Source organism: Shinella sp. WSC3-e (assembly GCF_945994535.1).
Lineage (GTDB): Bacteria > Pseudomonadota > Alphaproteobacteria > Rhizobiales > Rhizobiaceae > Shinella > Shinella yambaruensis.
Genome location: NZ_OZ000530.1, coordinates 4,325,138 through 4,382,032, shown reverse-complemented (window position 1 = coordinate 4,382,032; position 56,895 = coordinate 4,325,138). Strand labels below are relative to the sequence as shown.

At 65.4% G+C, this 56,895-nt stretch carries 50 protein-coding genes, 2 tRNA genes and 1 riboswitch (2 of these 53 only partly in view); of the genes, 15 read left to right on the top strand and 37 right to left on the bottom strand.

The annotated features are described in order from the left end of the window. From AABF56_RS21455 to AABF56_RS21445, 3 genes are all read right to left on the bottom strand, one after another. Positions 1-37, bottom strand: partial view of a response regulator gene (locus AABF56_RS21455; protein ID WP_272804299.1) — the 5' portion only. It extends 410 nt beyond the left edge of the window; only the first 37 of its 447 coding nucleotides appear in the window; the start codon lies at positions 35-37; the stop codon falls past the left edge of the window. Next, entirely contained in the window at positions 34-1,530 is a 1,497-nt protein-coding gene (locus AABF56_RS21450) for a sensor histidine kinase (RefSeq protein WP_272804298.1), read from the bottom strand. The genes AABF56_RS21455 and AABF56_RS21450 overlap by 4 nt, the downstream gene beginning before the upstream one ends. Before the next feature lie 116 nt (positions 1,531-1,646). Then, complete coding sequence (locus AABF56_RS21445; RefSeq protein ID WP_244767368.1) at positions 1,647-2,528, bottom strand: DMT family transporter; 882 nt, start codon at positions 2,526-2,528, stop codon at positions 1,647-1,649. A gap of 188 nt (positions 2,529-2,716) precedes the next feature. On the opposite strand from AABF56_RS21445, the gene AABF56_RS21440 reads away from it, so the two are divergent. Next, positions 2,717-3,622: a DMT family transporter gene (locus tag AABF56_RS21440; protein ID WP_272804297.1), complete on the top strand. Its 906-nt coding sequence runs from the start codon at positions 2,717-2,719 to the stop codon at positions 3,620-3,622. 94 nt (positions 3,623-3,716) lie between these two features. Next, positions 3,717-4,379: a S24 family peptidase gene (locus AABF56_RS21435; RefSeq protein WP_272804296.1), complete on the top strand. Its 663-nt coding sequence runs from the start codon at positions 3,717-3,719 to the stop codon at positions 4,377-4,379. A 6-nt stretch (positions 4,380-4,385) separates the two neighbouring features. Here the strand turns inward: AABF56_RS21435 and AABF56_RS21430 are convergent, their stop codons facing one another. After that, entirely contained in the window at positions 4,386-5,267 is an 882-nt protein-coding gene (locus tag AABF56_RS21430; protein WP_432346723.1) for a transporter substrate-binding domain-containing protein, read from the bottom strand. 57 nt (positions 5,268-5,324) lie between these two features. Between AABF56_RS21430 and AABF56_RS21425 the strand changes: the two genes are divergently transcribed. Next, positions 5,325-7,259 carry a glycosyltransferase family 2 protein gene (locus AABF56_RS21425; RefSeq protein WP_272804294.1) on the top strand — a complete coding sequence of 645 codons (1,935 nt, stop codon included), beginning with the start codon at positions 5,325-5,327 and terminating at the stop codon, positions 7,257-7,259. A 166-nt stretch (positions 7,260-7,425) separates the two neighbouring features. Here the strand turns inward: AABF56_RS21425 and AABF56_RS21420 are convergent, their stop codons facing one another. From AABF56_RS21420 to AABF56_RS21370, 11 genes are all read right to left on the bottom strand, one after another. Beyond that, a complete protein-coding gene (locus AABF56_RS21420; protein WP_272804293.1) occupies positions 7,426-9,447 on the bottom strand; it encodes a beta-galactosidase in 2,022 nt (673 codons plus the stop codon). Between the two features lie 107 nt (positions 9,448-9,554). Next, positions 9,555-10,202, bottom strand: coding sequence for an SDR family oxidoreductase (locus AABF56_RS21415; RefSeq protein WP_336314395.1), 648 nt, complete (start codon positions 10,200-10,202; stop codon positions 9,555-9,557). A gap of 10 nt (positions 10,203-10,212) precedes the next feature. After that, on the bottom strand, positions 10,213-11,868 hold the full coding sequence (locus tag AABF56_RS21410) for an amino acid ABC transporter permease (protein ID WP_272804291.1): 1,656 nt from the start codon (positions 11,866-11,868) through the stop codon (positions 10,213-10,215). Positions 11,869-11,928: 60 nt separating this feature from the next. Beyond that, entirely contained in the window at positions 11,929-12,675 is a 747-nt protein-coding gene (locus tag AABF56_RS21405; protein WP_272804290.1) for a transporter substrate-binding domain-containing protein, read from the bottom strand. Positions 12,676-12,889: 214 nt separating this feature from the next. Continuing rightward, positions 12,890-13,522: an RraA family protein gene (locus tag AABF56_RS21400; protein ID WP_272804289.1), complete on the bottom strand. Its 633-nt coding sequence runs from the start codon at positions 13,520-13,522 to the stop codon at positions 12,890-12,892. Continuing rightward, the gene (locus tag AABF56_RS21395; RefSeq protein ID WP_272804288.1) at positions 13,519-14,136 is read right to left on the bottom strand and encodes a glutathione S-transferase N-terminal domain-containing protein; all 618 of its coding nucleotides are present in this window, start codon (positions 14,134-14,136) and stop codon (positions 13,519-13,521) included. Before AABF56_RS21395 ends, AABF56_RS21400 begins: the two co-directional genes overlap by 4 nt. 13 nt (positions 14,137-14,149) lie before the next feature. Next, positions 14,150-15,025, bottom strand: coding sequence for an SMP-30/gluconolactonase/LRE family protein (locus AABF56_RS21390; protein ID WP_272804287.1), 876 nt, complete (start codon positions 15,023-15,025; stop codon positions 14,150-14,152). 163 nt (positions 15,026-15,188) lie between these two features. After that, positions 15,189-16,694, bottom strand: coding sequence for a tripartite tricarboxylate transporter permease (locus AABF56_RS21385; RefSeq protein ID WP_272804286.1), 1,506 nt, complete (start codon positions 16,692-16,694; stop codon positions 15,189-15,191). A 3-nt stretch (positions 16,695-16,697) separates the two neighbouring features. Beyond that, positions 16,698-17,147, bottom strand: a complete 450-nt coding sequence (locus AABF56_RS21380) for a tripartite tricarboxylate transporter TctB family protein (protein ID WP_272804285.1) — start codon at positions 17,145-17,147, stop codon at positions 16,698-16,700. 45 nt (positions 17,148-17,192) lie between these two features. After that, positions 17,193-18,611: an MmgE/PrpD family protein gene (locus tag AABF56_RS21375; RefSeq protein WP_272804284.1), complete on the bottom strand. Its 1,419-nt coding sequence runs from the start codon at positions 18,609-18,611 to the stop codon at positions 17,193-17,195. Between the two features lie 106 nt (positions 18,612-18,717). Further along, on the bottom strand, positions 18,718-19,719 hold the full coding sequence (locus AABF56_RS21370; protein ID WP_272804283.1) for a Bug family tripartite tricarboxylate transporter substrate binding protein: 1,002 nt from the start codon (positions 19,717-19,719) through the stop codon (positions 18,718-18,720). 149 nt (positions 19,720-19,868) lie between these two features. Between AABF56_RS21370 and AABF56_RS21365 the strand changes: the two genes are divergently transcribed. Then, complete coding sequence (locus AABF56_RS21365) at positions 19,869-20,717, top strand: IclR family transcriptional regulator (RefSeq protein ID WP_272804282.1); 849 nt, start codon at positions 19,869-19,871, stop codon at positions 20,715-20,717. A 113-nt stretch (positions 20,718-20,830) separates the two neighbouring features. On the opposite strand, the gene AABF56_RS21360 is transcribed toward AABF56_RS21365, so the two are convergent. Then, on the bottom strand, positions 20,831-22,138 hold the full coding sequence (locus AABF56_RS21360) for an NtaA/DmoA family FMN-dependent monooxygenase (RefSeq protein ID WP_272804281.1): 1,308 nt from the start codon (positions 22,136-22,138) through the stop codon (positions 20,831-20,833). A gap of 107 nt (positions 22,139-22,245) precedes the next feature. Between AABF56_RS21360 and AABF56_RS21355 the strand changes: the two genes are divergently transcribed. Genes AABF56_RS21355 through AABF56_RS21340 form a run of 4 tightly spaced genes read left to right on the top strand, consistent with a single transcriptional unit; the run spans position 22,246 to position 26,075 of the window. Beyond that, positions 22,246-23,040, top strand: coding sequence for an ABC transporter ATP-binding protein (locus AABF56_RS21355; RefSeq protein WP_272804280.1), 795 nt, complete (start codon positions 22,246-22,248; stop codon positions 23,038-23,040). Continuing rightward, positions 23,037-24,050 (top strand): FecCD family ABC transporter permease, encoded by a 1,014-nt coding sequence (locus tag AABF56_RS21350; RefSeq protein WP_272804279.1) that lies wholly within the window; start codon positions 23,037-23,039, stop codon positions 24,048-24,050. The genes AABF56_RS21355 and AABF56_RS21350 overlap by 4 nt, the downstream gene beginning before the upstream one ends. Continuing rightward, entirely contained in the window at positions 24,047-25,111 is a 1,065-nt protein-coding gene (locus tag AABF56_RS21345) for a FecCD family ABC transporter permease (protein WP_272804278.1), read from the top strand. The genes AABF56_RS21350 and AABF56_RS21345 overlap by 4 nt, the downstream gene beginning before the upstream one ends. Positions 25,112-25,121: 10 nt before the next feature. Beyond that, positions 25,122-26,075, top strand: a complete 954-nt coding sequence (locus AABF56_RS21340; RefSeq protein ID WP_272804277.1) for an ABC transporter substrate-binding protein — start codon at positions 25,122-25,124, stop codon at positions 26,073-26,075. Between the two features lie 60 nt (positions 26,076-26,135). Here AABF56_RS21340 and AABF56_RS21335 read toward each other — a convergent pair whose 3' ends face one another. Next, the gene (locus AABF56_RS21335; RefSeq protein ID WP_272804276.1) at positions 26,136-28,220 is read right to left on the bottom strand and encodes a TonB-dependent receptor; all 2,085 of its coding nucleotides are present in this window, start codon (positions 28,218-28,220) and stop codon (positions 26,136-26,138) included. A gap of 251 nt (positions 28,221-28,471) precedes the next feature. Between AABF56_RS21335 and AABF56_RS21330 the strand changes: the two genes are divergently transcribed. Continuing rightward, on the top strand, positions 28,472-29,254 hold the full coding sequence (locus tag AABF56_RS21330; RefSeq protein ID WP_272804275.1) for an IclR family transcriptional regulator: 783 nt from the start codon (positions 28,472-28,474) through the stop codon (positions 29,252-29,254). A gap of 210 nt (positions 29,255-29,464) precedes the next feature. Here AABF56_RS21330 and AABF56_RS21325 read toward each other — a convergent pair. The 8 genes from AABF56_RS21325 to AABF56_RS21290 all read right to left on the bottom strand — a co-directional run bounded on the left by AABF56_RS21325 (position 29,465) and on the right by AABF56_RS21290 (position 37,978). Beyond that, positions 29,465-29,538, bottom strand: a tRNA-Gly gene (locus AABF56_RS21325). 194 nt (positions 29,539-29,732) lie between these two features. Next, positions 29,733-30,764: a LacI family DNA-binding transcriptional regulator gene (locus AABF56_RS21320; protein ID WP_244767344.1), complete on the bottom strand. Its 1,032-nt coding sequence runs from the start codon at positions 30,762-30,764 to the stop codon at positions 29,733-29,735. A gap of 14 nt (positions 30,765-30,778) precedes the next feature. Next, positions 30,779-32,479, bottom strand: a complete 1,701-nt coding sequence (locus tag AABF56_RS21315; RefSeq protein ID WP_272807391.1) for an amylo-alpha-1,6-glucosidase — start codon at positions 32,477-32,479, stop codon at positions 30,779-30,781. 2 nt (positions 32,480-32,481) lie between these two features. Next, positions 32,482-33,294 (bottom strand): carbohydrate ABC transporter permease, encoded by an 813-nt coding sequence (locus AABF56_RS21310; RefSeq protein ID WP_272804274.1) that lies wholly within the window; start codon positions 33,292-33,294, stop codon positions 32,482-32,484. Beyond that, entirely contained in the window at positions 33,287-34,168 is an 882-nt protein-coding gene (locus tag AABF56_RS21305; RefSeq protein ID WP_336314394.1) for a carbohydrate ABC transporter permease, read from the bottom strand. Before AABF56_RS21305 ends, AABF56_RS21310 begins: the two co-directional genes overlap by 8 nt. A gap of 152 nt (positions 34,169-34,320) precedes the next feature. Further along, on the bottom strand, positions 34,321-35,553 hold the full coding sequence (locus tag AABF56_RS21300) for an ABC transporter substrate-binding protein (RefSeq protein WP_272804272.1): 1,233 nt from the start codon (positions 35,551-35,553) through the stop codon (positions 34,321-34,323). 22 nt (positions 35,554-35,575) lie between these two features. Beyond that, entirely contained in the window at positions 35,576-36,718 is a 1,143-nt protein-coding gene (locus AABF56_RS21295; RefSeq protein ID WP_272804271.1) for an ABC transporter ATP-binding protein, read from the bottom strand. Between the two features lie 150 nt (positions 36,719-36,868). Then, positions 36,869-37,978: a 2'-deoxycytidine 5'-triphosphate deaminase gene (locus AABF56_RS21290; protein ID WP_244767338.1), complete on the bottom strand. Its 1,110-nt coding sequence runs from the start codon at positions 37,976-37,978 to the stop codon at positions 36,869-36,871. Positions 37,979-38,140: 162 nt separating this feature from the next. After that, a riboswitch (SAM riboswitch) is annotated at positions 38,141-38,219 on the top strand. Between the two features lie 43 nt (positions 38,220-38,262). Between AABF56_RS21290 and AABF56_RS21285 the strand changes: the two genes are divergently transcribed. Then, positions 38,263-39,447, top strand: a complete 1,185-nt coding sequence (locus AABF56_RS21285) for an O-succinylhomoserine sulfhydrylase (protein ID WP_272804270.1) — start codon at positions 38,263-38,265, stop codon at positions 39,445-39,447. Between the two features lie 126 nt (positions 39,448-39,573). After that, complete coding sequence (gene apaG, locus AABF56_RS21280) at positions 39,574-39,966, top strand: Co2+/Mg2+ efflux protein ApaG (protein WP_244767336.1); 393 nt, start codon at positions 39,574-39,576, stop codon at positions 39,964-39,966. 184 nt (positions 39,967-40,150) lie between these two features. Here apaG and AABF56_RS21275 read toward each other — a convergent pair whose 3' ends face one another. The 3 genes from AABF56_RS21275 to AABF56_RS21265 form a co-directional block, all read right to left on the bottom strand. Further along, the gene (locus AABF56_RS21275; protein WP_244767621.1) at positions 40,151-41,143 is read right to left on the bottom strand and encodes an Hsp33 family molecular chaperone; all 993 of its coding nucleotides are present in this window, start codon (positions 41,141-41,143) and stop codon (positions 40,151-40,153) included. Between the two features lie 360 nt (positions 41,144-41,503). Next, a complete protein-coding gene (gene argF, locus AABF56_RS21270) occupies positions 41,504-42,415 on the bottom strand; it encodes an ornithine carbamoyltransferase (protein ID WP_272804269.1) in 912 nt (303 codons plus the stop codon). A 27-nt stretch (positions 42,416-42,442) separates the two neighbouring features. Then, the gene (locus tag AABF56_RS21265) at positions 42,443-43,633 is read right to left on the bottom strand and encodes an aspartate aminotransferase family protein (RefSeq protein WP_244767334.1); all 1,191 of its coding nucleotides are present in this window, start codon (positions 43,631-43,633) and stop codon (positions 42,443-42,445) included. A gap of 423 nt (positions 43,634-44,056) precedes the next feature. Between AABF56_RS21265 and AABF56_RS21260 the strand changes: the two genes are divergently transcribed. Continuing rightward, positions 44,057-44,587, top strand: a complete 531-nt coding sequence (locus AABF56_RS21260) for a GcrA family cell cycle regulator (RefSeq protein WP_244767333.1) — start codon at positions 44,057-44,059, stop codon at positions 44,585-44,587. 146 nt (positions 44,588-44,733) lie between these two features. On the opposite strand, the gene phoB is transcribed toward AABF56_RS21260, so the two are convergent. The 7 genes from phoB to phoR form a co-directional block, all read right to left on the bottom strand. Further along, complete coding sequence (gene phoB, locus AABF56_RS21255; RefSeq protein ID WP_244767332.1) at positions 44,734-45,417, bottom strand: phosphate regulon transcriptional regulator PhoB; 684 nt, start codon at positions 45,415-45,417, stop codon at positions 44,734-44,736. Between the two features lie 19 nt (positions 45,418-45,436). Beyond that, on the bottom strand, positions 45,437-46,165 hold the full coding sequence (gene phoU, locus AABF56_RS21250; protein WP_244767331.1) for a phosphate signaling complex protein PhoU: 729 nt from the start codon (positions 46,163-46,165) through the stop codon (positions 45,437-45,439). Positions 46,166-46,212: 47 nt separating this feature from the next. Continuing rightward, positions 46,213-47,028, bottom strand: coding sequence for a phosphate ABC transporter ATP-binding protein PstB (gene pstB / locus AABF56_RS21245; RefSeq protein ID WP_272804268.1), 816 nt, complete (start codon positions 47,026-47,028; stop codon positions 46,213-46,215). Positions 47,029-47,041: 13 nt separating this feature from the next. Continuing rightward, positions 47,042-48,370 carry a phosphate ABC transporter permease PstA gene (gene pstA, locus AABF56_RS21240; RefSeq protein ID WP_244767329.1) on the bottom strand — a complete coding sequence of 443 codons (1,329 nt, stop codon included), beginning with the start codon at positions 48,368-48,370 and terminating at the stop codon, positions 47,042-47,044. Then, positions 48,367-49,851, bottom strand: a complete 1,485-nt coding sequence (gene pstC / locus AABF56_RS21235; protein WP_244767328.1) for a phosphate ABC transporter permease subunit PstC — start codon at positions 49,849-49,851, stop codon at positions 48,367-48,369. The genes pstA and pstC overlap by 4 nt, the downstream gene beginning before the upstream one ends. A 168-nt stretch (positions 49,852-50,019) precedes the next feature. After that, positions 50,020-51,054: a substrate-binding domain-containing protein gene (locus AABF56_RS21230; RefSeq protein ID WP_244767327.1), complete on the bottom strand. Its 1,035-nt coding sequence runs from the start codon at positions 51,052-51,054 to the stop codon at positions 50,020-50,022. A 186-nt stretch (positions 51,055-51,240) separates the two neighbouring features. Next, positions 51,241-52,536 (bottom strand): phosphate regulon sensor histidine kinase PhoR, encoded by a 1,296-nt coding sequence (phoR, locus tag AABF56_RS21225; RefSeq protein ID WP_272804267.1) that lies wholly within the window; start codon positions 52,534-52,536, stop codon positions 51,241-51,243. A gap of 146 nt (positions 52,537-52,682) precedes the next feature. On the opposite strand from phoR, the gene ppk2 reads away from it, so the two are divergent. After that, positions 52,683-53,564: a polyphosphate kinase 2 gene (ppk2, locus tag AABF56_RS21220; protein WP_272804266.1), complete on the top strand. Its 882-nt coding sequence runs from the start codon at positions 52,683-52,685 to the stop codon at positions 53,562-53,564. A gap of 12 nt (positions 53,565-53,576) precedes the next feature. Here the strand turns inward: ppk2 and AABF56_RS21215 are convergent, their stop codons facing one another. Continuing rightward, positions 53,577-54,701, bottom strand: a complete 1,125-nt coding sequence (locus tag AABF56_RS21215; RefSeq protein WP_244767324.1) for a biotin transporter BioY — start codon at positions 54,699-54,701, stop codon at positions 53,577-53,579. A gap of 671 nt (positions 54,702-55,372) precedes the next feature. Between AABF56_RS21215 and AABF56_RS21210 the strand changes: the two genes are divergently transcribed. Both AABF56_RS21210 and AABF56_RS21205 read left to right on the top strand, forming a co-directional pair. Further along, positions 55,373-56,335, top strand: a complete 963-nt coding sequence (locus AABF56_RS21210) for an NAD(P)H-dependent flavin oxidoreductase (protein WP_272804265.1) — start codon at positions 55,373-55,375, stop codon at positions 56,333-56,335. Between the two features lie 126 nt (positions 56,336-56,461). Further along, positions 56,462-56,537, top strand: a tRNA-Thr gene (locus AABF56_RS21205). A gap of 28 nt (positions 56,538-56,565) precedes the next feature. On the opposite strand, the gene AABF56_RS21200 is transcribed toward AABF56_RS21205, so the two are convergent. Further along, positions 56,566-56,895, bottom strand: the 3' end of a protein-coding gene (locus AABF56_RS21200) for a DUF3095 domain-containing protein (RefSeq protein WP_272804264.1). Its footprint extends 840 nt past the window's final position; the window shows 330 of its 1,170 coding nt (coding positions 841-1,170); its start codon lies beyond the right edge, outside the window; its stop codon occupies positions 56,566-56,568.

The following is a 56,895-nucleotide window of genomic DNA, read 5'->3' as shown; positions in this document are numbered from 1 at the left end:
TCATGACGATGGTGACTTCCTTGCCCAGACCGTTCATGCCTGCATACTCCTGACTACTTTGCTGAGGTCGGGCGGCAGACGGAGCACGAATGTCGTCCCCTGCCCGAGTTCGGATCGGACGACGATATCACCGCCAAGATTGCGCATCAGTGAACGCACATGCGCAAGGCCGATGCCTTCGCCGGGCTTGTCCTGGGTGCCCGAGCGGCGGAACAGTTCGAAGACCCGTTCGTGATCTTCGGGCGCGATGCCGCGGCCATTGTCGGTGAACTCTATGACGAAGCCGGCGCGCCCGCCATTCTTCGCGGTGACGGAGATGCGCAGCGGCCGGTCCGGCGAGCGGTACTTGATGGCGTTGTCGAAGAGGTTGCCGAAGACCTGCTCCAGCGACAGCCGGTCGGAAATGACGGTCGGCAGCTTGTCGTCGATGGTGACCTCGCCGTCGGATTCGCCGACCTGATGCCCCACGGCCGCCGCGCCCGCCTCGACCAGCGCCTTGACGTCCACGCGCTCGATCCTGAGCTCCCGCCGCCCGTCGCGCGAAATCTTCAGGATGGCATTGATGAGGCCGTCCATCTTCTTGGTGGAGGAGCGGATGAAGCCGATCGCCTCGGGCAGGTCTTCCGAAGCCGCGCGGCGCGCCTCGAGAATGTCGCCTTCGCTCGGCGCCTTGCCGTCGGCCAGCACATAGCTCTGGATGGCGGCGAGCGAGGCCTGCAGCTCGCTGGTAAAGCCCATGATGTTGACGAGCGGCGCGCGCAGGTCGTGCGTCACGATATAGGCGAAGCGCTGCACCTCCTGGTTGGCGCGGATCAGCTCCTCGGTGCGCTCGTCCACCCGCCTTTCCAGCGTGGCGTTCAGCGTCTCGACCTCGCGGCGGGCGACGATGATGTCGCGGGTATATTGCATAATGACGGCGGCCGCGCCACCGAGCACGCCGATGATGGCGATGGCGCCGATCACCGTCGTCCATTGCAGCGCGCTGGCGGACCGGAGCGTATCGACGACGCTTTCCTCCAGACTCCGGTCCGCATCGTCCATGATGGAGCCGATTTCGACGCGAAGCTCATCCATGAGGACGCGGCCGCGATCGGTCTTGACCTCCTCGATAGCCTCCGCCTGGCGGCCCTGCTCCATGAGACTGACGGTTCCGGCAAGCTCCGCCAGCTTCTGCTCGACCAGGGTGCCGACCCGCGTCGCCCGCTCGGCATATGCGGGAAGGCGCATCGCCTTCTCGAGGAAGACCTTTTCCTGTTCGGCGACGCCGCGCAGCGCATCGTCATAAGGGGCCCGGAATGCGGTGTCGCCTGTTATGATGAAACCGCGCTGGCCCGTTTCGGCATCCTTCAGGATGGACAGGAGATCGGCGGCGGCACTGCGCGCCTCGCGCACCTCGATGAAGCCGGCGAAATAGCCCTGCACCTTGCTGACGAGCCAGAGCGACGTGCCGACGATGCCAAGCAAGGCAAGCATGCCTGCAATCAGCAGGATAACTGTCGAGCGCACGAAGGCGGCGTTCGAAATCGGCATCTACTCCCCCGGTTCAAGCCGTCCACAGGACGGCGACAATATCGTTGTCATGACCGCTTGCAACCAACCAGTGTGATGAAAACGGAATTCTTTTGGTTGTTTCGTTACTTAAGAAGTCAAATCCGGGCCCGGAAGCGCCCTGCGAACCGTTCGCTGGCGATGATGACCATGCCGGCGGAAAAGATCAGCGTGGCGCCGACGAAGACATTCGAGCCGGGCACGTCGCTCCAGATGAGATAGCCGAGCACGAAAGCCCAGACGAGCGAGGAATATTCGAAGGGTGCGAGCACGGAGACCGGCGCCCGGCGCATGCCCTCGAACATCGCGAACTGCCCCAGGCCGGCAATCACCCCGGTTCCCGCCATCAGCGCCAGGTCGAGCAGCGCGACCGGCTGCCAGACGAAGGGCAGCGCGACAGCGGTGAAGAGGAGGAAGAAGCCGCTCGATATGGTCACCTGCACCTGCGTGCGCTCGTGCAACGCCGTCTTGCGCAAGAGCACCGTCGCGATCGCCCAAAAGATGGCAGCCTGCAGGGCGAGATAGACAGGCAGCGAAAGCCGCAGGCCCTCGGCCGCCACCCCGCAGGCGACGACCACGCCGACGAAACCGATCACCACCGCGAACCACCGGTATCCCGGCACCTTCTCGCCGAGGATCGGCACGGAGAGGATCGTCATGACGACCGGCGAGGCATAGTAGAGCGTCGTCAGCTCGGCAAGGCCGAGATCGCGCGCGGCGGTGTAGTAGGACAGCCAGGCGGCGAGCAGCAGCAGGTTGCGCAGGAAGAGCGGCTTCAGCACCGGCGAGCGACGCGCGCTTTGCAGAAGCGGGCGCCCGCCGAAGGCAAGACAGAGTGCGAAGATCGTCAAGCTGCGCACGAACAGGATCTGCCAGACCGGCAAGGCCGCGACGAGCCATTTGACGGTCGCATCCTGCAAGGAGAACATGAAATAGGCGAAGGACGTCAGCAGAATGCCGGAAGAGACGGTCTTTTGCACGGAATGGGCCTCGAAGGCGCGGAAACGCCGCGCTCCGCCTTGATAGCGCGCCGCTCGATGCAGCGAAAGAGGCTGAAAATCACGGGGGGAGGAAATTTTTCCCACTGCGGTGAATCCTGCCGCGAAAAGTCCGCTGCGCCGGCAAGTTTCGGCGTGCAAGCGGGGCCGCACAGGTATATGCGCGAGCCATGGACTCCAAACGCACCGGCTACCTCTTCACCCTGCTTGCCATCCTGATCTTCAGCCTGCAGGACGCGATCTCGAAACATCTCGGCAGCCTCTATCCGCCGGTTTTCATCGCCATGCTGCGCTTCTGGGCCTTCGGCGCCTTCGCGATGGCGCTGGGCGCGCGCAGCCCGGGCGGACTGAGGGTGGCGGCGGCGACGAAACGGCCGGCGCTGCAGATCCTGCGCGGCGTGCTCCTCGCCTGCCAGATCGTCGTCACCATCACCGCCTTCACCACGGTCGGGCTTGCCCATTCGCAGGCGATCCTGGCGTCGGGGCCGATCTTCGTCGCGCTCCTGTCCATGCCCCTGCTCGGCGAAAGGGTCGGCTGGCGGCGCTGGACGGCGATCAGCGTCGGGCTCTGCGGCGTCCTGATCATTCTCAACCCGGGCGGCGGAGGCTTCGACATGGGCGTCCTGCTGCCGCTGGTTTCCGCGCTCATGTTCGCGGTCTATGTCATCGCGACCCGCCTCGTCAGCCGGGACGACACCGCCTCGACGAGCTTCTTCTACATCGGCGTGGCCGGCGCGGCGGCGATTTCCCTCGTCGGCCCCTTCTTCTGGACGAACCTTACCCCGGGCGACTGGCTGTGGATGGGCCTGCTCTGCATCACCGGCATGTCGAGCCACTATTTCCTGATCCGCGCCTACGACCTGCTTGATGCCGCCGCCGTGCAGCCGCTCACCTATCTCCAGGTCGTGCTGGCGGCGATCATCGGCGTCGGCATCTTCGGCGAAACGCTGAACCTCAACATGGTGCTCGGCTCGGCCATCGTCGTCGGGGCCGGCATCTTCACCGTGTGGCGCGAGAGCGTGGTGGCACGCCGCCGGGCGGCGGAAAACCTGCCTGGAAAGCACACAGGAAAATAATCCTTTTTTCTTTACTCGGAAACCGTCCTTGGATATGCTTCCGGCCAGTCGGACCGGCACTGGCCGGCCCGTTGCCTTGGCAGGGTTTTTCAGCATGTTCTCCCACGACCGGATCTGGGCAGCGATCGACGCCCTTGCCGAGCGCAACCGGCTCTCGCCGTCCGGCCTTGCCCGCCGCGCCGGGCTCGACCCGACGTCCTTCAACAAATCGAAGCGGCAGGGCGCGGACGGCCGCCAGCGCTGGCCATCGACGGAATCGATCGCCAAGGTGCTCGACGCGACCGGCGCCTCGATCGACGAATTCTTCATGCTGGCCGACCCGGCGCGCGACGCCGCCCTGCCGCAGGGCGCCTTTCCGCCGCAGACCGGCGCCATTCCCCTACTCGGCTTCGCCCAGGCCGGTGCCGGCGGCTTCTTCGATGACGGCGGCTTTCCCGCCGGCCAGGGCTGGGACGTGGTGGAGTTTCCCGCCTCGCCGGACCGCAAGCCCGGCGTCTATGCGCTGGAGGTGCAGGGCGACAGCATGCTGCCGCTCTACCGCGACGGCGACGTGCTGATTGTCGAGCCGGGGGCGCAGGTGCGCCGCGGCGACCGGGTCGTGGTCAAGACCCGCGAGGGCGAGGTCATGGCCAAGGTGCTGCATCGCCAGACGCCGCGCACGATCGAGCTCGTCTCGCTCAATCCCGAGCATCCGAACCGCAATTTCGACATCGACGACGTCGACTGGATCGCCCGCATCATCTGGGCCAGCCAGTAGGGCGCATCAGCCGCCGTAGAGATTGACCGGGAAATAGCGCAGATAGATCTCCTGCAGGCGGCCGCTGCGCGAGAGCGCCAGCAGCGCATGGTCGATCGCGCCGGTGATCGTCGCGTCCTCCTTGCGGAACATGATGGTCAGCCCCTCGCCGAGGAACCGCTCCGACAGGTAGGGGCCGTCGAACAGGCGGCAGCAGCCGGCCGATTCCGAACCGCTCGTCCAGAAGGCGAGCTGCATGCCATCGCCGAAAACCGCCTCCACCTTGCCGTCCTTGAGGCTCGCCAGCAGGGCGGCACGATCGGGAAAGGCCTCCGCCTGCACGCGCGGGAAAAAGGCCTTCAGCATCGCCTCATGCGCGCTCGCCGCGACGACGCCGACCCGCTTGCCATCGAGCGCCGCCGCGGTCTCGCCGGCGGGCGGCGCCTTCTTCGTCACCGCAAACCGGGCCGGCAGGCGCATGAAGGGGCGCGAGAAGAGGAAGCGCTTGCGCAGCTCCGCGGTGACGGCGACGCCCGCGGCGACCGCCTCGCCATTGCCGTCGACCAGCGCCTTTTCCAGCTCCGGGAAGGTCACAGCCTGGATCTGGCATTTTTCGGTGAGTGCCAGCTCCCGGCAGATCTCCCGCACCAGGTCGACATGGAAGCCGGCGAGCTTGCCGGTCTGGTCGATGAAGTTGAACGGCGGGAAATCCACCGTGGTCAGGAAGCGCAGCCGCACGATGCCCGACAGATCGGGCCGCCCGATGCGCTCGCGCGTGTCGAACAGGATCGGCAGGTCGACCGGCGCGCGCTCCTGCGCCGCGACGCCCAGGGGCTTGGCCGCCGCCATCAACAGACAAAGCGCAAAAAGCCCATAAATTTTAAGAGGTGAATTTCCGGTGTGCCGCATTACAATCAACTTGGGGTTTAAAAGGGGTGCAGCCGCCTGCGCGGCTGCGGTGGCTGCATGCGACTGGCAGAATATCCCGACGACATCGGTTTCGCTACCGCAATCGGCATCCTGCCGGCACAGCTGCCGCCACCCCGCGACGACACCGTGCCGTCCCGCCTGATGACGGAAGCCCGGCTCTTCCGGCGCCTCGGCCTGCCCAAACCCCTCATCTCGACCATGCTGGTGCGTGCCAACCAGCACGGCACGTCGCTGGAAACGGAGCTTTTGGCGAGCGGTTCGATCTCGGAAGACATCTATTACGAGGCGCTGGCCGAACTCTTGGACATCCCCTTCCTCGACCGTCTGGATCCGGCCGAGGTCGAGGATCTTCCCGATGCCGATACCCAGCTTGTCGATCCGACCGTGGTGCGGCTGCGCCATCCTTCCCGTCCGCCGACGACGGCGATCGTGCCGAGTGCCGAGCGGCTCGGCTATCTGGGCGAGCGGCTGGCACAGTCGCCTGGCCTGCGCACCATGATGGCGGCGACCACGCCCTCGGCCCTGAGGGCCGCGCTCTGGCAGGCCGGCCGGCACCGGCGGCTGCGCGACACGGTGGACGACCTCCACGCGACCATGCCGGAGGCGAGCGCCCGCATCACGCTGCGCGGGCGGCAGGGCTTTTATACCGGCGTCGCCGTGACGCTCCTCCTCGTGCTGGCCGTCGCCGCCCCCGTGCTGGCCGCGCTGGCATTGCACATCGTGCTGAGCCTGCTGTTCCTGGGCAGCTTCCTGATCCGCCTGATCGCCCTCATCGCCAAATGGCGACGGGAGCGCCGGGCGCTGGTGCCGTCCCCGCCGCCCCGGCCGCGCCCGACCTATTCCATCTTCGTCGCGCTCTACCGGGAAGCGGCCGTCGTGCCGCAACTCATCGACACCCTGAACCGGATCGAATGGCCGGCGGCCCGGCTCGATATCAAGCTGATCTGCGAGGCGGACGACCAGGAAACGCTCGATGCGCTCGCCCTCACCCGCCTCGGCCGGCAGTACGAGATCGTCGAAGTGCCGCCCGGCCGGCCGCGCACCAAGCCGAAGGCGCTCACCTATGCGCTCGGCGCCGCGCGCGGCGACTACCTGGTGATCTACGACGCGGAAGACCGGGTCGATCCCATGCAGCTGGAAGAGGCCTGGCGGACCTTCGAGGCCGGCCCGCCGGATATCGCCTGCCTCCAGGCGCCGCTCGTCGTCACCAATGCACGGGAAGGCTGGCTCAGCGCGCTCTTCGCGCTCGAATATGCCGGCCTTTTCCGCGTGCTGCTGCCACATCTTGCCGCCGCGCGCCTGCCCATGCCGCTCGGCGGCACGTCCAACCATTTTCGCACGCGCGTGCTCCAGCAGGCCGGCGGATGGGACCCCTACAATGTCACGGAGGATGCCGATCTCGGGCTCCGGCTCTACAGGCTCGGCTATCGCTGCGGCACGCTCACCCGGCCGACCTACGAGGAAGCGCCCGTAGGGCGTGACGCCTGGCTCGGCCAGCGCACGCGCTGGTTCAAGGGCTGGCTGCAGACCTGGCTGGTGCTGATGCGCCATCCCTCCCGCCTCGTTTCGGAGATGGGCCTCTGGCCGAGCGTCGTCTTCCAGGTGCTGATCGGCGGGCTCATCCTCTCCTCGCTCGCCCATCCGCTGATCCTCGCCTATCTCGGCCTCATCACCTGGTCGCTGTTCTCCCAATCCGCCTTCATGGTGGGACCGCTCGAATTCACCCTCTTTGCCATCGACATCGTCAATATCTTCGGCAGCTACGCGGTTTTCATCGCGCTCGGGCGAGGCGGCATGACGGACAGGGAGCAGGCCGCGGTGGGAAGGCACTGGATGATGACGCCCGTCTACTGGCTGCTGCTGTCGGTCGCCGCCTGGCGCGCCGTGGGGGAGCTGCGCCACAATCCCTTCTTCTGGAACAAGACGACACACCGGCCGGTGCAGCCCCAGGCGGAAACGGGAGCCGGATAATTTTTCCGCTCTTACCAGCAAACGCAACAAAGCAACCCCTCATCCGGTCCTTCTCCCCAGGGAGGGACGGAGGGACCGGATGAGGGGGACGCCCCGACGCGGCGGCCTGGAGCGTTTCGGCGCGATTGCGGACGCGGGACCGCTTCGCACTCTTGCCGGGATTGCCCTAGCGGCCGCTTTCCGTCCAGATCGCCACATCGACGGGCGCAAGCTGCCGGTCGCCGACGAGGAAGGTCGCCTCCGCGCCGGCCGGCACGGCGGCGGGAGTGCTGCCATAGTTAAAGGCGAAGCGCAGCCGGCCACGGCGGGCGAGCCTGACGTCGCCGAGATCGGGCAGGCTCCCGACGCCGGCCCAGCCGAGCGTGTCGCCCATCAGCTTCGCCAGGAATTCGCCGCGCGGCAGCGTGCCGACATAGCGCGCGCGATCATTGCCGATGACCGCCGGGGAGCCGGGACGATGCTCGCCCTCGAAGGTGGCCAGCACCGTCTCGTTCGTGCGGATGAGCTCCCGCCAGCCGGTCACCGGGTGGCTCGCATTGCCGTAGAGCACCGGCTCGCTGTGGTAGTCCGGCAGGGACTCGACGCGCGTCACGCGGAAATCGAGGAGATCGGCGAGCGGGCCGGGCGGCAGGTCGGCGGGGATGTGCATGTCGCGTGTCTTGCTGCCGCTGCGCGGGCCGAACAGGACCTTGGCCTTCGACACCTTCAGCCGGGCAAGGAAGGCGGCATCCGGGATGACGAGGTCGGGCGCCAGCACGAGGCTGTAGCCGGAGAGATCGGAATGCTGGCCGATGAAATCGACATCCACGCCAAGGCGCGCGACGGCGGAATACCAGTCGAGCGCGATGGCCGAGGCGGCGTAGCCGCGCCCCTGCGGCAGGGCGCTGGTGGCGAAACGCGATTCGTAATCGAGCAGGATCGCGACGGCGGCCTTTTCCCGCACCTCGCCCTTCGGCAGCCGCGCCATCTCCTCGGCAACCTGCGCCACCTCGAGATAGCCCTGGTCCACCTCGCTGTTCGGCAGCAGCAGGCCAGCGTGGAACTGCTCCTGCGCGAAGGGCGCCTGGCGCCAGCGGAAATAGGAAACCATGTCGACGCCGTGCGCATAGGCGAGCCAGGTCCACAGCCGCACCATGCCATCGGCCGGCGACTGGTTGTGCGCCGCCCAGTTGACCGGGCCCGGCTGCTGTTCCATCACCCAGACCCGGCCGCGGCCGACGGCGCGGTAGAGGTCGTGGTTGAAGGCAGGCTGGTCGGGATCGCCGACGCGCAGATACCGCGCCTTCTCCTCCGCGCCGAGGCGGCCGTTGATCAGCCCGCCCATTGGATAGACATCCCAGGAGGCGATATCGATATCCTCGCCGACCTTGTAATGGTCGAAGTCGGTGTTCTGCGACATGAAATTGTGCGTGACCGGACGGCCCGGCGAATGCTGCCGGATGAGGTCCACCTGTGCCTTGTTGAAAGTCTTCACCTGGTCAGAAGAGAAGCGGAAATAATCGACGAGATGGGTCGGCGTCGGCTCTTCCACGAGGTTGTTCGGCAGGTCCACCTCGTCGAACGTGTTGTAGTGCATGCTCCAGAAGGTCGTGCCCCAGGCGCGGTTCATCGCCTCGACCGTGCCGTAGCGCGCGGCGAGCCATTGCCGGAAGGCCAGCTTCGCCTCGTCGGAATAGCTGTGGATCGTGTCATGGTCGCCGTATTCGTTGTCCGTCTGCCAGGCATGCACGAAGGGGTTTTCGCCATAGCGGCGCGCCATGGCCTCGGTGATGCGGGCCGCCTCCAGCCGGTAGCGGCGGCTGGAGAAACAATAGTGCCGGCGTGCGCCGAACTTGCGCACCACGCCGCGCGCATCGACCGGCAGGATATCCGGATAACGGTCGACCAGCCATTTCGGCGGGGCGGCCGTCGGCGTGCCGAGGATGACCTTGAGGCCGGCGCAGCCGAGCACCTCGATCGCCTCGTCCAGCCATTCCCAATGGAAGACGCCGGCCTGCGGCTCGATCTGAGACCAGGAGAACTCGCCGATGCGCACCCAGGCAAGGCCCAGCTCCACCATGCGGCGGGCGTCCTCGTCCCATTTCTCCCGCGGCCACTGCTCCGGATAGTAGCAGACGCCAAGCTCCAGCATGCCGGCGTCCGGCCGGGCAGCGTCGAAGCGGTTCTGTTTGGTGAGCGGCTTGTGCACCAGTATCGTCCTTCATTCTCCGCGGCGCCGGCCGGGCCGGTCCGCTTTCGTCAAGATTGCAATATAAACGTTTATATCACCGTTCAAAATTCCGCCGGGCCGGGCGGCTACCAGAGCACCGGCCGGCCGTCATAGGCCCTGAAGCTTCCGGTCTCTGTCATCGTCGCGCCGTCGATAAGGCGCTTCAGCCCGAGGGCGCTTTCCGCTACCTCGACCGCCGCCTCCGTGCCGCCCATATCCGTCTTCACCCAGCCGGGATGCAGCGAGAGGACGGCGATGCCGTCGGAGCGGAAATCCTGTGCCAGCTTGACCGTCGCCATGTTCAGCGCCGCCTTGGAGCAGCGATAGGCATAATCCCCGTCCTCGTCGTCGATCGTGCCTTCCGCAAGCGAGCCGGCACGGCTGCCGATATTGGCGATCACCCGGCGCCTGCCGGCGAGGAGATTGGGCCTGAGCGCCCGGGCGACGAGCAGCGGGGCGAGCGCGTTGATGCGCATGACCTCCAGAAAACCATGCGTTTCCAGCGAGGCAAGGCCGCCGGTATCGCCGCGGATCGCGGCATTGTTGATGACGATATCGATCGGCACGCCCGCCAGATGGTCCCCGAGCGCGGCGATCGAGACCGCGTCCGACACATCGAGGGGCGGGGCATCGCCTGTCCCCTGCCGCGTGCAGGCGATGACGCGGAAGCCGGCTGCCGCATAGAGATCGGCCAGCGCCCGGCCGAGGCCCCGCCCGGCACCGGTGACAAGCACCGTTCCTGTGTCAGCGGTACTTGGTGTCATATTTCTTCTCGATGAGGCTGATGAGGCTTGCCGCCGCCAGCGTCAGCAGGATGTAGAGGATCGCCGCCGAGTTATAGGGCGCGAACGGCAGGAAGCTCGCCGACTGGAACTCCCGCATGCGCTGGGTGATGTCGCGGATCGACAGGATCGACAGCAGCGAAGTGTCCTTCAGGATGGCGATCAGCTCGTTGCCGAGCGGCGGGATGACGATGCGGAAGGCCTGCGGCAGGATGACGAGCCGCGCCGTCTGCCATCGGTTGAGGCCGAGGCTGCCCGCCGCCTCGATCTGCCCGGCCGGGATGGCGTTGATGCCCGAGCGGAAGATCTCCGCAAGATAGGCGGAATAGGCGATGGCCATGGCGACGATGCCGCGGATCAGGTTCGGCGGATCGAAGACGCCAGCCGTCGCATCCTTCAAGGCACCGGAAAGCGGCAGGCCGACATAGAGCACGATGACGAGCATCGGAATGCCGCGGATCGTATCGACGATGAATTCCGAGCCGATGGACAACGGATGGCGGCGGTGCAGGAAACCGCCGAAGGTCAAGAGGCCTGCCACGATGGCGATGACGGCGAAGGTGATGCCGGCGGCGCGGTCGCGATCGTTCAGCGCCTCGACCTGCCAGAGGCGCGGCCAGTCGGCGGGCGCGGCCGCGGCAGGCAACAACGCGCCGCTGACATCCTCTTTTCTACCGATCGCCTCGATCGCCTGCTCGGGCGTGACGAAGGTCCGCACCGGCGTCTCGGTGGTCGGGCCGCCCTCGTACTGGCCGAAGCGCACGACGCCGATGAGGCCCGACGGGGTGCCGGTGATGATGCCCACCTTGCCCTCCAGCGTGCCGGCCAGCACGTAGTTGTCCCGCGGCTGCATCAGGAACCAGGCGGAGAGCGCGGCAAAGGCGAGTGTCATCGCCGCGAAGAAATAGAGGCTCCGGCGCGTATAGCGCAGCTTCAGGAGCCCCACCCAGACGAGACCGAGCATGGCCGCGAGGATATAGGCGGCGATGGCCGCGCGGATGGTCGTGGCAAGGCCCGAGGCGAAGGCGAGGTGGGCGAAGAGGAAGACGAAGACAAGACCGGCGCCATTGACGAGGCCGAGCAGCCAGGCGCCTGCCCGGCGCAGGCGGCTTTCCGCCGGAACCGGCGCGCGGCTGCCGGCGAAGGTGAGGCCGAGACCCGCGACGAGCAGCACGGCATAGATCGGCCAGAGCCAGGCCTCCACGCCGCGCACCATGAGGTCCGCCGCATCCGTCAGCTGGCGGGGCGTCGCGCCCTTGACGACGAGATCGGACTTGAAGGGATCGACACCGTTCGCGACGACCGAGGCGATGAAGGGATGGACGAGATCACCCGCAAGAATGGCGGCTGTCGCCAGAAGCCCGGCAAGGCCCACCGCCATCGTGAGGCGCGGCCGCACCACCTTGCCGCGCGACAGGACGAGCACCGCAAAACCGGCGGAAAAGGCGGCCGTAAGCAGCAGGAAACCCGGCACGAAGGCGCCCGAACCCAATTCCACGCCCAGGATGGCGCGCAGGGAACGCTGGTAGTCCGCCGACGCGGCGAACAGGTAGACGATGAAGGGCAACGCGGCGAGGATCACCAGATTGCTGGGCCTCACGCTTCTGACGAACGACATTTCGGCCTCCGGCATCACGACATGCCGGAAGCGCCCGCACGGTGCTTCCGGCAGAACCTCTTACTTGAGGCCCCAATACTTGGCGATGAGCTGGTCGAGCGTGCCGTCATCCTTGATCGCCTGCAGGCCCTCGTTGAAAGCTGCGACATTCTCGTCGCCCTTGCGGAAGACGAGGCCGAGCGGATCGGATTCGAGGTCCTTGATGGAGGCGACGAGTTCGCCGGCAAATTCCCGTTCATAGGCGGCGGCATTGGCGCCGTTGATCACGACGCCATCGACGTCCTTGTTCTTCAGCGCGATGATGGCGGCGCTGAAGCTGTCATAGGCGATGACGTTCTCCTTGCCGACGACGCCTTCGGCGACCTGGGCGTCCGTCGTATTGGCCTGGGCGGAGAGCTTCCGGCCTTCGGCCTTGAATGTCTCCAGCGTGATGCCCTGGTCCTCGGCGCGCGTCAGCACCGCCTGGCTGTTGACGATATAGGGATCGGAGAAATCCATTGCCTTCTTGCGCTCGTCGGTGATCGAGACGCCCGAGGCCACGAGGTCGAAACTGCCCTGGTCGAGCGCGGCGAAGATGCCGTCCCAGCCGGTCGTCACGAATTCGGCCTGGCAGTTGATCTTGGCGCAGATGGCATTGACCACGTCGACATCGAAGCCGACGATCTGGCCGCTCGCGGGGTCCACGCTTTCCATCGGCGGCGACGTGGTGTCGGAGCCGACCTTCAGAAGCTTGCCGCCGAGATCGGCCGCATGCACGGCCCCTGTCGCGAAGACGGCAAGTGCAAGTGCTGCAACGAATTTTTTCATCTCTTCCTCCTCAACCGTCGGTGCCCGCCCATGCGGAAGGCCCTCGACAAATCCCCTCACCGGCAACGGCTCCATCCCCGGCATCTTCCTGCCGCAGGCGGACCTCCTCCAGCCTTGATGGAAGTGGTAACAACGAATATAAACGTTTTCAAGACACAATATAAACGTTTTTATTCTCCGGGCTCCGGATGAGGCTGCTCCCGGTATTTACGGGTCAGCGGCGTGCCGAGGGACGCTGCTGGCGCAAAATCGCGTCGCGTTCCTCTTCGAAGCCCTGGATGGCCTCGGCCTTGGCGAGGACCCGGTCGGCAAACTCCCTGGGAACACACACGAGACCGTCAAGACTGACGGCAACCAGATCCCCAGGGGCTATGCGCACTCCCGCCACCGTTACGGGCGCGCCGACCGACACCGAATGAAACCGGCCCTTGCTTCGCAGCGGGGATGTGCCGCGGCACAGCACGGGAAGGGAGCCCGCCGCCAGGGCTTCGGCATCGCGTGTCGCGCCGTGCAGCACGATCCCGTTCAATCCGTTGGCCTGCGCACGCAACGAATGCCCCTCGCCCCAGGTCGCGATATCCGTGTTCCCGTCGGCGTCGATGACGAGGATGTCGCCGGGGCTGGCAAGGGAAAGCGCCGCCTCCCCCTGCCGCACCACGCCTGGCTGGCCGGGCTCGGCCATGCCTTGCTTCACTGTGAAGGCCCGTCCGAAGACGGTGCCTCCGGTACCACCGAGCAGGCGGTAGCCGCCGCCGGCGTTCTGCGGCAGGCCGAGCTCGTCCATGGCATCGCTGATCTGCCCGACGCCGACGCCAGCGGCGACCGCCCGCTCGATGGCCGCCTTCATGCCGGCACCCTGGGTGCGGTCGCAGCGACGGACGCCTTCCTCGACACCGTTTCGAACCAGGCGGCAAGGGCCGGCCGGCCCTCGCGCCAGCCGGCCGCATCCGGCAGGCGGACATCGAACCAGCCGAGCGCGCAGACAAGCGCCACTTCGCCGATCGTCAGCGTCCCGGTGGCGAGATCCGCCGCCTCCTTCTCCGCCGCATCCAGTCCGTTCATGACCTTCAGAAGCTGCACCTTCTTCCAGTCGTCCCACCGCCTCTCTTCGGGGCGCAGCCCTTCGATGCGGACAAGCTGGCCGGCTTCCAGGATACCGTCTCCAAGGGCGTTGCGGCGCAGCGCCGCCCATTTCGCCGCGCCGCTCGGGAAGAAGCAGGGGGCGCCGTCCAGGGCGTCGAGATATTCGGCGACGACCGTCGCGCCGTAGAGGACGGTGCCGTCGTCGAGCGTCAGCGCCGGGATCTTCCCCAGCGGATTGACCGCGATGGCAAGGTCGAGCGGCTGGAGCGGGTTTACCGGCGCGGGCACGCGTTCGAGCCTGTCGGCCAACCCCTTCTCGTGCGCCACGATCATGACCTTGCGGACGAAGGGCGAAAGCCCGCCATAGAGAAGTTTCATCGCTTTTCTCCTGTCAACCCTGGAACCGCGGCTCGGGCAGGCCCTTGACGCCGACATCGAGACGGAAAAGCCCGCCGGCATCCGGCTCGGCCGCGCGCTGCTCTTCGCTGAGGCCCTGCCAGGCGGTGGTGACGTAGAGGACGTCGCGGCCGGGGCCGGCAAAACCCGCGCAGGTGACGTTGGTGACGGGCATCGCGACGACGCGGTCGACCGTACCGTCCGGTGCGTAGCGAACGATGCGCTTGCCGGCGAACTCGCAGTTCCAGATGAAACCCTCCGCGTCCACCGTCGAGCCGTCGGGGCGGCCGGGATTGGCCGTCAGGTCGGCGAAAACGCGGCGGTTCGAGATAACGCCGTCGTCAATGTCGAAATCGAAGGCCCACATCATGCGCTTCGGCGTATCGGCAAAATACATCGTCTTGTCGTCGGGGCTGAAGCAGACGCCGTTCGGGATGTTGATCCCGTCGAAGAATCTCTTGGCGGAGAAGTCCGTTCCGATGCGCCAGAAGTTGCCGTCGTCCTGGCGGACCTTGTCGTTCATGCTGCCGAGCCAGAAGCGGCCGCGGCGGTCGCACCGACCGTCGTTCAGGCGGTTGTCCGGCAGATCCTCCTCGGGATGAAAGATCTTTTCGCGCGCGCCGCCACCGGGGTCGAAGGCATAGAGGCCGTCGTCCTGCGCCAGGATCATGCCGCCGCTTTCCCGCAGCGCATAGCTGCCGAGCGCGCGGCCGCCGGTGAGGTAGACCTTGTGTTCGCCCGTCGCCGGGTCGAAGGACTGGACCCGCGGACGGCGGACGTCCATCCACCAGAGGAGATTGGTGCGGTCACACCAGACCGGCACTTCGCCGACCTGGTCGCCGGATTTCACGACACATTCGATTTGCGTCATCGTTCTCTGCTGCTCCTTTGCATGTCGTTTCAAGGGGCGTCCGTTCGGACGCGGGAATCCGTGCGCCGGAAGGAAATCTCCGGTCGCCGTCCGCAGCGCGGACAAAGGCATTTTCGGGGGTGGCCGCGACGCGCCGGCGGGCGGCGCATCGCCATCCGGCCGCTCAGGCTTCTTCCGTGAAGACCTCCTCGCGCTTCTTTCGGAACTGGGGAAGGATGACGGTTGCCAACAGCAGCGCGGCGACCAGAAGCAGCACTGCGGAGACCGGCCGCGTCACGAAGGTCGTCGCATCGCCCTTAGCGAGAAGCAAGGCGCGCTTCAGGTTCGATTCCAGCATGGGCCCGAGAATGAAGCCGAGCAGAAGCGGCGCCGGCTCGCATTTCATGCGCATGAAAAGGTAGCCGACGAAACCGAAGACCGCCGCGGTCATGATCTCGAACGTCTGGTTCTGGATGCTGTAGAGCCCGATGACGCAGAAGACGAGGATGGCCGGATAGAGGTAGCGGTAGGGCACCGAGATCAGCTTCACCCAGATGCCGACGAGCGGCAGGTTGAGCAGCACCAGCATGACATTGCCGACGAACATCGACGTGATGAGGCCCCAGAAGAGCACCGGCTGCTGGGTGATGACCTGCGGACCGGGCGCGATGTTGTGGATCATCATGGCGCCCATCATCAGGGCCATGGTGCCGTTCGAGGGGATACCGAGCGTCAGCATGGGGATGAAGGAGGTCTGCGCCGCCGCATTGTTGGCGGCCTCCGGACCGGCGACGCCTTCGACCGCGCCATTGCCGAAACGCTCGGGATGCCGGGAAACCTTCTTTTCCAGCGTATAGGCGGAGAAGGAGGCGAGCGCCGCGCCGCCACCCGGCAGAATGCCGAGGACGGAGCCGAGCAGCGTGCCGCGCGCCGCCGCCGGCGTCGCATCGCGAAAATCCTCCCGCGACGGCCACAGCCGCGTGATCCGGTGAAGGACCGGCGTGTTGCTGGTCTTCTCGCCGACATGGGCGATGATGTCGGCGAAGGCGAAGAGGCCCATGGCGACCGAAACGAACTCGATGCCGGTCGAAAGCTCCAGCGAGCCGAAGGTGAAGCGATAGGCGCCGCTGTTATTGTCGATGCCGACGCTGCCCAGAACGAGGCCGACGAGCACCATGCCAACCGCCTTCAGCAGCGAGCCGTGCGCCAGGATGACCGCCGCCACGAGACCGACGACCATCAGCGAGAAATATTCCGCGGGACCGAAGGACAGGGCGACATTCGCAAGGACGGGCGAAAAGCCCGCGACGAAGAAGGTCGAGACGGTGCCGGCGAAGACGGAGGCGAGCGCGGCGATGGCGAGCGCGGCGCCGGCGCGGCCGGCATTGGCCATCTTGTGCCCGTCGATGGCGGTGACGACCGAGGAGGCCTCGCCCGGCAGGTTGACGAGGATCGCCGTCGTCGAGCCGCCATATTGCGCGCCGTAGTAGATGCCGGCCAGCATGATGAGCGCGGACACCGGATCCAGCGCATAGGTGAGCGGCAGGAGCATGGAGATCGTCGCCAGCGGGCCGAGGCCCGGCAGGACGCCGATCGCCGTGCCGACGATGACGCCGACCAGGCAATAGAGAAGGTTCGCCGGCTGGAGGGATGTCGCAAAACCCGCCAGGAGATTGGTGAAAAGGTCCATCGTTCACATCCAGAAAGTAGGGATCCGCAGATCCAGCCCGACGATGAACAGGAGCCAGGCCATGACGGTCAGCGCGGCGGCGGAGACGAGCACGGCCGGAAGGCGGCTATTGCGCGCCGCGAGCGCCGAGATCAGCACCAGCGCCGGAATGGCGACGAAAAGGCCGGCCGTCAGCAGCAGCGCCCCCGCCACGAGAATGGCCGCCGTGACCACGATGGCGGACCGCCATTCGAAGGGCGGCGCGGCCGGATGCCCGGCCCGCACCGCCTTGGCCGTCACGAGCAGCCCGACGACGACAAGAAGCACGCCCAGCGCCAGGGGAAACATGCCAGGCCCCATCTGGGCGCCGCGCCCGAGGGGATATCGCAGCGACTGCCAGGCGACGAACAAGCCGAACAGCGCAAAGAATAATCCTGCCTGGCCATCGGCCGTGGCGTAAAATCTGGTCCTCATGGGTTCTCCTCCCGGACGCCGGCCTGGACCAGCGTCCTGATCGTCCTATTGCGCGGCGTCCGCGCGTCGTTTCGCCGAGGGCACGAGCGGGCGCAGGAGCGCTGCCACGTCCGCGGCCTTTTCGAGGTCCTTCAACGCCTCGAAGGCTGCTTGCGCGACGCCGGCGTCCACGCCGCAGCTTTTGGCGCAATCGAGGAATTTGGTGTTGAGGTCCGCCCAGCTCAGCGGGCGCTTGGGATGGCCGGGCGCGGTGTCGACCCGGCGCATGACGGTACGACCGTCGGTGAGCCGTGCCTCGACGACGACAAAACCGCGCGTTCCGGCGCTCTTCCTGTTGTAGTCCGGGTCCTCCGCGCCGCAGGCCTCGTCCTCGACGACCTCGATCCGGTCGTAGAGCGACCAGATCTCCGGCCGCAGCACGGCGGCGTCCTCGAAGGAGGCGATGGTCAGGTGACGGTCGAGCATGGCGACGGCGAGGCCATAGGGCATGCTGAACTTGCCTTCGAGACCGGTCCTCGGCCGGTTGAACCGCAAAGGCAGAAGTGCTCCGGGAACGACGCGGCAGGTCAGCTTTTCAAGCTGGCCGAGCAGCGGTCCGACCTCGCGCTCGATTTCCGCCACACCATCGATGGCGCGGTGCGTCGCATAGCAGGTCGGGAACTTCTTCAGCGCGATGCCGGGCGAGACGATCGTCCACGGGTTGCCGAGAAGCGGCAGGACCTTGCCGGCGTCGCTCTCCTCCGTGCCATAGGCCGAGAGATAACCGCCCTTGTCCTCCAGCGCCGAGAGCGAGGCGGTGAAGCCTGCGCGGACGAGGTCAACGGCGATGACCGCCGATTGCGCCGCCCAGCCGGAATGCAGCGGCTTGGTCATCGTGCCGAAATTAGCCTGGATGCCGGAGGCCGTCGAGGCGGCAAGACTCATCGCCATGCGCGTTTCGTCCACGGTGAGATCGAAGCGACGGGCGAGCGCCGCCACCGCGCAGAACAGCGCGATCGTACCGGTCGTGTGATAGCCGCGCTGATAGTGACGGATGCCGACGCCTTGCGAGAGCTTGGAGCCGACTTCGAGGCCGACGATATAGGCATCGACGAAGTCGCGGCCGGAGATCGGCGCGTCGTAGCACTGGGCAATCAGCGCCGGCATGATGACGGCGGCGGGATGTCCCGGCATCATCGACAGGACATCGTCGAAATCGAGCGCCGCGCCGAACGTGCCGCCGACCAGCGCTGCTGCCGGTGCGCTGGCGGACGCATCCGTTCCGATCAGCGGCACGGCGCCCTGCCCCATGCGGGAAACATAGTCGAGCATGGGTCCGGCAACCTCGCTGCCGGCGCCCGACAGGATCACCGCGACCGTGTCGACGATGACGCGCTTGGCAAGTTCGACGGCATCCTCGCCGGCATCGGCGATATCCGCATTCTTCACAAACTCGGCAAGGCCGAGCGAAAGACTGGTACTCACGGGCATATCCTCTTGCTTGGAGCGTTTCCAACTCCTTGTCTCGGCACAATTGCGGACGCAAAGCCGCTCCGTACCCCTGCTGGAACCGCTCCAGTCCGCTCGTCGCCTATTGGGCGACGATGTTGGCATCCTTGATGACCTTGCCCCATTTCTCGGCGTCGGCATTGACGAGAGCCTTGAAGTCGGCCGGGGTGCTGCCGACGATCGTCGTTGCCGATTCAGCCCATTTGTCGATCAGCGCCTTGTCCTTCAGTGCAACGTTGATCTCCGCGGACAGCTTGTCGATCACGTCGGAGGGCGTTCCCGCCGGCGTGAAAATCCCCCACCAGAGGCGCACGTCGATGCCGGGATAGGCTTCGGCAAGCGTCGGCACATCCGGCAGGATGGCAGCGCGGGTCGTGTCGGTCACGGCCAGGGCGTTGCTCTTGCCGTCCTTCACATAGGGCAACATGTTGACGACATTCGAGAAGCCGAGATCGACCTGGCCGGAAATCAGGTCGAGGCTCGCCTGGGCGATTCCGTCATAGGGCACGTGCACCAGCCTGATGCCCGCCGCAGCCTGGAAAAGCTCGGCCGCCAGATGCGCCGCGCTGCCCTGCCCGACCGAGGCATAGGTGATGGATTCCGGCTCGGCCTTCGCCTTCTCGACGAGCTGCGCAATCGTCGTGATGCCGGTCGAAGGATGGGCGGTTATGAGCATCGGGGTGAACCCGAGCTGGGTGACGGGCTCGAACGCCGTCAGCGTGTCGAAGGGCAGATCCGGCCGCAGGGCACGGTTCATGGCGTGCGTGGCGACGCTGCCGACGAGGATCGTGTAGCCGTCCGCCTGCGCATTGGCGACGAACTGCGTCGCGACCACCCCATTGGCCCCGGGCTTGTTTTCGACCAGCACCGGCCGGCCCCAGGCCTTCGAAAGGTGTTCGCCGATGGCGCGGGCCAGGAGATCCGGCGGGCCGGCCGGCGGGAAGGGCACGACAATCGTCACCGGACGATCGGGAAAGCCTGCAGCCGCAGCCACAACGGGCGCAGCACCGGTAAGCGTGCCACTGGCCAATACGGCAAGGCCGAGGCGGGCAAAAGTACGAATCAAGGCTCTGCGGGTGGTCATGTTTTCCTCCGTTCAGCGATCGGCTCCCATTTCCGACTTGGAGTTTGTGCCATTATTTGGGAAAAACATCAAGTTCTGAATGTTGCGATATTTTCTATTTTCTGTATGGTGCCTTCAAACAGCGGAAGGCATTGCAGACGATGGAAAAGGTGGCAGGGGAAAAAACCAGCATCGACCGGGCGTTCGAGATCCTCGATCTCCTGGACGAAAACAGTCCGACGGTCTCGCCCGAGCAGATCGCAGAGACGCTCGACCTGTCGCGGTCCACGACCTATCGCTATCTGCGCGTGCTTTGTAATGCGGGCCTACTCGTTCAGCTGAGCCGCGGCAACTATTCGCTCGGGCCGCGCATCGTCGAGCTCGAACGCAAGATCCAGATCAGTGACCCGATGACCTCCGTCGGCAACCGGATCATGCCGGAACGCGCCCGCGCCGTGCCGGACAGCGTCATGATCCTGTGTGGCTTGTGGGGCGACCGGGTGCTCTGCCTGCGCCAGGAAAACAGCGACCCGTCCGGCGAGGCGCCGCTCCGGCTCCTCAGAGCACGCGGCCTGCCTTTCTCCCTGTACAAGGGTGCCGCCTCGCTTGCGATCCTCGCCAATCTTCCATCGGCGCGGATGAAGTCTCTCTTCCTGCGCAGCAGTTCGGACATCGCCGAAGCCGGCCTCGGCGACAATTGGACGGATTTCCGCCGGCGGATGACCGCCATCCGGAAGGCCGGCCATTGCATCACGGTCGGCACCTTCGAATCCGGCCTCGCCGCCATCGCGGCGCCGATCTTCAATGACGAAGGCGTCGTCATCGGCAGCCTGGCGCGCATCCTGAAGCGGTCCCATCCCGAATCCGACGAAGACCTCGCCGCCGACGTCCGCGACGCCGCCCGGCAGTTTTCCGAGGAGCTTCAGGCGGGCATGGGCGCATCCTCCGCGCGTGACGCTGGAACCCTTGCCATCGAGGACGATGCCGCGATCCTCGGCAGTCTGGTGGAACACGTCTAGGCTCTTGCTTTTGCCGCATTATCCGACGCCGAAGCGATCGCGCATCGGCTGGAAATGCTCCAGGTCCCGGATCGGATTGCGCCGCCCGGAGTCACAGGCGATGGAACTGGCAGCTACCTTTCCTTCAGGTGCCCAATGAACGTGCCGGCTTCGTAGCGCTGCCTGAACAGACCCTCTCCGGCCAGTGCCGGCACAAGCTTTTCCAGGACCATCCGCATCGACGTGACGGAACCGCCCGGCACGGCGATGAACCCGTCTATCGCCCCATCGGCCGTCCAGTCCCGGATTTCGGCGACCGCGTCCTCGACCGTGCCGACGATCTGCCAATGGGCGGACGCCATGACCTCCGGCAGGCGCAAAAGCTCGCCGACCGTAGGCTCGCCCTGAATGATCGCACGGCGCAAAAGCTCGCTGTGGGTGCGGCTGCGTGGCGCCTCCGGCGGGAGCGGCAGGTCCTTTGCGGCGATCCTCCTGTCGTCGGGCCAGTCGGTGAGATCGAGGCCGATCATCGCGCGGATGGAGGCAAGTGTTCGTGCGCGGTCGGCGCGGGCATGCGTCGCGGCGAACAGGTCGCGCGCCTCCGCGCGGCTATCGGCGAGATAAAGACTGAGGCCAGGCATGAGCAGGATATCGTCGGCTTTGCGGCCATGGCCCGCCGCCCTGTCGCGGAGGTCGCGGCGCAGGTCGATCGCCGCCTGCTTGTCCGGCGTCGAAGCGAAGACGGCGTCGGCGACCGACGCGGCGAAATTCCGCCCTGCCGCCGATGCGCCGGCCTGGATGAGCGGGATGCGCGCCTTGCCGAAATCCGGCAATGTCAGGGGGCCCCTGACGCTCAGGTGCTTGCCGACATGCTCGATCGGCCTGACCCGTCCGGCATCGGCATAGACCCCGCTCGCGCGATCGGCCTTTATCGCGTCCGCCGGATAGCTCTGCCAGAGACGGCGCACCAACTCGGTGAATTCCGCCGCGCGTTCGTAGCGCTCCTCGGCGGAGGGCATTTCCGCAAGGCCGAAGTTCTCGTTCCCATCAAGCGCCGTGACGATGTTCCAGCCCGCCCGGCCCTTGCTCAGCCAATGCAGCGACTGGATCTGCCGGGCCACGACATAGGGCGGAAGGAAGGTCGTGGAGACGGTCGAGAGCAGGCCGACATGCGTCGTCTCCCGCGCCAGCGCGGCAAGCAGGACCGTCGGGTCGAGGCTTGTGAAGCCCGGGCCGCTTTCCAGCATGTGCGGCGGCAGGAACAGCGTGTCGGGGCGGAAGACGAAATCGAGATGCGCGGCCTCCGAACGCCGCGCGACGTCGACATAATAATCGCTTGAGAGGATGCCTTCGACGTCACTGTCGGCACGGCGCCAGGCGTCCCCGCTGAGCCAGGTCGGGGCCAGCGACATGCCGATGTGAATTCTCCTGCAGGCGTCCATGATCCACCATCCCGAGCCATCCCGCATTGCGGAAGCTATTCCAATTCTGTAATTGCTTCCTCTATTACTCCAGTTTAGCGTCGCGACAAGCGCTTCGGAACGGTTTCATGTCATCGCTCACATTGTCCAATCTCACGGCGTCCTATGGGCAAACGCCTGTCCTGATGCGGGTTTCCGCGGAATTCGCGCCCGGCCGGCTGACGGTGCTCGCGGGACCGAACGGTTGCGGCAAATCGACCCTTCTCAAGGCGGTCATGGGTTTCCTGCCGAAAATGCAGGGAGACATCATCCTGGACGGACAGCCCATCGGGCAAATCGGCCGGCGCAGGCTGGCAAGACGCATCGCCTATCTGCCGCAGGAGAGCTTCTGCCCGGACTACATGACGCTGGGGGAACTTGTCGAGCTTGCCGGCTATTCCCGCTACGCGCTCGTCGGCGGCCCGTCCGATCGCGACCGGCAGCTTTTCCGCGAGGCCCTGGAGACGGTCGGCCTGGCGGACAAGGCCCATCTTCAGGTGAACACGCTTTCGGGCGGGCAGCGCCAGCGCGCCTGGATCGCCATGGTGCTCGCGCAGGACACCGACATCATCCTGATGGACGAACCGGTCAATCATCTCGACGTCAAGTATCAATACGCCGTTCTCGGCCTGGTGCGTGCACTGGTGCGGCAACACGGCAAGACGGTGATCATGGTGCTGCACGATCTCAACCTCGCCGCGACCTTCGCCGACGATATCGTTCTGATGAATGCCGGTCATATCCTGGCAACCGGACCGGTCAGCGCGACCATTACGAGCGAGAATATCGCCCGGGTTTTCGACCTCGACGCAGACATCTTCCCGCACGACGGCCGGCTTGTCTGCCTGCCCCGTCTTGCCCCTTCCGCATCGGCCTCGGCATGAGACGCCGCGCCCTTCTCCCGGCTGTGCTGTCGCTGCTGCTCCTGGCTGCGCTGGGATTGCACCTCTTCCTCGGCCGTGACGCGCCTCCCGTCACCGAGGCGCTGACGGCGCTGTCGCGCGGAGAAGCCGGGAGCTACGACCAGTCGGTCGTCCTCTTCCAACGTCTGCCGCGCGCGCTGATCGCGATCTATGCCGGCGCGATGACGGCAGCTGCCGGCTGCGTTCTCCAGGGGCTGGTGCGCAATCCGCTTGCCTCTCCATCAACCCTCGGCATCAATTCCGGTGCGGCGCTTGCCGTCATCGCCGGGGTCTTCCTGCTCGATCTCGGTCTTGAGGCGCAGGGATTCGCCGCCCTCGTCGGTGCCGTCGGCGGTTTCCTTGCAAGCCTTGCCGTCACGCGGCTGGCGGGCAGAAACAACGACCCGCGCGGCCTGTCCCTCATCCTGTCGGGCGCGCTCGTGTCGATGCTTCTGGTCGGCACGACCAATGCGCTCATGCTGTCCGATCCCATGCGGCGCGCCGATTTCCTCAGCTGGGTCAGCGGCAACGTCAATCACGTCTACATCGACCGGCTATACGCCTTCTGGTGGATCGGCGTCCTTTGCCTGCTCATCCTCGGCGCGCTTTCCCGCGCCCTGACGCTCATCCTGCTCGGCGCGGAAAAGGCCGCATCCGCCGGGGTCAATGTCAGGCCGGTCTCGACGCTTGCCCTTGCCGCCGCCGTCGTCGGCGCGGGTTCGGCGGTCGCGATCTGCGGCCCTATCGGCTTCATCGGCCTCGTCGTGCCACATCTTGTCCGGCCGTTCGCCGGCGCGAATGTCGCCCTCGCCCTTCCCTGCTGCCTGCTGTCGGGGGCGGGCATCTGCCTTCTTGCCGATTTCGGCGCGCGAGAGGCTTTCCATCCCTATGTGCTGCACACGGGACTGGTCATGGACCTTCTTGGCGGGCTCGCCTTTGCGATGATCGTCAAGCGCTTCTATCTGTCGCCTGCCGTGAGAGACCAGGCATGAGATCCGCGCGGGCCATCGACGGCAGGCGGGTGCTGCGCTTTTCCTGCGGGCTGGAAATCCGTGTCGGCAATCTCGCCGCCGCCGCGGCCCTGCTTGCCGGGGCGATCCTTCTGGCCCTCGTCTCGCTGGGCTCCGGGATAACGGAGACGGGCTTCCGCGAGTTTCTGCGAATCTTGGCGGGAGAGCCGGCTTCTGCCGATCAGGCCTATGCGCTCTGGACGGTTCGGCTGCCCCGCATCGTCATGGGTTTCATGGCGGGATGGGCCGTGGCGCTCGCCGGCGCCATGCTGCAGTCCATCACCCGCAATCCGCTTGCCGATCCGGGTCTCCTCGGCCTCAGCCAGGGCTCGATGACGACCATCATGCTGCTGCTGGTCTTCGTTCCGGCCGCACCGAAGGTTGCCGTCGCGCTGGCCGCCCTTGCAGGCGGGCTTGCCGTCGCGCTCTTGCTTCTTTGGCTGGTGGGTGGCGAACGGGCGAGCGGGCTCGCCATCCTGCTGATGGGCATCGCCGTCGAGACCGTTCTTTCCTCGGTCGGGTCCCTCCTCCTGCTCTATACCCCGCCGGAGACCTCGCTTGCCCTTGCCGACTGGATGGCGGGATCGCTTTTCCAGGCGAACTGGAACGCAATCGCGACCTTTGCCCCGCTGTTCTGCGCCAGCTTGCTCGGCCTCTTCCTGCTTGGGCGCGCCACAAGCGCTTACGACCTCGGAAACGAGTTCGCGATGGCCCTTGGCGAACCGGTACGCCGGTCGCGTCCGCTTCTCCTGATCTTCGCGGTCCTTCTGTCGGCGTCAGCGGTGACGGCCGTCGGGCCGCTCACCTTCCTTGGCGTGCTCGCGCCGCAGCTCGCGGGTTTCCTGTCCCCTGCGACCGGGCGCGCCCGGCTCTTCCTCGCGGCGCTCACCGGGGGGATCCTGGTGGTTGCGGCCGACACGCTCGCTCGCTCGGTTGTTCGAGACCTGCCTCTTCCGATCGGCCTCGGCCTCACGCTGATCGGCGTTCCGCTTTTCATCCTCGCGCTGCGCCTTCAGGCGCTTCGCCGATCGCAGCTCCATTGAAAGGTTCGCCATGCGCTTTCCCACCCTCCTCGCCGCAATCCTCGCAGCAAGCTCGGCCCTGGCTGCGGACCGGACGGTCACGGACGATACGGGACGTTCGGTTGCGATTCCCGAGCAGCCTGCCCGCGTCGTCGTCATGCACGAGCCGCTGCTCGGCCTTCCGCTGATGGAACTCGGCGTCGACGTCGTCGGCAGCTACGGCCGCAAGGACGACGGCAGCTTCATCACCCCGGTGGATTTCGTGGACACGGTCTTCGGACCTGGCCGCGTAAAGCCGCGCGGCATCGGGCCCGTCGGGCAGATCGACCTCGAAAAGCTCCGGGCACTCGCGCCCGACCTCATCGTCGGCATGGAACTCGATGTCGAGAAGGTCGAGCAGCTTTCCACCGTGGCTCCGGTCTATCTGCAGAATGTCAGCACCGGCAAGGCGCACGGTTTCAGCGTGGAGGAAGAACTCGCGAACGTCGTCGGACGAAAGGAAGCGTTCGCCGCGCGCCGATCCGCCTATGCCGCCCGGCTGGCGGCCGTTCGCAAGGCCCTGCCGGACGATGGAAAGCAGAAGACCTATCTAGCCGTGTTTCTGACCGACCAGCTCAATGCCCTCGGGAACATGTCCGGCGCGGTGCAGGCCCTCGAGGACCTCGGCTACACCCGCCTGTCGCTGGCTGCGGAAAATGCGCCGGCCGGCCAGGGTGGCTCCATGCTGCTCGTGCCACTCGGCGCGGAGGCGTTCGGGCGCCTCAATCCCGATCTCCTGGTCCTGATGAATACCTATATGGGCGACGCGCGCGACGCACAGGGGACAAAGGCCGCGCTGGAGCGCATCGTTCCGGGCTGGGAAAGGTTCCTGGCTCCGGCGAAGGAAGGACGTGTCCTCTATCTCGATTCCGCCAAGGTGGCGATGCCGACCATCGCGAGCGCCGAACACACGCTCGATGCAGTGGAAGCCTGGCTCAAGCGGTAGACGGAAAGATCGACGGGAGAACGGGCGGGCCGGCTCCGGCTCGCCCGTTCCTGTTTCCAATCAGAACTTCACCCTGAGCCCGACGCCGTATTCACGCGGCTCCAGCATGGAGGCGACGATGCCGCCGGCCGTGCGATCGTCATACTTCCAGGTCGGCGCGCGCTCGTCGAATATGTTGTCGACATAGGCGTAGAGCTGCCAGTTCTCCTGCGGCTTGTAGGTCAGGCGGGCGTTGGCGACCGTGTAGGAATCCACCCAATAGGCGGGATAGTTCTCATCCGTTGAATAATAACCATCCGTATGCCGGACATCGGCGCTCAAGGTGACGTTTTCCGTGACGTCCCAGTCCACGCCGAGGCTCAACGTATAGCTCGGCGCCTTACCGAACTCGTTGCCCTCGAAGGCGGTGCCAGCCGGATTCGTGAAGCGGCTGAGTTCCGTGTGCAGCAAACCGACCCCGGCGCGAATGCGCAGATTGTCGAGCGCCTCGTAGTCCGCGCTGACTTCCAGACCATAGGATTCCGCCTTGTCCGCATTGAGGACGATGCTGCCGAAGAGAACGCCGTTGAGATAGTCGGGCACGACGCGCTGCGAATTCTTGTGCCGCGTGTAGAAGGCGTTCGCGTTCACCGTCAGGCGGTCATCCAGCGTGCGGATGCGGGTGAACAGCTCATAGTTCCAGAGCGTCTCGGGCTTGAAGGCATAATACTGCCCCGTCACGAAGCTGAGCCCTGCGCCACCGGGATTGTAACCCCGGTTGACAAGGGCGCCGACCGTGACATCCGGCGTGATGTCATAGGCGAGCGAGATCTTCGGCAGCAGGGCATCGAAGCTTTCGTCGAAATCGAGGGCCTGGGTGCTGAAGCTGGAGGTGCCGGATCGCTGGACCCGGTCGTACTGGTAGCGCAGGCCGCCGGTCAGGGACCACTGTTCCGCAAAGCGCCATGTCGCCTCGGAGAAGAGGCCAAGGCTGTCCTTGGTGTCGTCGAAATGGGATACGCCGCGCGTATAAAGCAGGTCTTCCGACGTGACGTGATTATAATAGATGCCGGCGACGCCACTGATGACGTCGTCTTCGCTGCCGAAGTTGATCCGCGTTTCGTTCGAGACGTCCTTGTAGTCCATCGTCGCGCCGCCGTTGGCGAAGGGCTCGGCGACGCGCTTGGTATGGCCGTCCGAATACTGGAACTGATTGCTCAGCTTGATGCCGTTCCCGAAATCATAGCTGAGGTCATGGATGCCGGTCCATGTGCGCGCCTCATAGGTCGGCATCGACAGGGTCGCGCTGTTCAGGTCGTCATAGGGAAGGGACGCGGCCTCCGATGTCGGCCGGTTCGACCGCATGTGCGCTATCGTCAGCTTGGATTCGAGCCCCGGGATTTCCGCAGGCTGCCAGAGCAGCTTGAAGCGCCCGCTGAAGGCCTCGAAATCCGTATCGGTGGCGCCCTTGTTGTAAAGGGCATTGATATAGTCGATGAAGGTATCCCGGCCGCTGTAATCCAGCGAAAGTCGAGCCGCCAGCTCGTCCTCGATGATCGGACCCGACACGGCCACGGACGCCCGCTTGTTGTTGCCGCTGCCGTATTCAAGCTGCGCGGCGGCTTCGGGTGTGAAGGTCGGATCCTTTGTATTCACGATGATCGCGCCGGCGATGCTGTTTGCACCCTGCGTCGTCGTCTGCGGGCCGCGGAAGACCTCGATATTCTCGACATCCCAGACGCTCGTCGTTCCAAACACGGTTTCCCAGAAACCGAGATTGTGACCATCGAGATTGATCCTCGCACGCGGCACCGTACCACCGAAGAACGCACCCGAGCCGAAGTTGGACCCCTGTCCGTCCATCCCGCGGATGACCGGCGCACTGACCGTGTCATGATAAAGGACGTTCGGCGTGTCGCGCAGGAAATCGTCCACATGCGCGGCCTGGACTTTTTCTTCTATGTCTTCCGCCGTGATCACCACGACGGAGCTTGCCGTGCGCTGAATGCTGCGCGTGACCTTTTCGCCCGTCACGACGATCGCCTGCAGTTCCGTCGCGCCGGAACTTTCCGCGGCATCCTGCGCCAGGGCCTGCGTTTCCACCAACGCGCAAAGCGCAGCCGCGCTCACGCCGTTCATCAGCCTGCAATATCTGCTCAGTTTCATCCCCGAACCCCAAACTTGACTACATAAGTCAAGTTCCACATTACAGAATGAATTCCACAATTCAACAGCCGGGCACCGACAATATCCACGCCGCGCGAAACCGGCCCACCCTGTTGCCCGCGCGCAACGGCATGCCGCGGCTTCGCTGTCGTGGTTGATGAAACGGGGAACGGCCTCTATCGTGCGGCCGCACGGAGAGCCGCAGCCTGCGGCTGCTAGACTGGCGCAGCTATCGCGCCGAAAGGAACGACTTGCCCCAAAGCTCCTCTTCCGGCACTGCCGACGGGACACCAGCGGGAAAACGATCGGGAACCATTCAGTCCATCTCCATCGCTGCGCGCTTTCTCAATGCGCTCGCCAGCGCCGCCGGCCCCCTTTCGCTGAGCCTGCTTGCCCGAGAGACCGGCACCGGATTGTCGACTGCCCACCGCTACATGCAAAGCCTCATCAAGGAAGGACTTGCCGCGCAGGATCCGGCGACCGGACTTTATGATCTCGGTTCGACGGCGCTCAACATGGGCGTCAGCGCCCTGAAGCGGATCGAGCCGGTCGAGATCGCCGCGCGCCATATGAAGGAGCTGGCGCGCAAGCACGCGGTCAGCGGCGGGGTCGCGATCTGGACCGATCGCGGCCCGGTGCTGGTCCGCTGGTATCGCAGCGCGGATTTCTCGATCAGCTCGCTCGGGCTGGGCGATGTCCTTCCCATCGACAACACCGCCTGCGGGCTGATGTTTCAGGCGTTCCTTCCTCAGGAAATGATCAGGAAGGCCCGGCACCTGCAGCCTTCGCATTTCAGGGGCGCGGCGGCGAAAAAGGAACAGCTGGCCGCCATCCGCGCCGCCAATTGGGCCGAACTGACCAGCCACCTGCTTTCCGGCGTGACGGGGCAGGCAGCACCGGTCTTCGACGCGCAGAACGAACTCGTATGCGTCATGACGACCGTCACGGACCTCGGCCAGTTGCGCGCGCCGGAAGACCGCGACGCCCTCCTGCACGCCGCGCAATCCGCCAACAAGGAGACGAACGGCGGATAGCGGCGCGGGCTCGGATCGACCGTGTCCCCCAAGCGCCAGGCTTGGTGGGCGCGCGTCTGAACAGGCCACCGGATTTGCAAAGGCTTGCTCCGGCGACGGCGGCGCAGCGTCTGCCAGCAACCGCCTTCAGGAGAAGGCACCGGAATGGGAAAAACGGCACAGCCGTTGGATTCCAGCTGCAAATCCCGGTGAAACTCAGCGAGCAGGAACTGGAGCGGGTAGCGGGAATCGAACCCGCGCGTTCAGCTTGGGAAGCTGACAGGCTACCATTACATCATACCCGCAAGGCAGCGCGACGGCGCAGTCATTCAACAGTTCGCCGGGCGTGTCAAGCGAAGGCGCGGAGAAGCGCCGTCAATCCGTCCGATTTCCTTCTGGACGGCGATGCACCCCGGGGCGATCCGCGCCGGGTGCGGCGGGCCATGGCAGGACAGGGCGCGATGACCGCCCTCGGCTTCACGAAGGGCGATCTTTTTCTTCAGTCCTTTGCCAGCCGGTCGTCCGAGCGTTCGATCAGCTTGGGCATGATGAGGGTCTGCAGCGCCTCGGGTGCTTCGCCCTCCATGCGGCGCAGGATGTAGCTGCCGAGCAACTCGCTCGGCTCGTGGATAGGCAGGAAATAGGTGGTGATCGGCGGGGCGAAGTACTGGCTGACATTGAGGTCGTCGGTCGCGTTGATGACGGCATCTCGCCCGTGCACGAGGCCGCGGGCATGGAAGCCCGAGAAGGCGCCGAGCGCCGAGGCTTCGTTGGCGCAGATATAGGCGGTCGGCGGGTCCGGCAGGTCCGACATGAGGAGCACGTTCTCGCGGCCGAAGGCCGGGGTCAGGTGGCCATGCGCGACGAGGGCGGGGTCGAAGGCAAGCCCGGCCGTTTCGAGGGCGCGGCGGTAGGCGTCGAGGCGCGTGATGGCGTAGCTGAGCTGGGCCATCGGATTGATGAGCGCGATGCGGCGGTGGCCGCGCTCGGCAAGGCGCGCCACCGAATGGCGGATCATCTGCTCGTTGTCGGCATCGACATAGGCATGGGGGGCATTGTGGATCGTCGTGCCATAGGTGACGAAGGGAAAATCCGCGTCCTGCATGATGCGCACGCGCGGATCGTCCGCCCGCGTGCCCGAGACGATGATGCCGTCGGCCTTCTTCAGCGAGACGATCTGCCGGATGGTCGCAAGGCTTTCCTCGAAATTGCGCACGGCATAGAGCGAGACGCGGTAGGGGCTTTCCTCCAGCGCCCAGGAGATGCCGCTGAGAAGCTGGGCGTATTCCACGCCTTCCCACTCGTTCTGCTTGGGGCCGGGCGCGGTCATGATGGCGGCGACCTGGTAGGTCTTTCCGGTGCGCAGCTGCACGCCATGCATGTTGAGCTGGTAGCCGACGCGCTCGGCGGCGGCGACGACGATGGCGCGGGTTTCCGGGCGCACCTGCGGGCTGTCGTTCAGCGCCTTCGATACGGTGGCGATCGAAAGCCCGGTTTCCTGCGCGATGGTCTTGATCGTCGGTCTGTGCATCGCGTCTCGGCTCGCTACGGCTGGTCCTGGCTGAGGGAGGCGGCGAGGAGCATATAGGCGGCGGATGTCCAGGCGAAAGCCCGGTCCCGCAAGCCCCTCCCCGACCGGGCATCGAAGTTCTCGGCCATACCGTTTTTGGCGGCAAGAGAACAGAACTTTTCCGCGATCGTCCTGGCAAGCTCCATTTCCCCCTGCCGGCGAAGGCCATCCCAGAGGAGCAGTGTCGTCGGCGCCCAGATCGGCCCGCGCCAATAGCCGTCATCCTCGTAGAGCGGGCTTTGCGGGCTTTCCGTCGCGGGACCCCATTCGGTGATGAAGCCGCCGTCCGTTAGCCGGGCAACGAGTTTTTGCACCATGGCGCGCGGCAGGCGGTCACCCAGAAGGAGCGGCATGAACTGGATGAGGTTCCGGTCGGGCAATATGCGCGCCGGGTCGTCGGCAAGCCGGGCACAAAACGTTTCGCCCGTCCACAGGAGTTCGACCAGCAGGTTTTGCAGGTCCTCCGCCTTTGCCCGCCATTCGGCGGCACGGACAGGATCGTCCTCCAGAAGGGTGGCGAGCGTGTCGCAGGCGAGGATCAGGAAGGTCGGAAGGTCGGGCGAGACGACGGGGCCGCCCTCGGCGAAGAAGGTGGCGTTGTCCCAGCCGCTGTCGTTGCCGTGGAAATAGCCCGGCAGTGTTTTATCATCGGCGCGGGCGTGGGTGAGCCAGTAGTCGACCTGCCTGCCGATTTTTTCGCAGAGATAGGTCTTGCGGTCGGGCGTCAGGAATCCGGGATGATCGGCCTCGATCAGCGAGACGGCCCAGCCGTGCACCGGCGGTTTGGTGAAGGCGAAGAGCACGTCGCGGTCGTTGATATAGTCCGGCAAGAGGCCGGAGGCGTCCTGGTGATCGAAGATGACGGCGAGCTGGTCGAAGGCGAGGTCCGCATCGACGCAGGCGACACCGAGGGCGGAAAAGGCATTGTCCCAGCTCCAGATGTTGATCATGTGGTTCTTGGACATGTAGATCGCCGGGCGCGTCAGCGCGCCGCCGGCCGGAACGCCATTCGCCCAGAGCAGATAGCTGGCAAGGCGCTGCGCCTCCTCCTGCCCGGCAAGGGCCTTTGGCATGCGCGCGTGCCAGGCGGAAAAATCCGCCGATACGCCCGCCAGCGCATCGGCGTAGTGGCCCGGATGCACCGCGGACGGCACCGTGCGGAAGAAATCGACGCTGGCCTCGAAGGTCTTGCCGGAAAAGGCGAAGCTGACCTTTTCCGAATGGTCCCGCTGCCATGCACCGGTGACGTCGAGCGTGCCGGCAACGGTGCGCGGGATGAACTTGACGTTTTCGACGGCTGCGACGAGGCACTGTTCGCCCTGCGGCGTGCGGTAGACGTAGTCGTAGCGCGAGCCTTCCAGGTGGAAGCGCACACCGGCCTCCCGGCCGCGCAGATGGAGGCACTCGCTCTCGCCGATGGCAAAGGCGATTTCGCCCCTGCCGATGCGGGCGATGAGCTGTTCCGGCGCAAGCTCGAAGGCGGGTGTCGCCCGGTTGCCGGCTTCGTCGAGAAATTCCACGCGACAGAGCCGGCCGAGCGAGGGACGCTCGTCGCCGCCGGCGACGAAGCGGAGACAAAGGGCGCGTATCCCCTCCCCGCCCGGCACCGTCATCATCGACAGGGTGAGAAAGCGGCCCCGCCTGCTGAACGGGACATGGTCGATGTCGAACAGCATCATCATCCCTTGACCGAGGAGCCGACGGCACCGTCCATGATGTAGCGCTGCGCCAGGAAGAACAGCGCCAGCGGCGGCAGGCAGAGCACGACGGTGATCGCGGCGATCGACGTTACGTCCACCTCATGCAGGCCCTTGAACATGGAGAGGCCGAGGGTGAGCGTGTACATGGACTGGTCGTTGAGGAAGATCAGCGGGCCGAGATAGTCGTTCCAGGCATTCATGAAATGGAAGGTGCCGACCAGCACCAGCGCCGGCATCATCAGCGGCAGGTGGATGCGCCAGTAGATGTCGAAGGCGTTCGCCCCGTCCATGCGCGCGGCCTCGTCGATCTCGACCGGCACCGTCATGATGTACTGGCGCAGCAGGAAGACGAAGAAGGCGTCGGCGAAATAGGCGGGCACGATGAGCGGCTTCAGCGTGTTGATCCAGCCGAGCAGGTTGAACTCCATGTAGAGCGGAATCATCTTCACGTCCCACGGGATCATCATGGTGGCGAGCAGCAGGATGAACAGCGGATCGCGGCCGGGAAAGCGGAAGCGGGCGAAGCCGTAGGCGACGAGAGACGAGGAGATGAGCTGGCCGATGGTCGAGAAGACCACGACGATCAGCGAATTTGTCAGGTAGGTGCCGAAGGGCTGCTTGTTCCAGGCGATGGCGAAGTTTTCGAAGTGCCATTCGGAGGGCCAGAAGACCGGCGGGAACTGGTAGAGGTCGGCCTGGCTTTTGATGGCCGTCATGAAGGTCCAGTAGAAGGGCGCGATGAAGAGCGCCGAGAGCAGGACGAGGGCGGAATAGAGCAGCGTCTTACGCATTGCGGTCGCCTCCCTTCACCTCGCCCTCGTAATAGACCCAGGCGGAGGACCAGCGCATGACGAGCAGGCTCAGCATCAGCACGATGAGGAACATCACCCAGGAGCCGGCGGCGGCATAGCCCATGTCGAAATACTTGAAGGCGTTGTCGTAGATGTACATGGCGAAGAAATAGGTGGAGCCGAGTGGGCCGCCCTTGGTCATCAGGAGGGCGATCGTCAGTTGCTGGAAGGCGGCGATGATCGAGGTGATGAAGGTGAAGAGCAGCATGGGGCCGAGCATCGGCAGGGTGATGAACAGCATCTGCGCCCAGCCCGGCACGCCGGAGACGGTCGCCGCCTCGTAGAGTTCCGTCGGGATGGCCTTGAGGCCCGTCAGCAGGATCAGCATGGTTCCGCCGAAGCCCCAGAGGCTGGCGATGATGATGGCGACGATGGCAAGGCCGGGATCGCCGAGCCAGTTCGGCCCGTCCACGCCGACGAGCGACAGCATGAAGTTCAGGAGGCCGTATTCGCGGCTGTAGATCCAGCTCCAGATCGTCACCAGCGCGACGCCGGAAATGACGCTCGGCAGATAGAAGGCCGTGCGGAAGAAGCCGCTGGCAAAGGTCGCGTGATGCAGCATCAGCGCGATGAGGAAGGACATGACGATGTTGAAGGGCACGTAGATCGCGGCGAATTTCACCGTGATCCAGAGGCTTTCCCAGAACTGCGGATCTTCGAGCAGCATCGTGCGGTAATTGTCGAAGCCGATGAAGGTGCGCTCGCCGACGACCGGCCAGTCATGAAAGCTCATGGTGAGCGAGAAGAGCAGCGGGCCGAGGGTGAAGAACAGGAAACCCAGGATCCACGGGGAGATGAAGAGATAGGCCGTCATGTGGCGCGAAAAGGCGGATCGCCGTTTCTGCACGACCGCGGGCGCGGTGGCTGCGATGGTCACGTTTCACTCCCCCAAGACTTCGCCTGGAACGAAAAGGGTGGCTTGCCCCTCCTCCTCGGCGGGGAGAAGGGGGACAGCGGCAAGGCCGCCTATTTCAGGAAACGTTGCGAGCGCTTCACGGCATCGTCGAGATGCGCCTTGGCATTGCCCTGGTCGATCATCGTCGCCTCGATGGCGCGGGCGAGATTGTCCTGCACCTTGCCCCAGTTCCGGTTCTTCAGGAATGCATGGGTCTCGATATCGGAGGTCGCGAGGATGTCGAAGAACGGCTTGTAGACCGGGTCGCTGGTCATGCCCTTCTCCTCCGCAACGCTGGTGCGGACCGGAAGGTCGTTGGTGCGCATGGCGACCGCCTCCGGCGAGGAGAAGAACTTGACGAATTCCCAGGCAAGGTCCGGCTGCTTGGCATCCTTGGCGATCGACATGGCCGAAACGCCGAGCGCCGAATGGGCCGGCTTGTCGCCGAACTTCGGCAGCGGCGCGACGCCGTAGCCAAAGCCCGCGGCATCGATGCCCGCCTTCGACCACATAGCGCTCTGGAACATGGCGATCTTGCCGCCCTTGAAGAGCGCATCGCCGGACGTGTCATCGCCGAGATGCAGCGTGGCGGCCTCTTCCTTCCTGGCCATGTCGCCGAACATGTCGAGGACCTCCGCGGCCGCATCGCTGTTCATGTAGCCGTCGATCGTCTTGCCGTCGTCGGAGATGTATTTCGTGCCGTTCGACCAGAGGAACTGCTCGAAATCATAGGGGTCCGGCTTGGCATCGACCGCAAAGCCGTAGACCTTGTTGTCCTTGTCGCGGAATTTCGCGGCCTTGGCACGCAGGTCGTCCCAGGTCCAGCCCTCCTTCGGCTCCTCCACACCCGCGGCCTTGAACATGTCCTTGTTGTAGAACACGACCTGGGTGGTGAAGCCCGACGGCATGCCGTAGGTCTTGCCCTCGACGCGCGTCGTGTTCATCAGGCCTTGCGGAATATCATCCGGCTTGATCTCGGCAGCGTCCCTGGCGATCAGGTCATCGAGCGGCATCAGCGACGTGTAGTATTGCGGGAAGTTCCACATATACATGACATCGGGCGGGCTGCCCGCGCCGAAGGCGGCGACGAGCTTCTGGTCGTAGCCGTCGGCATAGGGCTCGACCTGCACCTTCACGCCCGGATGCTTCTCCTCGAATTTCTTCGCGATCGCCTGCTGGATGGCGAGGCTCTCGTCGGAATCCCAGGTGGCAAAGCGCAGCACTTCTTCGGCGCGCGCCGAGACGCTGCCCGCCAGCAGGAAGGCGGCCAGCGAACCGGCGATGACTGTCGTGTTCTTCCTCATTCCCATTTCCTCCTTTGACGGGTCAGGCGACCCGCTTGCCCTTCTCGTTGACGATGAGCGCCTCGGTCTCCGCATCGAGGCGGCGGCGCACCGCCCGGCCTTCCGCGTCGAACAGGTAGCAATGCGGCGCGGGCAGCCTCAGATGGACCGTCTCGCCATTCGCGACCGGATGCGTGCCGCGCACCACCGCCGTCATGTCGCGGCCATCCTCGAGGCTGAGATGGACATGGCTTTCCGTACCGAGCCGTTCGACGAGGCGGACAATGCCTGTCAGTTCCCCTTCGCCGGGCGGGACGATCTCGATCCTGTCCGGCCGGATGCCGAGGGTGACCTTGCCGTCAATCATGGGCGCGGCTTCCGCCTCGAAGACGACCGATCGTTTCAGGCCACCGCCCGACAGCGTGATGTGGGTGCCTTCCTGCGCCGCGACCTCCGCCTCCACGAAATTCATGCGCGGCGAACCGATGAAGCCGGCGACGAAGAGGTTGGCGGGCTGATAGAACAGCTCCAGCGGAGTGCCGAACTGGCTGACCTTGCCCTTGTCGAGCACGACCACGCGGTCGGAGAGCGTCATCGCCTCGACCTGGTCGTGCGTCACGTAGATCATGGTCGCGCCGAGGCGGGCGTGCAGGGCGGCAAGCTCGACGCGCATGGTGACGCGCAGGCCCGCGTCGAGGTTCGACAGCGGCTCGTCGAGCAGGAAGAGTTTCGGCTCGCGCACGATGGCGCGGCCGATGGCGACGCGCTGGCGCTGGCCGCCCGAGAGCTGGCGCGGCTTGCGGGCAAGCAATTCCTTGATGCGCAGGATGTCCGCGGCGCTTTCGACACGGCGGTCGATCTCGTCGCGCTTCATGCCGTTCAGCGCCAGGCCGAAGGAGAGGTTCTTGCGCACGTTCATGTGCGGGTAGAGCGCATAGTTCTGGAAGACCATGGCGATGTCGCGCCTGGCGGAAGGCACATGGGTGATGTCGCGGTCGCCGAGGCGGATGGCGCCGCCGTCCAGTTCCTCCAGGCCGGCGATGGAGCGCAGCAGCGTGCTCTTGCCGCAGCCGGAAGGGCCGAGGAAGCAGACGAATTCACCATCGGCGATATCGAGGTCGATGCCTTTCAGCACCTCCAGAGCGCCAAAACCCTTGCGGAGATTCTCGATGCGGATCGATGCCAACGACGTCCTCCCTGTCGGCGAAACGTCCGGGCTCTCAGCCCTTGTTAAACGTTTATATCATAATAAAAACGTTTAACTTCATTTGTAAAGCGGAAAATGAACAGGGAACCGGTCGCGATGCAGCCGCCGCACGCCCTTGCGGGAGCGGTGTCATCCGGCGCGGAAATGTTTCGACAGCTTCAGGCCCTGTGCCTGATAGTTGGAGCCAAGGCCGGAGCCGTAGAGACCCTCGGGTGCGGCGAGCATGTGCTCGTAGACGAGGCGGCCGACGATCTGGCCGTGCTCGAGGATGAAGGGCACCTCGTGGCTGCGCACCTCCAGGACGGCGCGGCTGCCGGAGCCGCCGGCCGGGGCATGGCCGAAGCCGGGATCGAAAAAGCCGGCATAGTGCACGCGGAACTCGCCGACGAGCGGATCGAAGGGCGTCATCTCGGCGGCATAGAGCGGCGGGACGTGCACGGCCTCGCGGGAGACGAGGATATAGAACTCGTCGGGATCGAGGATCAGTTCGTTGCGGCCGCGGCTGAACAGCGGCTCCCAGAAATCGAAGATGTCGTGCTGGTTCTTGCGGTCGACATCGACGACGGAGGTGTGGTGCTTGCCGCGATAGCCGATCAGCCCGTCCGGGCCGGTGCCCTTGAGGTCGATGGAAAGCGCGATGCCGCCGCCGGAGACGTTCGGCGTCTCGCTGGCGACGAGCGTATCCGTGCCGTGGAGGGCGAGCAGTTCGCCTTCGCCGAGCAGGGCATTGCCCTTGCGGAAACGGATTTGCGACAGGCGCGAGCCGCGGCGCACGACGATCGGGAAGGTGCGCGGCGAGATTTCGAGATAGAGCGGGCCGGAATAGCCGGCGGGGATCTTGTCGAACTCCTGCGCACGATCGGTGATGACGCGGGTGAAGATATCCAGGCGGCCGGTGGAGCTCTTCGGGTTGGCCGACGCCGCCAGCTCCGCCGGCAGGTCCAGGCTCTCCATCAGCGGCACGATGTAGACGCAGCCCGTCTCCAGCACCGCGCCCTGCGTGAGGTCGATGACGTGCAGCTGCAGGCGGTCGAGCTTGTCGGCAACGAGGTGGGACGGCCCCGGAAGGAAGCTTGCCCGCACACGGAAGGCTTTCGCACCGAGCCGCAGGTCGAGGCTCGCCGGCTGGATCTGGTCGTCATCCAGCACCGTCTCGCTCGCCAGCCTGCCGCTGTCGAACAGGCCGCGAATGGCGTTGTCCGCCAGAATGCCCGTGCTGCGTGTCGCAGAACCACCCATCGTCACACCGTCCCGTCAGAGCAGCGGGCCGGATGGTCCGGCCGTCTGCTTTTCGTATCGCTTCTTCCGAAAACCGATGCCCACGTTTCGGAACAATACCCGGAAGGCCCGCACAAAACCAAAAGCCGCCAATTGACGCAAGCGCGGGGGCGCAGTATTAGCAGATTATCCCGTGGTGATTTGGCCGGCCGGCTTGCAGCCACGTAAAACAAGTAGCTAAAAAGGCCGGGTTCGAAACCGGCCTGCTTTTGCGGCCGGTTTTTTTGTTTGAAGGCGACGATCACATGAGCAAGTCCTGGCGCCCCGCCACCCAACTCGTTCACGGCGGAACCACCCGCTCCCAGCACGGCGAAACCGCCGAAGCTATCTTCCTGACGCAAGGCTTCGTCTACGACACCTCGGCGGCGGCCGAAGCCCGCTTCAAGGGCGAGACGGATGGCTTCATCTATGCCCGCTACGGCAGCCCGACCAACGACATGTTCGAAAAGCGCATGTGCATGCTGGAAGGCGCCGAGGATGCGCGCGCCACCGCATCCGGCATGGCCGCCGTCTCCGCCGCGATCCTCTGCCAGCTCAAGGCCGGCGACCATATCGTCGCCGCCCGCGCGCTCTTCGGCTCCTGCCGCTGGGTGGTCGAGACGCTCGCGCCGAAATACGGCATCGAATGCACGCTGATCGACGGCCGCGACCTCTCCAACTGGGAAAAAGCGATCCGGAAGAACACCAAGGTCTTCTTCCTCGAAAGCCCGACAAACCCGACGCTGGAAGTGGTCGACATCGCCGGCGTCGCACGCCTCGCCAACCAGATCGGCGCCAAGGTCGTCGTCGACAACGTCTTCGCGACGCCGCTCTTCCAGAAGCCGCTGGAGCTCGGCGCGCATGTCGTCGTCTATTCGGCCACCAAGCATATCGACGGCCAGGGCCGCTGCCTCGGCGGCGTGGTGCTGTCGGACAAGGCGTGGATCGACGAGAACCTGCACGACTATTTCCGCCACACGGGCCCGGCCATGTCGCCATTCAACGCCTGGACGCTGCTGAAGGGCATCGAGACGCTGCCGCTGCGCGTCAAGCAGCAGACGGAGAATGCCAGCCGCATCGCGGACTTCCTCGCCGACCGGACGGAGGTCGCCCGCGTGATCTATCCGGGTCGCAAGGACCATCCGCAGGCCGATATCATCGCCAAGCAGATGTCGGGCGGCTCGACGCTCGTCTGCTTCGAGCTGAAGGGCGGCAAGGATGCGGCTTTTGCGCTGCAGGATGCGCTTGAGGTCGTGAAGATCTCCAACAATCTCGGCGATGCCAAGAGCCTCATCACCCATCCGGCAACGACGACGCACAAGAACCTGACGGACGAGGCACGCGCCGAGCTCGGCATTTCGGCCGGCACCGTACGCTTTTCGGCCGGCATCGAGGACAGCGAAGACCTCATCGAGGATTTTGCCCGCGCGCTCTCCAGGATCAAGGCCTGAGCCCTTCGCCCCATCGCTGGACAAATGCGGAAGCACCGGCCGAGGAGGCCGGTGCTTTCTTTGCTTATCCTTGACGAAACCACATTCGTGTAGAATAGCAGAAGCTAATCAGTTCAAGGCTTGCCCATGTATCGTGCGCTGACCCGCGACATCGAAGTGACCGTAGAGCCGTACTATCTGGCCGACCAGTCCGATCCCGACGACAGCCGCTATGTGTGGGGATACCGGGTGGTCATCGCGAACCATTCCGACGTCGCCGTGCGGCTGATGACACGCTACTGGCACATTACCGACCAGAACGGCCAGGTCGACGAGGTGAACGGCCATGGCGTGATCGGCGAACAGCCGGTGCTGCGTCCCGGCGACACCTACGAATATTCCTCCGGCTGCCCGCTCGAAACACCCTCGGGCATCATGTTCGGCCGCTATCGCATGGAAGCGGAAAACGGCGAGGCGTTCGATGTGGCGATACCGGCCTTTTCGCTGGATACGCCGGGGCAGGCGCGCACGCTGAACTAGGCGCGGAGAAGATCGCCCCTCATCCGGCCTGCCGGCCACCTTCTCCCCGCAGGCGGGGAGAAGGGACCAAGCCGCTTTGTTTTCCTGAAATCACGACTGTGAATAAAGGATGAAACTTCGCATCCTTCCCTTCTCCCCGCTTGCGGGGAGAAGGTGGCGGCAGCCGGATGAGGGGCGAGCGTCCCTACTGCGGCAGGACTTCCGCCGCCTCGAAGCGGTAGGTCGTCGAGCAGAACTCGCAGGTGACCGCGATCTCGCCCTTGTCGTCCGCCGTGTGCGCGATCTCCTCCGCGCTGAGACCGGAAAGAACGCCCTTCAGCTTCTCGCGCGAACAGGAGCAGCGGTCGAAGACCTGCTGCGGCTGGTAGACGCGCACGCCCCGCTCGTGGAAGAGGCGGAACAGGAGCCGTTCGGTGCCGACATTGGGATCCGTCAGCTCGTCGGCGTCGATCGTCTCGACCATGGCTTTGGCTTCGGCCCAATTGTCGTCATCGGCGATCTTGTGGCCGGCTTCCTCGCCGTCGCCGCCCGGAAGGTCCGCTTGGCGCATGCGTTCCGGCGCCTGCGGCAGGAACTGCGCGACCATGCCGCCCGCACGCCAGCGATGGCGCGCCTTGCCGGCGGCATCGCGGTCGTAGAGTTCGGCGACGCCGAGGCGCACCTTGGTCGGGATCTGCTCCGACTGGCGGAAATAGACGCCGGCGATCTCTTCCAGCGTATGACCGTCGAGCGGCACGATGCCCTGGTAGCGCTGGGTATGGGCGCCCTGGTCGATGGTGAAGGCGAGGATGCCCTTGCCCAGAAGCTCGTGCGGCTCCGTCGCGCCGGCCGCAATCGCGGCGTCGAGCGCGGCCTGGTCGAAGCGGGCATAGGCGCGCACGTTCTCCGGCGCGGCGAAATCGGCCACCAGCAGATCGACGGGGCCGTCGCCCTTGGTCTGGACGATCAGCTTGCCCTCGAACTTCAGCGAGGTGCCGAGCAGTACGGTCAGCGTGATCGCCTCGGCGAGCAGCCGGGCGACGGGCGCGGGATAGTCGTGCCGGCCGAGAATGCCGTCGAGCATCGGGCCGAGCTGCACGGCGCGGCCGCGCACGTCGAGACCCTCCACCTGGAACGGCAGGACATGATCATCGCCGGCAAAGCCGGGTTCGCCGAGTTTCAGGGCATTTTCCGCCATCATCATCATTCTGCTCCTTGCACGCTTCGGCGCCGCCGAGGCCATGGGCCCGGCCTGCTTCCGACAGGCGTTCTACCGTGATACCGCGCTCGCTCCTACCCGATCATTCCATACCGGACGGGCATGCGCCAGAGAAAGCGCCTTGCGGCGCCCGGACTGCTGATAACGTCCGCAAACCTCTCCTCCGTCACGGTCGGGTCTGACCCGACCATCCACGGCCGCGGGTGCCGTGTGGATCCCCGGGTCAAGCCCGAGGATGACGACAGAGAGTGGGCGATGCTTATCAGCAAACCAGGCGCCTCGCGGCGCTCCGTGATGGCCCCTAGATCGTGTTGCCGGGGGCGCTTTTCAAGGTCGGCGTCAGACGACGCCGAAGCACCAGGCGAGGATCGACTTCTGCGCGTGGAGACGGTTCTCCGCCTCGTCGAAGACCACGGATTGCGGGCCGTCGATCACCTCGTCGGTCACTTCCTCGCCGCGGTGGGCGGGCAGGCAGTGCATGAAGAGCGCATCCTTGTTAGCGCGCGCCATCAGCTGCTCGTTGACCTGGTAGGGCTGGAAGATGTTGTGGCCGCGGGCGCGGTGCTCCTGGTTCATCGAGACCCAGCAGTCCGTGACGATGAGATCGACACCGTCGACGATCGCCTCCGGATCATGCCCGAGCAAGATGTCGCCGCCGTTGTCGCGCGCCCAGTTCAGGATCTTGTCGTCGGGCTCCGAGCCCATCGGCACGGCCATCTTCATCTTGTAGCCGAAGCGGGCGGACCCCTCGACGAAGGAATGCAGCACGTTGTTGCCGTCGCCCGTCCAGGCGAAGGTCTTGCCCCTGGTGGAACCGCGATGCTCCTCGAAGGTCATGATGTCGGCCATGATCTGGCAGGGATGCGTCAGGTCGGTCAGCGCGTTGATGACGGGCACGGTGGCGTGCTCGGCAAGCTCCAGCAGGCGGGCATGGTCCGTCGTGCGGATCATGATGGCATCGACATAGCGCGAGAGGACCTTGGCCGTGTCGCCGATCGTCTCGGCGCGGCCGAGCTGCATCTCCGTGCCCGACAGGAACAGCGTCTCGCCGCCGAGCTGGCGCATGCCGACGTCGAAGGAGACGCGCGTGCGGGTGGAGGGCTTCTCGAAGATCATCGCGAGCATCTTGCCGGCGAGCGGCTTGGCTTCGGTGCCGGCCTTGCTGGCGGCCTTGCGCGTGTGCGCATCGTCCATGATGACGCGGAGATCGCTTTCCGAAACGGCGGAAAGGTCGAGAAAATGCTTGGCCATGATATGTCCTGTCTGTCCGTTCGCTGCTTACGCGGCCTTGGCGGCCGTCAGCTTTTCCGCCGCCCGCTCGATGCGGGCAAGCCCCTCGCGCGCCTCTTCGGCGGTCACGGTCAATGGCGGCAGCAGCCGCAGCACGTTGTCGCCCGCCGGCACGGCCAGCAGGTTTTCCGCCCGCACGCCCTTCAGCAGGTCGGCGACCGGGATCTTCGCCTTGATGCCGAGCATCAGGCCCTCGCCGCGAATGTCCTCGATGACGTCGGGGAAACGGTCCTTCAGCGCGGCCAGCCCCTGGCGGAAGACGAGCGCGACGTCGCGCACATGCTCGAGGAAACCGTCTTCCAGCACCACGTCGAGCACGGCATTGCCGACGGCCATCGCGAGCGGGTTGCCGCCATAGGTGGAGCCGTGCGTGCCGGCGACCATGCCGGCCGCCGCCTCGTTCGTGGCAAGGCAGGCGCCGAGCGGGAAGCCGCCGCCGATGCCCTTGGCGATCGCCATGATGTCGGGCGTCACCCCTGCCCATTCATGGGCGAAGAGGCGCCCCGTGCGGCCGACACCGGTCTGCACCTCATCCAGGATGAGCAGCAGGCCGTATTCATCGCAGAGCTGGCGCAGCTCCTGCATGAACTCCTTCGACACCGGGCGCAGCCCGCCCTCGCCCTGCACCGGCTCGATCAGGATGCCCGCCGTTTCCTCGGTGATCGCATCCTTGACGGCCGCGATATCGCCGAAGGGAACCTTGAGGAAGCCCGGCGCCTTGGGGCCGAAGCCCTCGATATACTTCTCCTGACCGCCGGCGGCGATCGTCGCGATCGTGCGGCCGTGGAAGGCGCCTTCGAAGGTGATGATGTGGTACTTGCCGGCATGGCCCTTGGCGAAATGGTAGCGCCGCGCCGTCTTGATCGCACATTCCAGCGCCTCGGCGCCCGAATTGGTGAAGAACACCTTGTCGGCGAAGGTTGCCTCCGTCAGCCGGCGGCCAAGGCTTTCCTGGCCCGGAACCTCGTAGAGGTTCGACAGGTGCCAGACCTTGTCGGCCTGGTCCTTCAGCGCGGCGACGAGATGGGGATGTGCATGGCCCAGCGAATTGACGGCGACGCCGGCGGCAAAATCGAGATATCGCTCGCCATCCTCGGTGATCAGCCACACGCCCTCCCCGCGCGTGAACCTGAGCGGCGCACGCATATAGGTTTCATAGAGCGGCGCGACATCGGCCATGCACGGATCCTCCGAAAAGAGATGCGGAAAAACAGGAATGCGGCTTGACTTTTCCGGGCTTCAGAAAAACCAAAAGCCGCCTTTCGGCGGCATGCCGCACTATCGGCATTTCCCATTGGGATGTCAACAAAATCGCGCCCGAAATGGCGCTGAACATCCCGCAAGGTGAGGATTCGCGGCACGCACGGAAGGTGTCTCTATCGAGTCACACCCGACCAGCAAGTTGGGGAAAACTCCGAAATCGATTCGCCCGGATTCCGGCGACTCTTGTCACAGAGTCCACCGGTCTCTAGGTTAAAGACCAATTACTAGACTGCATGCGGCGGAACTAGTCACCAAAAGAGTTAGGGCGTTCAGGTTCCGGACCCGTCCGGAACACGACGAGGGATTCCCGCATCCTGGGCGCCGAGCGGAGACGAAAACATGAACTGGACAGACGAGCGCGTCGAGAAACTCAAGAAACTCTGGAGCGAGGGCTTGAGCGCGAGCCAGATCGCGGCGCAGCTCGGCGGCGTCAGCCGCAACGCAGTCATCGGCAAGGTGCACCGGCTGAACCTGCCCGGCCGCGCCAAGGCCGGCGGCACGCAGGCCGCGGCACGCCCGAAGCGCCCGGCCCCGGCGACGCCGCGCCCGTCGAACTTCGCGGCCCGTCCGGTCACCACCCGTGCCGTCGCCCGCCCGGCCGGCAACACCATCCCCAAGGAAGAGATCGATTTCGAGACGCAGGCCGAGCAGCTCCCGGTTCCGGCCAACGGCAACAACGTGGTCGTGCCGATGTCGCGCCGGCTGGAGCTGACCCAGCTCACCGAACGCACCTGCAAATGGCCGATCGGCGACCCGCTCAACGACGACTTCCACTTCTGCGGCAACGAGTCCCCGGACAACTCGCCCTACTGCACCTACCACCAGCGCCTCGCCTACCAGCCCTCGGCCGAGCGCCGGCGGATGCGGTAACGTTTCCCACGGCAGGACATGCGATGCGGGCCCGAAAGGGTCCGTTTTCGTTTGCGGCGCAGGATAGCCCCTCATCCGCCGGCCCCGCACAAACGCAAACAGGCCCCTGAGGGCCCATTTCCGTCCTTGGGAGGAATCCCGTTCGCTCAGGCCTCCAGCGAATAGCCCGCGCCGCGCACGGTGCGGATGACGTCCTGCATGTTGGCGAAGTTGAGCGCCTTGCGCAGGCGCCCCACATGCACGTCGACGGTGCGTTCGTCGACATAGATGTCGTGGCCCCAGACGCCATCGAGAAGCTGCGAGCGCGAGAAGACGCGGCCGGGCGAGGTCATCAGGAATTCCAGGAGACGGAACTCCGTCGGGCCGAGGCGGACCTCGCGGGTGCGGCGGTGGACGCGGTGTGTCTCGCGGTCGAGCTCGATGTCGCCGCAACGCAGCACCGTCGAGACAACCTCGGGCTTGGCCCGGCGCAGCATCGCCCGCACGCGGGCGACGAGTTCCGGCGTCGAGAAGGGCTTGACCACATAGTCGTCCGCGCCGGTGGCAAGGCCGCGCACGCGCTCGCTCTCCTCGCCGCGCGCCGTCAGCATGATGATCGGCAGGCGCTCGGTTTCCGGACGCTGGCGCAGGCGCCGGCACAGTTCGATGCCGGAGACGCCGGGCAGCATCCAGTCGAGGATGAGGAGGTCCGGCATGCGCTCCTGCAAGCGCATCTCGGCCTCGTCACCGGAGAGGATCGTATCGACCTCGAAACCTTCCGCTTCCAGATTGTAACGCAGGAGGACGCTGAGAGCCTCCTCGTCTTCCACGACGGCAATTCTGGGCACCATGAAGCGAATCCTGCTCTCTTTACTCGGACGCGTCGGCGACGCCGGCCGCGACGACGGAGGTCGAGGTATCGTCCTTAGGACGCTCGCCCTCCGGCTGCGAGCCGGTCGCCATGTAGTAGATGGTTTCGGCGATGTTGGTCGCATGGTCGCCGATGCGCTCGATGTTCTTGGCGCAGAACAGGAGATGCGTGCAGGGCGTGATGTTGCGCGGGTCTTCCATCATGTAGGTGAGGAGCTCGCGGAACAACGAGGTATAGATCGCATCGATCTCGTCGTCGCGCTCGCGGATGGCCTTGGCCTTCTCGATCGAGCGGGTGGCGTAGACGTCGAGCACTTCCTTGAGCTGCATCAGCGCGAGCTCGGCGAGGTGCTCGAGGCCGCGGGCCAGCTTGCGCGGCATGCCGGAGCTCTGGACGGCGATGACGCGCTTGGCGGTGTTCTTGCCGAGGTCGCCGACGCGCTCCAGCTCGGCGGCGATGCGGATCGCCCCCATGATCTCGCGCAGGTCCGCCGCCATCGGCTGGCGCTTGGCGATGGTGACGATCGCCTTGTCGTTGATCTGGCGTTCGGCGGTGTCGAGGATGACGTCCTCGGAGATGACCTTCTGGGCCAGCGCGGCATCCGTCGTGACGAGCGCTCGGACGGAATCGGCCACCATCTGCTCGGCCGTGCCGCCCATTTCGGAGATGCGGCGGGAAAGGTATTTCAGTTCTTCGTCGTAGATGGAGACGATATGGCTCGATGACATGGCTTTGTCCTTAATGCACTCGGGGTTCAGGGGTTCAGCGTCAGCCGTCAGCCGAAGCGGCCCATGATGTAGTCCTGCGTGCGCTGGTCATCCGGATTGGTGAACATCTTGTCGGTGTCGTTCTCCTCGACGAGGTTGCCGAGGTGGAACATGGCGGTGCGCTGCGAGACGCGGGCCGCCTGCTGCATCGAGTGCGTCACGATGACGATGGTGAAGTTGGCGCGCAGCTCGTGGATCAGCTCCTCGACCTTGGCGGTCGCGATCGGATCGAGCGCCGAGCAGGGCTCGTCCATCAGGATGACTTCGGGGCTGACGGCGACGGCTCTGGCGATGCACAGGCGCTGCTGCTGGCCGCCGGAGAGGCCGGTGCCGCCCTCTTGCAGGCGGTCCTTCACCTCGTTCCACAGGCCAGCCTTCTGCAGGCTCCGCTCGACGATGGCGTCGAGGTCTGCCTTCGACTTGGCAAGGCCATGGATGCGCGGCCCGTAGGCGACGTTCTCGTAGATCGACTTCGGGAAGGGATTCGGCTTCTGGAAGACCATGCCGACGCGGGCGCGCAGTTCCACGACGTCGATCGCCGGATCGTAGATATCGTCCGTGTCGAGCGTGATGCGGCCGGTGACGCGGCAGCCGTCGATCGTGTCGTTCATGCGGTTCAGCGTGCGCAGGAAGGTCGACTTGCCGCAGCCCGACGGGCCGATGAGGGCGGTCACGGTATACTCGCGGACGTTCAGGTTGACGTCGTAGAGGGCGCGCTTGTCGCCGTAATAGACCGAGACGTCCTTGCCGATCATCTTGTAGGAAATGTCGTTCATTTTCTTGTCCAGCGCTTTCTCGACTGCTGCTTCTGACATCATGTTCATAAGACCGGTCCTTCTACCAGCGCCGTTCGAAACGGCGGCGCAACAGGATAGCGCCAACATTCATGAGGATGAGGAAGATGAGGAGCACGATGATGGCCCCGGACGTGCGCTCCACGAAGGCGCGCTCCGCCTCGTTTGCCCACATGTAGATCTGCACCGGAAGGGCCGTCGCCGGATCCATCGGCGTTGCCGGCACATCGGCGACGAAGGCGACCATGCCGATGAGCAGCAGCGGTGCGGTTTCGCCGAGCGCGTGGGCAAGGCCGATGATCGTGCCCGTCAGGATGCCCGGCATGGCGAGCGGCAGCACATGGTGGAACACGGTCTGCATCTTCGAGGCGCCGAGGCCGAGGGCCGCCGAGCGGATCGACGGCGGTACGGCCTTCAGCGCGGCGCGGGTCGCGATGATGATCGTCGGCAGCGTCATGAGGGTCAGCACCAGGCCGCCAACGAGGGCCGCCGAGCGCGGGAAGCCCGCGAAGTTGACGAAGACGGCAAGGCCGAGAAGACCGTAGACGATGGAGGGCACGGCGGCGAGGTTGTTGATGTTCACCTCGATAAGGTCGGTGAAGCGGTTCTTCGGGGCGAACTCTTCGAGATAGATCGAGGCGGCGACGCCGATCGGCAGCGAGAGCACGAGCACGATCAGCATCATGTAGAGCGAGCCGATGGCCGCGACGCCGACGCCGGCGGCTTCAGGACGGCTGGATGCGCCATTGGTGAAGAGGCCGGTGTTGAAGTGCTTGGCGAGCGCGCCGCTTTCGGCGAGCGTGTTCATCCAGCCGACCTGCTTGTCGGAGACCTTGCGGTTGTTTTCCGGCACGGCGAGGTCGATCTGGCCCTTGAAGGCGGAATCGAGGTCGCCGTGCGCGAGGAAGGTCACGGTCCGGGTCGTGCCGATGATCGACGGATCGGTGGTGACGAGATTACGGAACTGCACGCGGACGCTGTCCGAGATCATGCCGTTGACCGCCCTCAGGCCGGCACGGTCGTCTTCGCCGACGCCCAGCACCTTGGCGAGCGCATTGCGCGCAACGACCGGATAGTTGGCCGAAACCAGCTTCTGTGGGTTGGTGGCGCGCTCGTTGTCCTTGTCGATGATCTCGGCGGAGAACTCGACCGGGATGGTGATCATCGTCTGCTGGAACGCGGTGTAGCCCTTGGAGACGACCGAGAAGAGCAGGAGGAACAGGAAGAGGAGACCGAAGGCGATCGCTGCCATGCCGTAGAGGCGGAAGCGGCGCTCTGCGGCGTAGCGGCGACCGAGGCCGATATCGCGGCGTTCGGGTTTTGCGGTGACGCCGAGGGCGGTCATCGAGGGGCTCGTGGAGACCTGGCTCATTCGTACTGCTCCCGGTATTTGCGCACGATGTAGAGGGCGTAGATGTTGAGGCAAAGCGTGATGACGAAGAGCGTGATGCCGAGCGCGAAGGCCACCAGCGTCTGCGGCGAGGTGAATTCGAGGTCGCCCGTCAGCTGGTTGACGATCTTGACCGTCACGGTCGTCATCGGCTCGAAGGGGTTGAGCTGCATGCGGGCGGCAACGCCGGCGGCCAGCACCACGATCATGGTTTCGCCGACGGCGCGGGACGCGGTCATCAGAAGCGCGCCGACGATGCCAGGAAGAGCGGCGGGCAGGATAACGCGCTTGATCGTTTCCGAGCGGGTGGCGCCGAGGCCGAGCGAACCGTCACGCAGCGCCCGCGGCACGGCGGTGATGATGTCGTCGGACAGCGAGGAGACGTAGGGGATCAGCATGATGCCCATGACGAAACCGGCCGTCAGAACGCTCTGCGCCTGGATGAAGCTGGCATAGTTGCCGGTGACGAGGCCGCTCAGCTGGGCGGAGATGTCGCGCAGGAACGGGCCGACGGTCACCAGGGCGAAGAAGCCGTAGACGATGGTCGGGATGCCGGCGAGCACTTCGAGCAGCGGCTTGGCCACCGAGCGGACGTGGCGCGAGGCATATTCCGACATGTAGATGGCGGCGAAGAGGCCGACCGGCACGGCGACGAGCATGGCGACGAAGCCGATATAGAGGGTGCCGGCGAGCAGCGGGATCAGGCCGAACTGGCCGGAGGAATCCGTGGCGCCGGCGGCGGCGAAGCGCGGGTCCCAGGTCGTGCCGAAGAAGAACTCCCAGGCCGGGACCATGTTGAAGAAGCTGATCGCTTCCGTCGCCATCGACGCGACGATGCCGACGGTCGTCAGGATCGCGATGGACGAGGCGACGATGAGGCCGACCAGCATGACGCCCTCGACGCGGTTGCGGGCGCGGAATTTCGGCGCGATCGCGCGGTAGGCGAAGGCACCGCCGGCAAGCGCGGCGATCACGACGAGGATCGACAGGAACGTGCTGCTTGCCGTCGTCATACGGTTGAGGTCGTCGGCGGCCGTCAGCATGTAGGGCGCCGGGTCGGCCGCGAGCGGCACGCCCTTGCTGCCCAACACCTCGCGGGCGGCGGTGCCGTCCTTGAACAGCGCATCGCGCTCTTCCGCCGAGAGCAGCTTGAAGCCGCGGGCAATGGCGCCGATCATGTTGTAGTTGAGGTTCTGCGTCGCCTGCGGCTCGGCCTTCACCTCGTCGGGGAAGCCGCCGCGCACCGCCGAACCGATATAGATCGGGCTCGCGATGATCCAGACCAGCAGGATGGCGATGGCCGGCAGCATGGACCAGATGGCGACGAAGGAGCCGTAGTAGCCCGGCCGGGAATGCAGACTGGAAAGCTTGCCGCCGGCAAGCGCGTTGGCGCGCCAGCTGCCGATAAGATAGCCCACCACGCCGATGACGGCGACGATAAGCAGTAGAAGGGAAATACTCATTGAGAAAATTCTCCCGGCGAGATCATCCGCCCTGAGCGTGCCGAGTGCCCGCCCCGACCGTTCGACAAGGCGCCCCATTCCCGGTCGAAGAACATGACGTGGGCGAAACCGCCCAAAGGGAGCGGCCGGCGCGGCATTCTTGCGAAATACCGTGCCGGCCGACGTTCATTACATGATCTTGCCGTCGGCGAAGGTCTTGCGGATCTCTTCGCGCTCGGCATCCGGAGCGGCGACGAGGCCGTATTCAGCCAGCGGGGAGTCAGGGCCGATCATGTCGTCGCTCGTGAAGAACTCGACATATTCCTTCAGGCCCGGGATGACGCCGAGATGTGCCTTCTTGACGTAGAAGAACAGCGGGCGGGAAACCGGGTATTCGCCCGAAGCGATCGTCTCGGTCGACGGAACGATGCCGTTGACGGTGGCGACCTTCAGCTTGTCGGCGTTGTTCTCATAGAAGGAGAGGCCGAACACGCCGATGCCGGACTTGTTGGCAGCGATGCGGGCGAGCGTCTCGGTGTAGTCGCCGTCGATGTCAACGGCCAGGCCATCCTTGCGGACGGCTACGCACTTGGAGAGCTGTTCCTTCTCGTCAGCGACGGCCGCCTTGATGACGTCCTGGGCGCCCGAGTCCTTGCAGCCGTGAGCGAGGATCTTCTCTTCGAAGACTTCGCGCGTGCCGTGCTTTTCGCCGGGGATATAGGCGGCGATCTCGACGTCCGGCAGGTCCTTGTTGACTTCCGACCACTTCTTGTAGGGGTTGGCGACGAGCTTGCCGTCGACGACGACTTCGGCGGCGAGCGCCTGGTAGAGATCCTTCGGCTCGAGCTTCAGGTCGGCATTGCCGGCGTCGGTGGCGAACACGATGCCGTCATAGCCGATCTTGACTTCCTGGATCTCGGTCACGCCGGCTGCCTTGCAGGCCTCCACTTCGCTGTCCTTGATCGGGCGCGAGGAGTTGGCGATGTCGATGGTGTTCGGGCCGACGCCCTTGCAGAATTCCTTCAGGCCGCCGGAAGAACCACCGGACTCGACGATCGGCGTCTTGAAGTCGGGGAAGGTCTCGCCGAACGTCTCGGCGACGATCTTGGCGTAGGGAAGAACGGTGGACGAGCCGGCGATCTGGACCTGGTCGCGCGCAACGGCAACGCCTGCGAATGCGGCGGAGGCAACGAGCGCCGCAACAGTGAGCTTAAGAGATTTCATCTGGGTTCTCCCGAAGAGGACGTGTGTGGTGCGCTGTTCTGCGCTCTCTGCCGTTGACCGGCGGCCCTTCTCTAAACCCCGATCGCCCTCCCTTTTATGTCAGTTTGACGAAACATTTGTGACACAACAAATATCTGAAATTGCTGCGCTATTTTCATCGGGACGACAGGAGCGCCATCCTTTGTGTCAGAATTTGACGGTGAAGACCGTGCCCTTGCCCACCTCGGACTTCACCACGAGGCGCGCCCGGTGGCGGGTGAGGATGTGCTTGACGATGGCAAGGCCGAGGCCTGTGCCCTTCTTGGACCGGCTCGCTTCCACGTTAACCCGATAGAAACGTTCGGTGATGCGCGGCACATGCTCCGGGGGAATGCCGGGGCCGTAATCGGTGACGGAGAATTCGACGGGAACGTCGCCGCCGCCGGAAAGCACGACATCCACCCGCTTGCCCTCCTGGCCGTATTTGCAGGCGTTTTCGATCAGGTTCTCGAAGACCTCGACCAGTTCGTCGCGGTCGCCGGGAACGGTGACCGGGTGCTTCGGCAGGTCGAGCGCAACCTCCACCCCGAGATCGGAGGCGAGCGGCTGCAGGCTGTCGCGCACATGGCCGAGCAGCGGCACGAGATCGACGGTCTGGTCCAGCGTCAGGTTCGAACGCAGCTCAAGGCGGGAGAGCGAGAGCAGGTCGTCGACGAGGCGGCTCATGCGCGTCGCCTGCTCGTGCATGATGCCAAGGAAACGTTCGTGCGCCTTCGCATCGTTCTTCGCCGGGCCCTGCAGCGTCTCGATGAAGCCGCGCAGCGAGGCGAGCGGGGTGCGCAGCTCGTGGCTGGCATTGGCGACGAAATCGGACCGCATGCGATCGATACGGCGGGCCTGCGAGACGTCGCGGAAGGTCAGCAGCCACAGGGGCTCGCCCGCCCGCTCGGCGAGCGGCGCGATGCGCACGACATAGACCGTTTCCGACGGCAGACGCTCGGCATGCTCGGTCTCCCGCGTCTGGCCGCTGGCGATCGCGTCGCGCACCATGTCGAGGATACCGGGCGCGCGGATGCGGCCGGCCAGGTCGCTGCCGCGCGGGATCACGCCGAAGATCGCCTCGGCCGCGCGGTTCTGCAATTTGACCGTCTCGCGGCCCGAGAGCAGCAGGGCGGGCGCATCGAGCGCGCCGAGAACCGCGGCAATGGCGGAAAGGTCATCGGCAGGCGGGACGGCGGCCTGAACCTCCGGCACCGGACTGGCGGAGGCCGCCATGGTCCTGCCGCCGGCCTCCACCAGGCGCCGTTCCGTGCGCAAGAGGCCGGCAATGACGAGCAGGAGGACGGCGAAGGACACCCAGCCGAGATGCAAGCCCGCGAGCCACATCATGAAGCCGACGAAAACGGCCGAGGCAATGAGCACCCGCTCGCCCCACAGTTGCGCCGCCAGCCAGCCGAGACCCGTCCGCTGATCCGTCACCGCCACCCATTCCCTCGCAAGCATCCCGTCCTCCGCGGCCTCCATCGATTCTCCATGGATAGCGCGGCTTCATGACATGTTTTTCACGGCGCGCTTGAATTCGCAATCCGGTTGTGGCCACCTGCGGCGATGCGGCATCAGCCGCGCCCCGTGATTTCAAGGAGTGGACGATGGCGGAAAAGGTCGAAAACCGGGTCGTTGAACTGGACATCGGCGGCAAGAAGCGGGTGTTCGATATCGACGATCCGAAGCTGCCCGACTGGATCGAAGACAAGGCCTTCGGCTCCGACGACTATCCCTACGACAAGAAACTCGACAACAAGGACTACGAAAGGACCCTGAAGCTGCTGCAGATCGAGCTGGTCAAGGTGCAGTTCTGGCAGCAGAAGACCGGCAAGCGCGTGATGGCGGTATTCGAGGGGCGGGACGCGGCCGGCAAGGGCGGTGCGATCCACGCCACCATGTCCTACATGAACCCGCGCTCCGCGCGCATCGTGGCGCTGACGAAGCCGACCGAGACCGAGCGCGGCCAATGGTATTTCCAGCGCTATGTCGCGACCTTTCCGACATCGGGCGAATTCGTGCTGTTCGACCGCTCCTGGTACAACCGCGCCGGCGTCGAGCCGGTGATGGGCTTCTGCACGCCGGAGCAATACGAAAAATTCCTGAAGGAGACGCCGCGCTTCGAAAAGATGATCGTCGCGGAAGACATCCAGCTCTTCAAGTTCTGGCTCAACATCGGCCGGGAAATGCAGCTGAAGCGCTTCCACGACCGCCGGCACGATCCGCTCAAGGTCTGGAAGCTCTCACCGATGGACATCGCCGCGCTCAACAAGTGGGGCGACTACACGGACAAGCGCGATCGCATGCTGAAGGAAACCCATACGGACCACGCCCCCTGGACCGTGATCCGCGCCAATGACAAGCGCCGCGCCCGCATCAACCTGATCCGCCACATCCTCGGGACGCTCGACTACGAGGGCAAGGACGAGAAGGCGATTGGCGAGATCGACAAAAAGATCGTCGGCGCGGGGCCGGGCTTCCTCAAGTAGGCGGCAGGCGGCTCATTCGCCCGGCAGGATGCGGACGGCGTAGAGGTTCACGCTCGCATCCCCGCCGGTGATGTCGCTGTTCAGCACGAGATGGCCCGGCTCGCTCGGCGAGAGCGAGCGGTCGAATTCCACCTGGAACAGGATGTCGGTCCGCTCCGACACGGTGAAGCGATGGCGGCCGCAGCCGCCCATGGTGGAGAAATCGCATTCGACCGCGACCTGCACCGGCTTGCCGTTGACCGACTGCACGGTCATGGCGATCGTCGAGGTCTTGCCGCCCATCTCGCCGAGGATTTCGGGCGAAACCTCGATCAGCACCGCGCCCTCGCGCTCCGGATTGGTGGAGGTTACGCGCACGGCAGGCCCCTCATTGGTGCTCACCGCCTCGAAACGGCCCGACGTGCCGGCGGACAGCCGTGCCGCATCGCCCGGCGAGAACACGGCCCGCCAGTCGGAGGAGAAGCGGCTCTGTGTGTCGAGCGCCTTCTTGATGGGGTCCTCGCCGGAAAAGTCCTCGCCGGAAACGGTGGCCGGCGGCGTCGAGCCGTCCGCGCCGCTGCGCAGTTCCTGGAGCAGGCCGCTCGTCTGCACCCACCAGGCAAGCGCACCGCCGGCGGCAATCAGCGTCGCCACGACGAGCAGGAAGGAGAACAGCCGGCCGCGCCGCTTGCGCGCCTTGGCGACCCGCTCGGGACGAAAATCCGATGCCTCGCTGGCGGCAGCGGCAGCGGAGGCCGTATTCGGCGTGCTCTTGGCAAAGCCGTCCTCGCGTTCGGGGCGGAGGGCACCGATATCGCTTGCCGCCGACGGCCGATCCGCCTCCAGGCGCGGCTCGGGGCGATCCTCCCGCTCGGCGCGCAGCACCGGTTCCGGCCGTGCCTCGACCGCCGGCTCGACGCGAACCTCGCGGGCCGGCGCCGCCGAAAGCTGCGCGCGCTCTTCCGCCTCGATCTGGTGAATGGTGGCTTCCAGCCGGTGGCGCTGGCCGGCGATCGTCTCGGGGTCGTTGATCTCCTGCTTGCGCAGGCCCGCCTCCAGCGCGTTGCGCGCCGACTGGTAGATCCGCGCCCGAACTTCGGCATTGGCGCGTTCCGAGCGCGCCAGCGCGTTTCTGATTGCCGTCTCCAGTCCGCTCACATCCGACCCTTCTGCGGGAGCCGCGCGAGACCGCGGCCATGATACACTGTGGAACGAGCTCCACTTTCCGGCTTTCGTTAGCATTTGCGTAACGTTTGCCGGGAATTTGCGCAAGCCTTCCAGCCGAAACTGCCCCTGCTTGGCCGGGGATAAGCGCCGCGACGGGGCGATGGATCGCGTGCGGCGGGCCCGCTGGCGCAGGTCACGGCAATCCTCGCCCCCTGCGCAGACGCCCGCCATTTGTCGCGGACAGACACTTCATTCATGTGCCCGCACTCACCTCCGCTCCGCCGTCAGGGGAGGCACGCCTGGTGCGTTCCTGGTGCGGACAATGCCGCGGGGCGTGTCCCTCCTTGCAGAAGGCAATCGCCCATGGAGTTCGACGTTACCGTTCTCCCCTTCCGCTCCGCAGGGAGAAGGGAGAGGCGCCTCAGCCCCATATGCGATCGCCCTGCTCCTTGCAGGAAGAGATTGCGGCTCCGATGCGATGCCCGGTATCGCGAGGGATAGGTTTCCCTGGGATTGCGGGCGCAAGCCCGTTTCGCGCTTCTGGCGCACATGCTCTCGAAGCCCCGCCGCAACCGCCGTCCCACCGCCCCTTTTCAGCGGGAGTGCTCGCTGCTATGGTTTTGACGTTTACGAAAACGTCAAAACCATACAGGACATCCCTCATGGCCCTGCCCGCGATCCTCAAGGACAAGCTGCGCCTGCCCGTCATCGGCGCGCCGCTCTTCATCGTCTCGCATCCCGCGCTGACCCTTGCACAATGCAAGGCCGGTGTCATCGGCGCCTTCCCGGCGCTGAATGCGCGCCCGGAATCCCAGCTCGACGAATGGCTGGCGGAGATCACCGAGGGCCTTGCCGCACACGATGCGAAGAACCCCGGCCACCCCGCCGCCCCCTTCGCCGTCAACCAGATCGTCCACCGCTCCAACAAGAGGCTGGAGCACGACCTCATGATGTGCGTGAAATACAAGGTGCCGGTGGTCATCTCCTCGCTCGGCGCGGTGCCGGAGGTGAATGCGGCGATCCACTCCTATGGCGGCATCGTGCTGCACGACGTCATCAACAACCGCCACGCCAATTCGGCGATCCGCAAGGGGGCTGACGGCCTGATCGCGGTGGCCGCCGGCGCTGGCGGACATGCCGGCACCCTCTCGCCCTTCGCGCTGGTCCAGGAGATCCGCGAATGGTTCGACGGCCCCCTCCTCCTTTCCGGCGCGATCGCGACCGGCGGCGCCATTCTCGCGGCGGAGGCGATGGGCGCCGACATGGCCTATATCGGCTCGCCCTTCATCGCGACGAACGAGGCGCGCGCGAGCGAGGCCTACAAGCAGACGATCGTCGACAGCGCGAGTGCCGACATCGTCTATTCCAACTATTTCACCGGCATCCACGGCAACTACCTGAAACCTTCCATCGCTGCCGCCGGCCTGGATCCCGACCATCTGCCGGAAGCCGACCCTTCCAAGATGGACTTCGACAAGGCCACCACCGGGGCGAAGGCCTGGAAGGACATCTGGGGCTGCGGCCAGGGCATCGGCGCGATCAAGGCCGTCGCCCCCGTCGAGGACCTCGTCGCCCGACTGGACCGCGAATATCACGCGGCCAGGGGCCGTCTCTGCGCCGCATGACCCGCCCCGATCCGCTGCACCGCACAGGAAAAATGCGGAAGTTGAAACTCCCCGCTTGAAATCTCCTCCCATTGCGGTTATCAGCGCACCCATTCCGGTCCCGACACGCTTCGGGACCCGGCAAGGGCCGCTTTAGCTCAGTCGGTAGAGCACATCATTCGTAATGATGGGGTCACGTGTTCGAGTCACGTAAGCGGCACCACTCACTTCCAAACCCGTAAAATGCCTGTTCACGACGCGGTCGGCGCGTCGGATATCTGTTTTTTCAGGCGGGTGGCGGCCATGGCGTAGCCGCCGGCGGCGCCGTCGATGAAATGCATGTGGTCGCGCCGGAGCGCCGTCGGCACGATACAGGTCATCAGCGCCGAATCCTGCCGGTGCAGGCCGAAATGGCAAATGCCGGCGCCTGCGGCCTGCTCCAGCCGGGCCTCGATCTGTCGAAACCGTGCCGGGTCGATGTCGATGGTCATCTTCAAGCCATCGTCGAACTTGCGGAAATCCGCGTTCCGGGCCACATCCCGGCGGTACGCCTTGGGGTCGAAGCGGCCGAGCGTCAGGCC

Bases quoted from the DNA above. Each gene is read 5' to 3' on its own strand.
- AABF56_RS21450 (WP_272804298.1), bottom strand. From the start codon at position 1,530: ATGCCGATTTCGAACGCCGCCTTCGTGCGCTCGACAGTTATCCTGCTG.
- AABF56_RS21440 (WP_272804297.1), top strand. From the start codon at position 2,717: ATGGACTCCAAACGCACCGGCTACCTCTTCACCCTGCTTGCCATCCTG.
- AABF56_RS21435 (WP_272804296.1), top strand. From the start codon at position 3,717: ATGTTCTCCCACGACCGGATCTGGGCAGCGATCGACGCCCTTGCCGAG.
- AABF56_RS21430 (WP_432346723.1), bottom strand. From the start codon at position 5,267: ATGCGGCACACCGGAAATTCACCTCTTAAAATTTATGGGCTTTTTGCG.
- AABF56_RS21425 (WP_272804294.1), top strand. From the start codon at position 5,325: ATGCGACTGGCAGAATATCCCGACGACATCGGTTTCGCTACCGCAATC.
- AABF56_RS21410 (WP_272804291.1), bottom strand. From the start codon at position 11,868: ATGTCGTTCGTCAGAAGCGTGAGGCCCAGCAATCTGGTGATCCTCGCC.
- AABF56_RS21405 (WP_272804290.1), bottom strand. From the start codon at position 12,675: ATGAAAAAATTCGTTGCAGCACTTGCACTTGCCGTCTTCGCGACAGGG.
- AABF56_RS21400 (WP_272804289.1), bottom strand. From the start codon at position 13,522: ATGAAGGCGGCCATCGAGCGGGCGGTCGCCGCTGGCGTCGGCGTCGGG.
- AABF56_RS21395 (WP_272804288.1), bottom strand. From the start codon at position 14,136: ATGAAACTTCTCTATGGCGGGCTTTCGCCCTTCGTCCGCAAGGTCATG.
- AABF56_RS21390 (WP_272804287.1), bottom strand. From the start codon at position 15,025: ATGACGCAAATCGAATGTGTCGTGAAATCCGGCGACCAGGTCGGCGAA.
- AABF56_RS21385 (WP_272804286.1), bottom strand. From the start codon at position 16,694: ATGGACCTTTTCACCAATCTCCTGGCGGGTTTTGCGACATCCCTCCAG.
- AABF56_RS21380 (WP_272804285.1), bottom strand. From the start codon at position 17,147: ATGAGGACCAGATTTTACGCCACGGCCGATGGCCAGGCAGGATTATTC.
- AABF56_RS21370 (WP_272804283.1), bottom strand. From the start codon at position 19,719: ATGACCACCCGCAGAGCCTTGATTCGTACTTTTGCCCGCCTCGGCCTT.
- AABF56_RS21360 (WP_272804281.1), bottom strand. From the start codon at position 22,138: ATGGACGCCTGCAGGAGAATTCACATCGGCATGTCGCTGGCCCCGACC.
- AABF56_RS21355 (WP_272804280.1), top strand. From the start codon at position 22,246: ATGTCATCGCTCACATTGTCCAATCTCACGGCGTCCTATGGGCAAACG.
- AABF56_RS21350 (WP_272804279.1), top strand. From the start codon at position 23,037: ATGAGACGCCGCGCCCTTCTCCCGGCTGTGCTGTCGCTGCTGCTCCTG.
- AABF56_RS21345 (WP_272804278.1), top strand. From the start codon at position 24,047: ATGAGATCCGCGCGGGCCATCGACGGCAGGCGGGTGCTGCGCTTTTCC.
- AABF56_RS21340 (WP_272804277.1), top strand. From the start codon at position 25,122: ATGCGCTTTCCCACCCTCCTCGCCGCAATCCTCGCAGCAAGCTCGGCC.
- AABF56_RS21335 (WP_272804276.1), bottom strand. From the start codon at position 28,220: ATGAAACTGAGCAGATATTGCAGGCTGATGAACGGCGTGAGCGCGGCT.
- AABF56_RS21320 (WP_244767344.1), bottom strand. From the start codon at position 30,764: ATGCACAGACCGACGATCAAGACCATCGCGCAGGAAACCGGGCTTTCG.
- AABF56_RS21315 (WP_272807391.1), bottom strand. From the start codon at position 32,479: ATGCTGTTCGACATCGACCATGTCCCGTTCAGCAGGCGGGGCCGCTTT.
- AABF56_RS21310 (WP_272804274.1), bottom strand. From the start codon at position 33,294: ATGCGTAAGACGCTGCTCTATTCCGCCCTCGTCCTGCTCTCGGCGCTC.
- AABF56_RS21305 (WP_336314394.1), bottom strand. From the start codon at position 34,168: ATGACGGCCTATCTCTTCATCTCCCCGTGGATCCTGGGTTTCCTGTTC.
- AABF56_RS21300 (WP_272804272.1), bottom strand. From the start codon at position 35,553: ATGAGGAAGAACACGACAGTCATCGCCGGTTCGCTGGCCGCCTTCCTG.
- AABF56_RS21290 (WP_244767338.1), bottom strand. From the start codon at position 37,978: ATGGGTGGTTCTGCGACACGCAGCACGGGCATTCTGGCGGACAACGCC.
- AABF56_RS21285 (WP_272804270.1), top strand. From the start codon at position 38,263: ATGAGCAAGTCCTGGCGCCCCGCCACCCAACTCGTTCACGGCGGAACC.
- apaG (WP_244767336.1), top strand. From the start codon at position 39,574: ATGTATCGTGCGCTGACCCGCGACATCGAAGTGACCGTAGAGCCGTAC.
- AABF56_RS21275 (WP_244767621.1), bottom strand. From the start codon at position 41,143: ATGGCGGAAAATGCCCTGAAACTCGGCGAACCCGGCTTTGCCGGCGAT.
- argF (WP_272804269.1), bottom strand. From the start codon at position 42,415: ATGGCCAAGCATTTTCTCGACCTTTCCGCCGTTTCGGAAAGCGATCTC.
- AABF56_RS21265 (WP_244767334.1), bottom strand. From the start codon at position 43,633: ATGGCCGATGTCGCGCCGCTCTATGAAACCTATATGCGTGCGCCGCTC.
- AABF56_RS21260 (WP_244767333.1), top strand. From the start codon at position 44,057: ATGAACTGGACAGACGAGCGCGTCGAGAAACTCAAGAAACTCTGGAGC.
- phoB (WP_244767332.1), bottom strand. From the start codon at position 45,417: ATGGTGCCCAGAATTGCCGTCGTGGAAGACGAGGAGGCTCTCAGCGTC.
- phoU (WP_244767331.1), bottom strand. From the start codon at position 46,165: ATGTCATCGAGCCATATCGTCTCCATCTACGACGAAGAACTGAAATAC.
- pstB (WP_272804268.1), bottom strand. From the start codon at position 47,028: ATGAACATGATGTCAGAAGCAGCAGTCGAGAAAGCGCTGGACAAGAAA.
- pstA (WP_244767329.1), bottom strand. From the start codon at position 48,370: ATGAGCCAGGTCTCCACGAGCCCCTCGATGACCGCCCTCGGCGTCACC.
- pstC (WP_244767328.1), bottom strand. From the start codon at position 49,851: ATGAGTATTTCCCTTCTACTGCTTATCGTCGCCGTCATCGGCGTGGTG.
- AABF56_RS21230 (WP_244767327.1), bottom strand. From the start codon at position 51,054: ATGAAATCTCTTAAGCTCACTGTTGCGGCGCTCGTTGCCTCCGCCGCA.
- phoR (WP_272804267.1), bottom strand. From the start codon at position 52,536: ATGCTTGCGAGGGAATGGGTGGCGGTGACGGATCAGCGGACGGGTCTC.
- ppk2 (WP_272804266.1), top strand. From the start codon at position 52,683: ATGGCGGAAAAGGTCGAAAACCGGGTCGTTGAACTGGACATCGGCGGC.
- AABF56_RS21210 (WP_272804265.1), top strand. From the start codon at position 55,373: ATGGCCCTGCCCGCGATCCTCAAGGACAAGCTGCGCCTGCCCGTCATC.